The sequence below is a fragment of the Thioclava sp. DLFJ5-1 genome (assembly GCF_002020115.1).
Classification (GTDB): Bacteria; Pseudomonadota; Alphaproteobacteria; order Rhodobacterales; family Rhodobacteraceae; genus Thioclava; species Thioclava sediminum.
In genome coordinates, this window is record NZ_MPZU01000002.1 from 619,210 (window position 1) to 676,880 (window position 57,671).

The following is a 57,671-nucleotide window of genomic DNA, read 5'->3' on the forward strand; positions in this document are numbered from 1 at the left end:
TGCCTGCCGCCTATGGCTATATCAAAGGCTCCGAAGGGGCCGATGGCGATCACGTCGATTTCTACATGGGCGATGCACCCGCGAGCGATTACGTCATGATCGTGGATCAGGCCGACCCCAAAACCGGCAAGTTCGATGAGCACAAGTTGGTGCTGGGCACCACGGCGCGCGGCGCAGCTCTCGATATCTATCGCGGCGGCTTTTCCGATGGATCGGGTGACAGCCGGATCGGTGGCTTCACGGAAACCACTGTCAACGGGCTAAAAAGCTGGATCGACAGCGGAAAGACCAAGGGACCAGTAAAGGCGATGGATTTCCCTTTCAAAGCCCCCGCCAAGCCCGAAACCAACTATGAGCCCGGTGCCGAGGGCAAGCCCCAGGCTATCATGCCGGGGATGGAGGGCTCCAAGGCACAGGCCGAGACGAGCGCTCAGCAGCGCGCGCGCATGGAAATGGAAGCGCGCCAGCAGCAAAGCAAGATGCGCAAGGTGGGCGGCAATACCGGCTCAGCTGGCCCGCTCTTCGATGATCAGGGCGACATGTTCGCGCAGCCCGCACCGCAGGCAGAGGCCAAGCCGCAGGCCGAGGCGAGCGCGCCCGCGCAGCTCGAGACGCACCAGACCGGGCCCGAGACTGGGCAAATGACGCCCGAGCGCGCCCGCGAGGAGGCGATCAAGTGGTCGCAGCGCGAGGGCGCTAACGCTGGTGGCTTCTACCGCGCCCCGGATGGAATGGTGGTCCATACGTCCAACGGCCAATGGTGGGGCCGGAACCGGGTGAAGAAGGCAGACGACAAGTTTTTCGTTTGGGACGATCACTCGCTCGACGCCTACTATTTCAAGACCAAAGACCTCGAGGCGGCAGCCAAGGATCAGGCCGAGAACCCGCAAGCGGACACCGCGACCGGGGCCAGCGATGCCGAGCTGACCAAGATCGTCAGCGAGTTCGCGGATGCGCAGCGCCAGACCGATCAGGCCGATGCCGATGGCTGGCAGATCAGCCACCTGTTCGATGAGCCCAAGAAGAGCGAAATCGTGCGCCTCAACCAGAAATCGCGCGTCTATCACGACAAGCATGGATGGATGAGCCCCGAGGAAGCCAAGGCCAAGATCGCCGAGTGGCGCAAGCACGCCGAGGCGCAAGGCGGGCCCGGCAGCAAGAACGCCGACAAGGTGGTGCTCTCGCTCTTCGATCTGTCTGGCAAATGGTCGGAGCCGTGGGAGAAGGCCGGGTATCAGGTCTATCGCTTCGATATCCAAGCCGATCCCGAAATGGGCGACGTGAACAATTTCAGCACGGAGTTTTTCAACGACTGGTTCGGCAGCTTCGATGGGCAGGATATCTATGCCGTGCTCGCCGCCTGCCCCTGCACGGACTTCGCCAGCTCCGGGGCGCGGCACTTCGCGGCCAAGGATGCCGATGGCCGCACGGTCGATAGCGTCAAGCTGGTGCATCAGACCCTCAACACGATCGAGTATTTCAAGCCGCAGGTCTGGGCTGTCGAAAACCCGGTTGGCCGGATCGAAAAGCTGGGCGGGCTGCCGCCGTGGCGGCTGTCCTTCGATCCCAACGACACCGGCGAGCCCTACACCAAGAAGACGCTCCTTTGGGGCCGCTTCAATGGCGAAATGCCGGTCGCGCCGGTGGAGCCCACCGAGGGCTCTAAGATGTGGGCCAAGTATGGCGGCAAGAGCCAAGCCACCAAGAACGCGCGCAGCGTGACGCCCGAGGGCTTCGCCTACAGCTTCTTCATGGCCAACAACGCGATCGACAATCCCAAGATGGCGCTGGCCAACAAGTATGACCGGCTCCCCGACGATCTGATCGGCAAGGCCGTGGATGCGGGCCTGAGCGCTCAGGACGTGTCGAACGCAGTCGACGATCCCTATTACATCGAGCTGAACGACGACATGGCCAAGAGCGCGCTCGAGGACGCGATCAAGGCGCGCGCGAGCGGGCAATCGGGCGCACCCTCCAAGGGCATGAACACTTCGCACGGCCAATGGGCCGCTGGCGTCATGGATGCCGCCGAGGCGCGACTGAATGAAGGCCGCGACGTGACTTTCCAGATCGGCCAGGGCCGAGCCTTGAAGCTGCGTCACGCGATGGAGCTGAAAGACAACATGCGCGCCACCGAGCACGGCCTCGAGGTCCGTCAGGGCAAGCGCTGGCTGGGCCTTGGCGTGGCCGAGAGCGATGCGCTCGCACAGCAGCTGGGCCGCAAGGGCTGGGTCGATCAGCAGGCCGACACGCCAGATCAGCCCGCTCCCCTCGCCCGCAATGAAATGATCAACGATTTCGGCGAGAAGATCGGCGGCGCGCGCAAGGATATGGGGCTTGCCCCCAAGCGCGGCACCGGCGAAGCGCGGGCCAAGAGCGATGAAACGAGCTGGCGCAAGGCCTTCAAGGTGACGAAGACCCGCGAGGGCAAATTCGTGATCACCACGTCGAAGGGCAAGCGCGTGGGCGGTTGGGGCGGTCCCAGCTTCGACACCGAGGCCGAGGCCGAAAAGATGCTGCCCACGATCGCGATCGCGCATAAGCACCGCGTCTACAGCGACGGCAAGGGCTTTGCGATCTACCGCACCTTCGCGTCGGGCAAGCGCACGCGCATCAAGACGGGCTTCGACACCCGCGATCAGGCCATGCGCTATATGGTGGCCCACCCCGACGAAATCGCCGGGATTGATCCCCGCCTCGATGATCGCATTCACCCGCAGCTCAAAGAGGCGATCCGCAAGGGGGCCGAGCGGCGCAAGGGCGATGCCAATGTCGGTGCCAAGGACTTCGCCGACACCTTCGGGTTCCGGGGCGTGGAGTTCGGCAACTGGAACAACTCGGATGAGCGCCAGCATGTGATCAATCAGGCCTATGACGCCTTCCTTGATCTGGCCGAGATTTTGAAGGTGCCGCCCAAGGCGCTCTCGCTCAATGGCGATCTGGCGATCGGCTTCGGCTCGCGCGGTTCCGGCCTCACCGGCGCGCGGGCGCATTACGAGCCGCAGCGCGCCGTGATCAACATGACCAAGATCAAGGGGGCCGGTGCGCTCGCCCATGAATGGTGGCACGCCTTCGATCACTATCTTTCGCGCCAAGACGGCAACGCTACGAGCGCGCGCGTCGACTTGGGCGATGGGTCCAAGGGCTTCGAAATCTCCTCGAGCGATCGATCGAAAATCTACGCCAGCCACGGGATGCTCTACCGTTCGGGCCTGCGCGATGCGGTCAAGGAAGCCGTCAAAAAGGTGGTGGGCGCGATAGATCGGCGCGAGGCCGAGTATGTCGATGATGCCAGCCGCGCCGAGAAGGTTGCCCTGCACTCGATCAATACGCTCGATCGAAAGCTCGAGAGCTTCCGCAACGGGCTGGCGATCGAGCAGCGATATGGGGCCAAGAAGGCAGCCGCCAGCCCCGAGCAGCTGGCACAGATCGACAAGGCGATCGCCGATATCAAGGCGCGCAAGCTGGGCGACAAAACCACGCTCACGACGAAGAGCCGCCTGCCCTATGAGTTCAATTTCGATGCGCCAGTGGTGGAGCTGCAAAAGCTCTATAAGGAGCTGCGCGGGCGGCAGGGCTACGGCACCAACCAGAACCGCAAGACCGGCGAAATCCACGAGATTCAGACCGCGATCGACAATGCGGTGCGCGGCGAGAAGCTCATCGAGGACGCCAAGCAGGAGCGGGTGAAGACCAAGCGCGTGCTCACCGAGTTCCGTTCGCGGGCGCGCGAGCTGGATGAAGGCCGGGCCAGCCCGTATTGGGACACCGCCCACGAGCTGACGGCGCGGGCTTTCGAGTCCTGGGTTTACGACCATCTGGGCCGGGCCAAGGGGCGCAACGACTATCTGGCTTTCGAGAAGCACAACGACCTGCCCGAATACAAGCTCCTGAACGTCAAGCCTTACCCCGAGGGGGCCGAGCGCGAGACGATCAACAAGGCCTTCGATGATCTGTTCCAGACGCTCGAGACGCGCACGACTGAGGTTGAGCGCGCAGACGGCACCAAGACCGAGGGCGCGCAGCTCTATCAGCGTGACGGCATGGATCGCGCGCCGGTGGCCGAGCTGAAAGGCAACGAGCTGGGCGCGTGGGCCGATATCCGGCAGCTGGGCCGCAAGGCTTTCGCTTGGTATCGCAAGAACCTGATCGGCAAGAGCGTCACCAACGGCGAAACCGGCTGGCAGATCGAGTTCAACAACACCGGCGCGAAGAAGATCGCGGGCCGCAAGGGCCAAGACATTCTCAAGGCGATCCCTGCCCTCGAGAGCATCTTGCGCGATGGCCATGTGGTCGACAGCCAGCCCGACCGCAAGGGCCGCAGCGATATCGTGGCGATCCACAAGATCGCCGCGCCGGTCACGATCGACGGGCAGACGCAGAACTTCATCGCCACCGTGCGCGAAACCTCGCGCGGCACGTTCCACTATGATCTTTCGGCGGATAATCGCGGGGGCCAGACCGAAGGGTCTGCGGCGCATCATCCCGCAGGAAGACAGGACAGGAAACCGGCATTGGAAGGCTCCCCCGCTGGGCTCAATCTAAGCGTGTCCAGCGAGAATATCAATCCGGGCAGCAAGGACATGGCCGGGCTCACGGCGGATTTGAACGCGATGAACGCGGCAGCCGGCACGAGCAAGAAGGTCAATGTTCGGGTGGTGCGATCGCTCCTCGATGGCGCAGGCATCCCGGTGCGCGGGCGCTATCAGGGCGGCACAATCGAAGTGTCAGCCAGCTCGCCAGACGCGGCGCACACCATGCGTCACGAGCTGATCCACGCGCTGCGCGACGAGACGCTTTGGGGCGAGCCCTATGGCATGTTCTCGCGCGATGAATGGCGCGCGCTTGTCGACTACACGCGCAAGGACAAGGAGCTGAGCGCGCGCGTGGCTGACGTCTATTCCGATCTGAGCGCCGCGGCGCGCACTGAGGAAATGGTGGCCGAGCACTATGCCAACTGGGCGAGCGATCGCGCAGCCAACCCGCCCGGCGCGGTGCGGCAGGCTTTCGAGCGGGTGCGCTCCTTCCTGCGCTCTCTGGCATCGGCACTTGGCGGAAAGGGCTTTGTCGACGCCGAGGCAATCATGCGCCGGATCGCAGATGGTCAGCCTGACGGTTCGGGCCCGAGCGGGCCGGGCCGTGGCCCCTCCTCCTACCAGCGCCAGCGCGTTGATCTGGGCGATGCGGTGATCGGCGGCGACCTGTCAACGCTGAGCACGATGGCAAGCCACGATCAGGCCAAGGCGGGCGATCGGATTGCGGCGATGATGGCCGCAAAAACGGTGGTCACGCCCGAGCTGGTGGCCAAGGTCAAAGCCATGATCGGCGATCGCAAACCCACGATCGTGCCCGTGGCCTCGATCGAGCAGAGCGGGCGCAACAAAATCCCGCTCGCAGGGGCTGAGCGCTTGGGCTCCGAGCTGGGCCTTGGGGTGGATCATGGGATCGTGCAGACCAACCGCCCGCAACGCACCGAAAAGAGCGGTCTCGATCGCATTTTCGCCAGCCCCGAATTTGACGGGCCGGTAGAGCCAGGGCGGGAGTATCTCTTGCTCGATGATACGATCACCCAAGGGGCGACGTTCGCCGCGCTGGCCAGCCATATCGAGGCGCAGGGCGGTAAGGTTGTCGGTTCGGTTGCCTTGACTGGCAAGGAATACAGCGCCACATTGACGCCTGATCAATCCGCTATCGATCGGCTTCGTGAGAAATATGGCGACCTCGAGCAAGATTTCCGAGCAGCAACCGGCCACGGCTTCGATGCACTCACCGCATCAGAAGTCCGATACCTCACGAAATTCAAACCGGCTGAGCGCGTCCGAAATCGAATCCTTGCGGAACGAGACGCGGCGCGACGGGCTCTGGATGCGCGAGCAGCTGGCCCGCGAGAAGATGGCGGAAAATACCAGCGACCGCTCGACCAAGTAAGCCAAGCGTTCCTGCGCAATTCCAGCGCGCTCAAGAACGGGATGCTGGGCCGTGGCAACTGGCAAAAGCCCGGTGAGTTCATGTCGCATATGCTCACCGACGCGATGGGCCGCAATTCCAAGATCAACATTCTCGGTCTGGTGCCCGGCGAGCCGCTATTCCGCGAGCTGGGCAAGCACCTGCCTTCGGCGCAGAAGTATGCGCAGCTCAAGCAGCAGATGGATTCCGATCGCAACAACTGGCAGGCCAAGACCTCCGAAACCGTGGATGCTTGGGTTTCGCTGGCGCGCAAGGACGCCAACGCCAATCAAGACCTCATGCAGCTGATGCACGAGACGACGATCGCAGGCGTCGACCCCTCGACCCCCGACAGCTGGCGACGCGCCGTCGATGATGAGGCGGAATCCGTGCTCGCCAGCACGCGCAGCAAGCCCGAGCGCAAGGAGTGGGCCCGCGAAATCCTCAAGCAGCGCGATCAGCGCGAGGAGCTGTGGAAGGATGCGAAGGCCCGCTATGACAAGCTGCCCGCTGCCTTCCGGCGCATGTATGGGCAGGTCCGCGACACCTATGCGGAGCTGGCCGACAACATCGATGAGGCGGTGATCAACAACGTCAAGATCGCCGCTCAGGTGGCCTATGACCGCGCCAAGCGCGAGCACGCCAAGGAGCTTGAGCGCATCCGCGACGAGGGCATGACGGGCACCGAGCGCGCCACCGCTCGATCGATGGCCGATATCGCGCTCGACAAGGCGCGCAAGCGCTTTGAAATGGGCACCCGCGAGCACACCACTTCGCTGCGCGAGAAGTTCGAAATGAACCGGCTGGCGGGGCCGTATTTCCCCCTCGCCCGCTTCGGCAATTACTTCGTCACCGTGCGCGACGACAAGGGCAAGGTGATTTCCTTCTCCCGGTTCGAGACGCAGGCCAAGCAGGAAGCCTATGTGGCGCAAGCCGAGAAGGAACACCCTGGCCGGGTGCAGCGCGGTGTTCTCAGCGACACGGCAGAGCTGCAAGCGCAGATCGATCCGGCCTTTGTCTCCGATATCATCGAAATGCTGGGCGACAACGATGTGAACCGTGAGCTGCTGGATTCGATCTGGCAAAGCTACCTCGAGACGATGCCCGATTTCTCGATCCGCAATGCCAAGATTCACCGCAAGAACCGCATGGGCTACAACAGCGATGCGGTGCGGGCTTTCTCGTCGGCCATGTTCCACGGGGCCCACCAGCTCGCCCGGCTGAAATACGGGCTGGAAATGGGCAACGAGCTGGACAAGGCGCAGCTCGAGGCCAGTGAAGGGTTCAAGCCCGAGCGCGCGGGCTTCGTGGTCAACGAAATGCGCAAGCGCCATGACTTCACCATGCGCCCGACCAACAACCCGCTGATCACCGCCGCAAACTCGGTGGCCTTCTTCTGGTATCTGGGCATGTCGCCAGCCGCGGCGCTGGTGAACCTCTCGCAGACAACCATTCTGGGCCTGCCGATCCTTGGCTCGCACTATTCCAAGCTGGGCGTGAGCGGCGCGGCGAAGGAGCTGACGCGGGCAACCAAGGACTTCGCCAACGGCAAGGGCAAGGTCACGAAGCGCGTGGCAGGCGTCCCGGTGAAGATGGAAATGTGGGGCACCGAGAACAGCCTCACCGGCGACGATCTGCGCGCGATGGAAGAGGGCTATCGGCGCGGCACGATCGACCGCACGCAGGCGCATGACTTGGCGTCCGTGGCCGAGAGCGGGGTGCAATACAACCCGACGCGCGAGAAGGTCATGCGCGTGATCGGCTTCATGTTCCACCATACCGAGCGGATGAACCGCGAAGTGACCTATCTCGCGGCCTACCGCATGGCACGCAAGACCGGCATGGGCCATGACGCGGCGATGAACGACGCCGACGCGATCGTGAAGCGGGTTCACTTCGACTACCAGAACAACGCCCGCCCGCGCGTGATGCAGTCTGATCTGGGCAAGATCATGACCGTGTTCCGCAACTACACGGTGAATATGCTCTATCGCATGTTCCGCGATGCGCATCAGACCTTCGCGGGCGATACCCCCGAGGCACGGCGCGAGGCGCGATCGCAGCTCATCGGCATTACGCTCTCGCTCATGGGCCATGCCGGTATTCGTGGCGTGTGGGGTTACAGCCTCCTGATGGGCCTTCTGGGCATGTTCTTCCCCGGTGGCGGCGACGACATGGATGCGTGGCTGCAAGACGCGCTGCTGATGCACGGCGACGATCCGGGCACGGCAGCTTGGAACTGGACGATGGGCATGGTGCTCAACGGCGTTCCCGGCCAGATCACGGGCACCAACCTGACCAACCGTATCGGGATGCCTGACCTGTGGTTCCGCTCCCCCTATGCGGGGCTCGAGGGCAAGGACGTTTGGCTGAACTATCTCGAGCAGATCGCGGGCCCGGTGGTCGGTGCCCTGCCCGGCAGCTTCATGCGCGCCGCGCAGCTCGCCCAAGAGGGCAAGATCGAGCGCGGGGCCGAAACCGCATCGCCGGTCTGGGCCAAGAACATCATGAAAGGAGTGCGCTACAGCACCGAAGGGGTGACAACGCTCAATGGCGATCCTCTCATCGAGGACGTGTCGGCCTATCAGGCGATCGTGCAGGCGCTTGGCTTCACGCCCGCGCAGGTATCCGAGCGCTATGACATCAACAGCCGCCTCAAGAACCAAGAGCGCGAGATTACCTCGATGCGCTCGGATGCGATGAAGGCAGCCGCCGAAGAGCTGCGCGCCGGCCAGCCGATCAGCGAGAAGACGATCGAACGGATCAAGGACTTCAACCGTCAGTATCCGTTCTATCCGATCAGCGCCGATAATATCCGGCAGTCTGCGCGGGCGCGCAATCGCGCCCACCAGCGCAATGAGTTCGGCGTGGGTCTGAACCCCAAGCTGAACGATTATCTGCGCTCCAACCAGCCGCCCTCGGTCTGGAATTGATAGGTGGCGGGGCCTCGCGCCCCGCCTCCCCTCTATCTGGTAGATTTACGCGGGATCATCTGCTAAATCTGGAACCATCGCATAGGAAGTGCGGCCACCAACTTCAAAGGGCCGATTTCCATGCAGCACTTTCCCCACCTTCAACTGCCTTTCGCCGTCGCAGGTCATACCCCATGACCCCTGACGAAGCCGATATGATCGCGGACATGTCTCGCGAGCTGACCGCGCTGCGCCAGCAGGTCACTGATCAGCGCAAAGACTTGCTCGAGCAGAGCAAGATCATTGCGAAGATCGACAACGCCTTTTTCCAGCCCCCCTTGGGCCGGGACAAGTCGCCGACGCTGTATCAGCGGCTCAATCGAATGCTCTGGATCGCAGAAAATGGCGGTTTCTCGATCAAGTGGGGCATTCGCATCATTTCCGGGCTGGCTCTGGTGGTGGGGTCCATCGCGACCATCAAATCGGGGATTTTCAAATGAGTCGGGACGCTCCTTGGACACGCTTTGACAAGCTCTTGGGGGCAGTCTTCCTCGCCCTCTTCTTCGTCGGGATCACAATCTCTTCGCTCTATGGCTGGCGCGAGCTATGGCCAGCCTCGCACTGGTATGAGCTGCGCGCGGTCCATGTCGATGATGGCCGCGTGGGCGGGCCGGTGCGCGTGGTGCCAGATCGATCGATCCTGCGCGCCTTCAACGGCTCCTACACGACCACCGTGCGCAACCTGCCCGACCTGAATGTGATGTGCTCAGGCGGCGAAACGGTTCGCTACCGCGAGGGCGTGAAGCTGCGCGCCAGCGTCGATCTGGATTGGTGGACTGCCGGGGCCCTGCCGCCCTGCACTCAGGAGCTGGTGGAAGGTTCCTATGTGCTCACAACCTGCATTCATGTGAAGACCGGCATTCCCCTCGTCGGAGAGCGCACCGCTTGCGTGGATAGCAATATTTTCAACGTCTTCGAGGCCAAAGCTAAACCAAATCCTGCCGAGCTGATCAGCCCGAGACGCTCGCCGCGACCGAAGCCCAAGCCTCGCTGGCTCACTCCAACGATGAAGGGATAGAGACGATGGCGATCAAGCCGAAACTTGTAGACGACTGGAAGCGCGTTCTGGCGGTATCGGGGAGCTTCTGGCTGACCTTGGCCGGGGTGGCGCTCTTCGTGGGGGCAGAGCTGCGTTTCGCACTCACCGGGCAAGATTACGATCCGATCCTTATCGGATATCTGAGCATCGGCCTGCCGCTCGCCGGGCAAGCCCTGCGCGTGATCCGGCAAGGCCTGCCGATCTGGCTCGAGTGGCTGCGCATCATCGCCATAGCGTTGCTGGTGGTGGCCTTCTCGATCGCATTGGCGCGCACGGCCAGCGCCTCGAGCTTCGATGCGCAGGTTATCGAGCAATCCACGCCGGTGATCGCGCAAAACGAGGGGGAGCGGCTCGTGGCCTATCTCCCGACGCCGATCGATCGGCCCACGATCTGCTTTGGCAGCACCAAGGGCGTGCGGCTGGGTGATACCGCAACTCATGAGGAGTGCATCGCCCTGCTGGCCGAGGAGGTGCGCACCTACTGGTTCGGCCTCAAACCCTACTTCTCTAGCGACACGCTGCTGTATCGGCTCACGCTTCTGCGCGCGGTGGCCTATCTCGACACCGCCTATAACTGCGGGGTGAGCGCGATCGGCCATTCCACCGCCATGCGCCGGTTGAACGCGGGCAACGTGCGCGGCGGCTGCACCGCGCTTGGCTGGTGGAACAAGCAAGGGGGCCGCGTCGTGCGCGGTCTGGTGATCCGGCGCAAGAAGGCGGTTCGCAGCTGCATGGTGGGCGTGGAATGATAGCGCCCTGGCTCTGGCTTCGCGCCAACTGGCGTCTGATCGTGCTGTGTCTGGCTGCACTGGCGCTTGTCGCCTTCGGCTACGGCATCCGCGATCTGGCCTGCAAGGCAGAGCTGTCCACGATCCGCGCCAACGACCTCGAGGCCAAGAGGGTTGCGCTCGAGGGCCAGCTCGAGGCCACCCAGCGCGCGCAGGCGCGCGTGATCGCCCTGCAATCCGCTCTCGATAAGGCAAAGGAGGCCGAGCGTGACCTACCGAACGGCACTGATTGCGGCCTGTCTGCTGGCCGTGTGCGCTTGCTCCCGCAGCGATAGCATCGCCTGCGCGCCACCGACCGAGCCGCCCGATCGGGCGCTTACCCAGCATGAGGCTTGGAGCTTCTGGGCCGAAGATCGCGCCCGGCTGATTTCATGCGGCGATGCGAATGGATGGGTCGATCGCGCCGGCCCCTTATCTGGTGGATTGTGAGCCGCGATCCTGCTAGATTTGGCTCAAAGCCCATAGGACGTGTGGCCCCAATTGCGCGCTCGTAGCGCGCCCAACACACGAATTATGGGCCGGTCATGGTTGCCTGCCCCTCCATACTGGACACGAGGCGCTCATGACCCAAGTAACCCTCCTCAAGCCGTCCGCGCTCAACGCGATCTATGAGGCGATCACCGCGGAGAAAACGCGCGCCGAAGATGCGGAGCAGGCTCTTTCCGATCTGGTGGCGTCTGCGGTTTCGGAAGAGGCCGACCGAGCCCAACAGGCCGAGCAGGCTCTCAATGACCTCTTTGCGACCGGGCGCACGGTGACGTTGCAGCTGTCCGACCTTTCGGGGGCTGAGGTGCCGCAAGGCGCGATCGGCGTCTGGACCACCGACCCGGCGAGCTTCTGGATCAAAGCCCCCGCCTCTCCCGCGCCGGTAGCTGGCCCGGATACGGTGAAAGATGCCAGCAATGTCTGGTGGGTGCGCCTGCTGAACGCCGACAAGGTGCCCGACGGTAGCGGCGGTGGCGGCGAATCCGGCATCATTTCCTCGGACAAGCTGAGCGAGCTGATCACCACGGAAGGCTCGCGCAACTGGAAGGGCAGCGAGACGCCGGGCCTGATCGCTGACGCCAAATATGGCGTGTCCGATTTGATCCCCGTGAAGAAGGGCGACTGTTACCGCCTGTGGATCACCCCCGACATGCTTACGTCGATGGAAAACATGGTGGCGTTCTACACGGACGAAAATACGCCTCGCGGCGCGCTGGTGTTCGCGGGGCGCGTCATGCCCTACTCCTCGGAAACGAAAGCGATCCTGAACCTCCACGCCCGCCCGGAGCGCCCGGAGAAGAAGTATTTCCGCGTGCCTGAAGACGGCTTTATCCGCGTGCATGGCCTTCTTGAAACCACGTCGACCGACAGCCTCGATCGCGTCACCCTCAAGCACTACTGGAAGCAGAATTGGGCCGACGAATACCTGCCTTTCATGCACCAGATGGAAGACGACATTCCGGTTTGCTCGCCGATCATCAGCACGATGAACGCCGGGTATGCAGCGCAGAGCGCGACCGCGATCACCAGCGACACGGGCCAAGGCTTGAGCGAGTATATCCCGGTCAAGGCCGGTCAATATCTTCACGCAATGCTGCCGCTCAATATCATCCAGGCCAGCATCGCGTTCTACGACACGAGCAAGACCCTCCTGAAAATCGGCGGCGTGAGCGACCAGCCCGACCCGTCAGGCATGTGTGTGAACCCGTCCAAAGGCAACACGAGCTTTGGGGCGATCGAGAACTATAAGATCGAGCAGGACGGCTTTGTGCGCGCGCAGATCGCGTGCAATACCCCCTTCCCGACCGATAACTGCTGGGCCTTCGTCACCGATGAGCGGCACAAATACGATCGCAACTGGTTCAAGAAGGAATCGGTTCTCAAGCGCCAAACCGGCTATTACGCCAACCAGTCTTCCAAGACCGTGATGGCGACCCCCGAACCCCAGCAAGACTTCCTTGGGCCAGTCCACATCAAGGAGGGCGAAATCCTCGAGCTGGAAATCGATGAGATTTCCGGCCTTTGGAGCCGCGCCTATGTGACGGTCTACGATGAGGAAGATATCGACGCGGACTATGGGGTTTCGCCTGTTCCCTACTTCGGCACCTTGTTCAGCACGACCAACAAGCCCAATGCCGACATGCCCGGCTGCAAGCGCTATGTCGTGGCTGATCGGGACATGACGGTGATGTTCACCAGCGCCACGGGCACCGGCTCGTGCCGCAAGATCAAGAACCATGAGTTTGAGGATGCGCGCGCGGCGATTCTCGAAACGATCAAGCCCGCCTATAAAGTCTTGCCGGAAGAGGGGAATTTCTACGGGAACACGCGCAACTCGTATTCTCTCGTCGCAGGCGTCGGCTATATCCCAGTTCGCAAAGACGATGTGATCGTTTTCAAATCGAACCATAAGCTGAACCATTCGAGCGTGATCGGGCTGCCCGACGACGCTCTGAACAAAATCGGCGATGAATGGGTCATGTTCCTGACGCGCGAAATGGGCGGCTCGCCCCACCCGCTCGCAGAGCGCCAGATCGTTGCATCGCGGTCTGGCTGGGTCGGGATCGCGGTTGAGGCAGCTGATCAGGCTTCGGTCGATGATTTCTATCTCGATGCGCCAATCAAGGTCTATGACGAGAAGGCTTATACCGATGCCGTTGAGGACGGCATTGTGACGATCCAGCCTGTCGACGGCTTCGGCTGGTATTCTTCTTGGCTGGAAGATGGCGTGCAGTCGACCGTCAACCCGCCCTCGCTCGATACCGGGGAGGATGGGATGCACGGATCGATGCCGTTCTTCATCCCCGAAAAGCAGGAAATCGAGTTCTTGGGCAACATGGCGGGGAGCCAGGGGTTCTATGGGATGCCGATGATACTGCGCCCTTCCGAGACGAGCACTGGCGCGGAGTTCAAGGCGATCTACAAAGGGCCCTCGAGCAACTCCGATTTCGTGCCGCAGCCGCTCCACGGTTACTACCGTTCCAAGCACAAGGGCTTCTTGGTCTTGAACAGCCGCGAGCCGCTCGCGATCGACAAAGACGAGGTTGACGGCATGATCAATCTCATGATCACGAAGCAATACCAGCTGTCCTGCAAGTTCATCCGCCGCAAAGAATACGATGCGAACACGACGCTGACGAAGGGCAAGCGGCGCTATATCGCAAACCCCGAGGGCCTCGAGTTTCACCTGATCCAAGGCTTCCTGCCGAATGTGGCCGCTGAGAGCCTGGGCGGCTTTGAAGGGATCATGCAAATCCGTCAGAGCGGTGCGACGATCGGCACCTATCGCTGCAAGCTCGAAATGCAGGGGCAGGCAGCGGTGGACAAGGCGACGATCAAGCGCAATATCGATCTGAAACTCTATGACCGCGGCGGCGATCGCGTGCATTTCAAGATCGGCGACTGGAAGATCACCAAGAAGCTCGTGCTCAAGGGCTACGATCGAGACATGACGAAGGTGCGCGACACAGTGTCCAACGAGCTTTGGCGCATGATCCGCCGCAGCTACGACTATCCCAACAACCTGATTTGGCCGGCGAGCCTGCTTGATCAGTATCCGACTTGGCCCGCCGTTCAGAGCCAAACGGACGCGGTGATGGGCACTCAGGGCGTGCCCGCGTTGCTCGACGTGGGCGGTTTCAGCATGGGCACGTATATTCTGCGCACCAAGAAAGACCCGCCCAACTACGCGATGCAGGAAGGCAATACGAACCACATTCTGATCGAAAACGATTGGAAGCTCGGAAACGGCTTCATTTCGTGGGACTCGTTCAACTGGGGCCAGTGGGAGGTGCGCGCGCCGGATATCGATGGCTACGAGCCGGGTATGACTGTCACCGATGGCGACGTGAGCGTGAAGGTGGAACGGTTCTTTAACTGGATCGCCGACTGCATCAATGGCGTGCAGGATTTCGCGACCACCTACCAAGACTATCTCCACGTCGACAGCTTCATCGATACCGTGCTGTTCATGGAGTTTGTTGGCGACCTCGATGGGCGGCACAACAACCGGCTGTTCGCCACCCATGACGGCACACATTGGACGGCGACGGTCTACGATCTGGATCGGACATTCCAGACCGGCATCAGCGGCAGCGCAACGTCTGGCTTCGGCATCTGGGGGCTCGTGCTTGCGAACCTGCGCGACGAGTGCAATGCGCGCTATGCGGAGCTGCGCAATAACGGCATCTTTTCCCTCAAGACGATCTTCGATCTGGCCACCGCCCTCGATCGGAAGATCGTGGATGACTGGCGCGAAAAAGACCGTGAGATTTTCCCTGCGACCTACGCTGACAGCCCTTGGTTCTATCCCGGCGTGGGCGGGATCGCGCTTGTCGACTGGACCAAGGATCGCATGGCATATTGCGATACCCTTTTCAGCTACACTGTGCCATAAAGGAGCCCTGACTAAGCCATTTTTCAGGTTCACACTGAGGTTCACAATCTGGTTCACACGATCAAGCTAAACGCTTGAAAAATATAGGTTCGGCTTGTCCAGTGGCGCACTGTCTCTCCGCCACTTTCCTTTGTTGATCGACACATCAACACTCTGAAAGTGCGCAATCCCTGAAAATGCGACTGCAATCGGACCCTCGGGGCCGCCCCTGCGCGGCTCACGCTCCTGCGTCCTTCGCCGTGCACCCTTTTGCACCGCGCGCGTCTCTGCGCCATCCTGCGACTGTCAGACCTGCGCGGGAAACTCGATGCACACGCGCAGCCCATCGGTGCCGTCCACGGTCAGGGTCGCGTCGTGCTGGAAGGTCAGCGTTCGGATCAATCGCCAACCCAGAGAATTCGACCGCTCCGGCCGCTCCGCATCCGAGGGCAAGCCGATGCCGTTGTCGGACACCACCAAGGCGATACCGCTTTGCACGTCGCCGGAGACATCGACGCGGATGGTCCCGCTATCCCTGCCGACGAAGGCATATTTGAACGCATTGGTGATGAGTTCGCCGATGATGAGCCCGATGTCGATGGCAAGCTTGCTGTCGAGTTGCAGCTCCGCGCAGGTCACCTCGATATTGGCGTCGAGGCTTCCCCCGCTGAAGGCACGCTCCGACGTCCTTGCGACTTCCGCCGCCATCTCCGCCAGATCGACCTTGCCGGTGTCCGTTCCGCGTTGCATCAACTCGTGGGCCTTGGAGAGCGCCCCCACGCGGACTTCGAGCTCGGTCAGAACCTGATGGGTTTCATCCTGTTTGGCCCGCGACTTGCTCATGCGAATGAGCGCGGCGATGAGGGCCAGATTGTTGCCGGTCCGGTGATGGAGCTCCTGCATCAGCAGGTCGCGTTCCGTGATTTCCTCGCTCAGCTCGCGGTTCTGTTCGTTGAGGGCCGCCGTCGGATCCTTGGCGCTGAGGGCATCGAGCGCCTCGGTCGCCTGATCGACGAGCTTGGTCCCCGCCGGCAATACGGCAGAAGACACGAAAGCGGCATCGATGCGCGTGCCCTCATCGCCGGTCTGCACATCGAAACGCGTGGCGATCCGCTGCACGCCGCGAAGGCCGAGGCCCATCCCCGTCGCGGAGGACGGTGCGCCATCGGGCTGAAGGTGCTCCTTCGGGATGCCCCGCCCCTGATCGGTCACGAGAAGACCGAGCGCCGGTTTGCCGCCCGCCTCGGTGAGCGAGAAGGTCGCGCGGCCCTTTTGGCCATGCTCGATCGCGTTGCGCCCAAGCTCGACGACGGCGGTAACGGTCCTCGTGCGCTCGAAGGAGCTGAACTGCAGCACGCTGGTCAAAGTCATAGCGACATCGCGCAACCGGGCGACGTCGTTGCTTTTCTCGAGGGTCACGGTGGTGAGCTTTGTCGTCTTCACTGCGCGCGCTCCCGGTTGATGCGCAAGACGACGATGCTGGCGTCGTCTCGTCCGCGGAAGGCCCGATCCAGCAGAAATCCGGCAATCAAGAGCGGGCTTTTCTTCAGCAGTCCGGGCGGGAAATGCGCCTCGCGCAGAGTTTTCAAGCCGTCGCTATGCAGGATCACCATGTCGTCCGCTTCCAGTTGCACGACTTCCTCGTAGCCATGGGTCGCCGCGCCACCGATGCGGCCGTCGCGCACCGCCATTCGGCGAATGCCATCCGCGCCGACCAGCAAGGACGAGATATTGCCGAGGGCCGCGTAGCGCAGCTCCATCTGCGGCTGGGCGATATGCATCAGCGCAGCCACCGCGCCCCGCCGACCGACCAGCCGCTCGGTGATCTGGCGCATCAGCTTGCCCGGCTCGGACGACAGACCGCCGGCCGCGCCCGCGGCCTCGATGACCTCGCTGGAGGCTTCGGCGGCGGCAGGGCCATGCCCGAGCCCGTCGCAGAGCAACACATCGGTCGCGCGCGGGGTCTGCCGGATCTGAAAATCGTCGCCGCAGGTGACTTCGTTCGGGTGACAGACGCGCAGCCCCACCGCGTCGACGCCGCAATCAGCCCCGTCGCGTTTTCCGCCGAAAGTGCACACGATCGTTGTTCCGGTATCGGGCGAGCTGAAGATATCGAACGTATCCGACAGGCGCACGATCGCCCCGAGCCCAAGCCCTGCGGAATCGGTGGAGCTTTCGCCGTCCTGAAACATCCGGTCGATATCCGAAATGCCCGGCCCACGATCGGTGAAGATCATGTTGATGACATCGGCGCCGGGCTGGCGCAGGAGTTCGATCAGGGCTCGGCCGCGCTCTGCATAGCGCAGTATGTTAGTCGCGGCCTCCGTGGCCACGATCGCGAGTTCTCCGACGCGGGTCTCGGGCAGACCGATCTCGACGCCATGGCGCCGCGCGAGCCGCCGCACCACGGCCACGGCGCTGCGATCATCAATTTCGACCCACTGGTTCATAGCTTCACGCTCATGGAAACGGTTGTTCCTTTTCCGGGGGCAGAGTGAACCTCGAACCCATGTGAGAGGCGTTTGGCACCGCCAAGCCCTTTGCCGAGCCCGCCCGCGGTCGTATAGCCCTCGGACATGGCCAGCGTCACATTTTCGATCCCCGGTCCCTCGTCCCGGCATTCGACGCGCAGATACTCGTCCCGACCGTCGAGATAAATTGAAATCTTGCCGCCGCCACCGTGGACGATGGCGTTGCGGGTGATTTCGCTCACAGCCGTCGCGAACCGGGTGATCCGCACCGCCGACAGCCCGCGCTCCTTGAGAATGCGCGCAACCGCCTGGCGCGCAGCGACGACATCGCGACTTGTCGCGAGCGTTATCTCCGCAACGGCGGGTCTGCTGGATGTTTCCTTGGGATCAGGCACGCCGCAACTGAGTGAGTGCATGGGTCAGGCTGAGCGCCGTACGGGTCTCGGGCAGATACATGCCCAGCTCCACCAAGGTCACCGCAACCGCGGGCCGCATCCCCACAACGTAGGTTTCCGCGGCCAGCAGCTTGGAAATGCCAGCGAGCTGGGCAATGACGCGGCCGACGAAGGTATCGACGATCTCCAGCGAACTGATATCGAGGATCACGCCTTTGACGTTTTCCTTGGCGATCCGGTTCGACAACGTGTCCTGCAGCTCCACGATTTCCGTATCGGTGACGTCGTCCTGAATGGAGACGAGAAGCGCGTTCTCGACCAGGTTTATGGACGTCACACCCGACACTTCAGGAGACCTCGCTGGTTTTTATGACGTAGCCGACCTTCTGCAATGCATCGGCCAGAGCCGTGCGGATGCTGGACCGGGTGGAGACCGTGCCCACGTCGATGCCGAGCTGCACCATGGTCTGCGCGATCATCGGGCTGATGCCGCTGATGATGCATTCCGCACCCATCAGGCGCACGGCGGCCGCAGCCCGCAAAAGGTGCTGCGCCACCTGCGTGTCGACCGTGCCGACACCGGTGATGTCCATGATCACCACCTCGGCTTGCCGCTCGAGGATGGTCTCCAGCAGGTTCTCCATGACCTCCTGCGCGCGGGCGGAATCCAGCGTGCCGATCAGCGGCAGCGTGAGAACGCGGTCCCAGAGCTCGACCACCGGGGTCGAGAGTTCGAGCATTTCCTGACGCTGGCGTTCTATGATCTGGTCGCGCTCGCCGATGAAGATCTCGTTGGTGTAGATCGCGAAAGCATCGACGAGACGGGTCACCATCAGCACGTCACTGATGAGCTTGCCGCTTTCGATATCCGTCATCGCCTCGAGCCGTGTGAACAGCGGGGCTTTGAGGGCCAGAACGAAAGTCGCCATTTCGGTCGGCGTCACACCACGCCCGACGCGTTCCTTGCTCACATCTGCAAGGACGGCGCGCAGGTCTTCCCATTCGTCGTCGTCCAGGCTGAACTCTTCATTCACGACGCCCGCGCGGACACCCTTGGTGAAGGCTTTCAGAAGTTCCTGGTTCTGCGCACGGCTCTCGGAGTCGGAGAACAGGTCAGAGCGTTTCACGCCCTCTTTCACCTGAGTGCCAAGCCACTCCTCCACGACGCCGGAGAAATCGGATTCGAGGATGTTCAGGATATTTGCCGTCGCTGTTTGCGGCATGTGCAGGCACTCCAGTTCTTTTCAATACAGCAGGTAAGCCAATTAGCCGCGGTAAAGTCAACGGCTTGGACGGGTCGGTTGCCGCAACGGAGATTGATCCGGAGAAGTGTCGCTCAAAGTCAGAAAGTTGCCGGCAGACTTTCGCAGACGGCGATTTTCTGCGTGAGGATACCCCGGGGCACCCTGCCGAGGCTGACAGCAGGAACCTGAACCGACAGACAAAAAAGCCCCGCGCACTGCGCGGGGCTTGTCATTTCTTTCGGTCCGGGTGCGAGCGATCAACCGTAGACCAGCTTCGGCAGCCAGATGATGATCTCCGGGAAGAACATGCACAGCAGCAAGCCCACCACCTGAAGCGCCAGGAACGGCAGCGCCGAGCGGAAGATATCGCCCATCGGGATTTCCGGCGGCGCCACCCCGCGCAGATAGAACAGCGCATAGCCGAAGGGCGGCGACAGGAAGCTCATCTGCATGTTCACGAGGTAGAGCACCCCGAACCACAGCACGAGATCGTCAGGATCGCTCAGCCCGAAGGCCTCGGCCCCGAGCGCCTTCACGATCGGCACGAAGATCGGCACGCAGAGCAGCAGAATGCCGACCCAGTCGAGGAACATGCCGAGTATGATCAGCACGAGCTGCATGATGATCAGGATGCCCCACGGCCCGAGCCCGGTCGCCTGCAGCGCGTTCTGCACGAATTGCTGACCGCCTTCGAGCACGTAGAGCCCGACGAAGATCGTCGCCCCGAACATGATCCAGATGACCATCGCCGAGGCCTTGAGCGTGGTGACCGCAGCCTCGCGGATCGTCTGCCAGTCGAGCTTGCGGTGAATCGCCGCCACGATGATCGCGCCAAAGGTGCCGATGCCAGCCGCTTCCACCGGGGTCGCGACACCGGTGAAAATCACGCCCAGCACGATCACGATCAGCGAGATCGGCGCCGACATGTTGCTCATCAGACGGATCTTCTCGCGTCCCGAGATGCGCTCTTCCGGCGGGATCGGCGGCCCCATCTCCGGGTTGATCGCGCAGCGGATCAGCACATAGGCCACATACATGCCCGACAGAAGAAGGCCGGGAATGACCGCGCCGATGAACAGCTCGCCCACCGATTGCTCGGCCACGACCGCGTAGATGATCGCAAGGATCGACGGCGGGATCAGGATGCCGAGCGTGCCGCCCGCCATGATCGAGCCCATCGCGATCTTCGCGTTATATCCGCGATCGAGCATCGCCGGCAGCGCGATGATCCCCATCGTCACCACGGCCGCCCCGATCACGCCCACCATCGCGGCGAGCACGGTCGAGGCGATGATCGTGGCCGCAGCCAGACCGCCGCGCACCCCGCCCAGCACCTTGTAGATGACGTCGAACATCTCGTTGATGATCCCCGCCCTCTCGAGCATTGACGCCATGAAGATGAACAAGGGGATCGCCGAGAGCTGATAGTTCGTCATCAGCGGGAAGATGCGGCTCGGCACGATGTTGAGCGCGCGTTCGTCGCCCAGCACGAACAGGAAGACACAGGCCAGACCGCCCGTGACGAAGGCCAGTGGAAGCCCTGCCATCAGCAGGACGACCAGCGAGCCGAACATGATGAGTGTCAGCCACTCAATTCCAATTTCAAGTCCCATGTATCAGCCCCTGCCCATTACGATCCGCAGATCTTGTGCGAATTTCGAAATGCCCTGCAGAACAAGCAGCAGAGCGCCGATCACCATGACCCATTTCATCGGCCACAGAGGCACCTCCCATTCATTGAAGCTGATCTCGCCCCAGCGGACATTCGCATCGGTCCATTGTCCGAGATTCCAGTTCGCCAGCATCTCGCCGGTCGGGATTTCGCCGCGCGCCCATTGCGAGATGAGCCCGTTGCCCGTGGGCACGGCAATCGCGTCCATCGCGAAGATCCACGACGTCACCAGCAATGTGCCCGCGAAGATGAAGAAGAAGACCGAGGTCAGCAGATCGACCCACGCTTTGCGCGGTTTCGACAGCGGCGCGTAGAAGATGTCGACGCGCACATGGCTCTCGGTCAGCATCGCATAGGCACCCGAGATCAGGTATTGCATCCCGAACATCAGATACATCGCCTCATGCGCCCAGTTGGTGGGGCTATTGAAGACGTAGCGGCTGATCACTTCGAAGTAATAGACGAAGACCGCGATGATCGCCCAATAGCTGACGAATTCGCCCGCCTTGAGCGACAGCCGGTCGATCCAGCCCGTCCAGCCTTGCGAGATGTGACGGGAGTCGTCTTTCATCTCCTCGTCTTCGAGCGCTTCAAGACGCCGTTCGACCTCGCTTTCCTCCTCATGCTCGGGCAGCGCGGCATTCGCCCGCCGCACCAGCATCGGAAGCAGGAGCGCGTCGATGACGATCCCTGCGAGCAGCACCCAGAAGGCATATTTCGAGATGCTGCGCCATTTCGCGAGGACGGCTGCGGCCGCCTCCCGCTTCGGGCGCGCCTCGACGAGATCGGCCTGCGCCTGTTCGATCACCGCCTCGCCATCCGTGACCCGCTTCTCGGCGCGATCGACATTTCGTTGCGCGCGCTTCTGCGCGAAGCTGCCTTCCTCGGCGGCGGCGAGTTCCTCGCGCAGCTTGGGCAGATCGGCCTTCGCCGTGTCGACGCGTTCCTGTTCGCGCTCCAGCGAGCGCTCGGCCATGCGCACCACGTTCGACATGTCCGAGACCGTGCCGCGCGCGTCGTGACCTTGCGCATTCGCATAGAGAATGGCGATGAAGACCGGGATGAAGAGAAAGCCCAGCAGGCTTTTCACGTAGAAGCGATGCAGTCCCAGCATCCCCCCGGTCACGAGAATGAAATAGCCCAAGGAGAGCGAATAACGCCGCTCCGTCTTGCGTGGCCGGTTGGCCAGCGTTGCCGCAATGATCGGGAAGAGGATCAGCCCCGCCCAATAGGCCCAATGCGGTAGAGTAAAGTCGATACTGGGCATTGCCCACCCCCTGTTGCCGGGTCATGCCCAGCCATCAGTTGAACCGGGCCCGCGCCAAAGGGCGGGCCCGTCACACTGTCTGTCGGATCAAATCAGAGCTTCAGTTCCAGACCGTCGACCAGATCGGGCGTCACATAGCCCAGCGAGCCGGACATCATGTAATCGAGCTGCGTCTTGAAGATCCGCGCGCTGTCCTTGTCGCGATTGGCGTATTTGAACCAGATCGGAACGGCGACTTCGGTCATCAGCTCCACATCGTCCTGGCTGAGGCGCGTGACCTCGGTGCCGTCGGCCTCGAACTTGGCCCAGGCCTCCTGGTCGGCCTTCTGGATCGCCGCGTGATGCATGTCCGAATAGACGTGGGTCTCCATTTCGACGAACTGCTTCATCTCGGGGCTGAGCTTGTTCCAGGCATCCATGCCGACGGTGATGTCCATGATGTCCACCGGCTGGTAGAGCGACATCATGCCGGGCGGACCCATCGAGATGTAGCTGGTCACCTGGCTGAAGCCTAGCGCGTAGTTCACCGCCGGGCCCACATAGTCGGCCACGTCGATCGTGCCCTTCTCCAGCGCCGGGAAGATCTCCGAGCCCGGAAGCACGGTGGTCTCCGCGCCGATCTCGCCGAAGACATCGGCGACCATGCCGCCCGGAAGGCGCATCTTGCGGCCGCGGAAGTCGTCGATCGAGCGGATCGGCACTTTCGAGTGGATGATGTTCGGGCCGTGATGGACGGGGCCCACGAAATACATGCCCTGCGCGGCATAAAGCTCGCGCGCCATCTCCAGCCCGCCGAGGCCGTAATAGAACACGTCAAATTCATGCGGGTTGCGCAGACCGAGCGGATAGGACGTCAGGAACACACCCGCCGGAATGATGCCCTGCACGTAGATGGTGAACGGGTTGACCGCGTCGAGCACGCCGTTCTTCACCGCGTCGTAAAGCTGGAAATCCCCCACGACGTCATTCGCGCCGAACGGCTGGAAGGCCAATTCGCCGCCGGTCTTTTCCTGAATCGTGGCGCACCAGTCCTTGAAGGTCTGGAGACCGACGCCGCCCGGCCACGAGGTCTGGATCTTCCAGGTCGTGCCATTGGCTTGGGCCGAGGCGATATGCGGCGCAGCAAGGCTGGCAGCCCCCGCCGCGGCAAGAGTGCGTAACGCATGTCTGCGAGTGGTCAGATTTTTCATGGTTCCTCCCCGTTTGGTTGCGACCCCGACAGATGCGGGACCGAAGTGAGAGAGAGGTCGAAAACACGCGACGGCACTCCTCCAAGCGAATCGCGGCTTCGTGAGTCGGCTGAACGCCAAGCTTCCGACTTCTCCTCAAAAGCGGAAACTCTCTTTCCTCCCCCTGTGTGGGCGAGGTTTGCACGGGTTATGTCATTTCGCAAGTATTCACGAATTTGCGTGCGTCCGTGATCTCTGGAAAGGCGAACGTCCTGTTTTGGTCCGCAACTTGTGCGACGGTGAGGATCGAATTCTGGAACTTCGATCTCGATCAGGACCCGGGCGCCCTTCGATCTGGACGGCCATTGCAGACGACTTATGAGCGATCGCCACGCACGATTCTCACTGCGGCGTGAGACTAATCCGCGCTCACATGACGCTTTTGTGCACAATTTTTATGCAACTCACCCCGAAAATCCCGCTCTACCTCCCGATCCCGGCGCGGTTTCGCAATTTGCGCTTGTCCGCTGACGGGCGCGCTGCAAACCTTAACGCACATCGGAATAACCCGAACGGCATTCGCGCCTCGCTTTGACACCGCACGTTAGCGGTCAGTCAGCGGGGCGTTTTGCGTTTTGGCTCAGAGGGTCTGCAAGAGTGGAAATGAAGAAACGGATTGAACTTGGCCTGCTGTATTCCCGCTCGGGAAGCTACTCGCTGATCTCCGAGGCTTGCCGGACCGGGGCGCTCAGCGCGATTGCCGAGATCAATTCGATGCCCGACCTCCCGATCACCTTCGCCCCGATCGAGCGCGACCCGCAGGGCAATATCGACGCCTACGGACCGCTCTGCGAGGAGATCCTGCGCGACAGCGACGCCCGCCATGTCGTCGGCTGCGTCACCTCGTGGAGCCGCAAGGAGGTGATCCCGACGCTGGAGAAGGCGGGCGGGACGCTTTGGTATGCGGTGCCCTATGAAGGGTTCGAGGCCTCCGATCATGTCGTCTACACCCATGCCTGCCCGAACCAGCATCTGCTGCCGCTGCTTGGCTGGGCCTTTGCGCGGCTCGGGCGGCGGGGTTTCCTGACCGGCTCGAATTACATCTGGGGCTGGGAGATGAACCGGCTTGCGCGGGACGTGATCCTCAGCGCCAGCGGCGAGGTTCTGGGCGAGCGTTACCTGCCGCTCGGCTCGCTGGATGTCGAGCGGATGATCAATGAGATCCGCGCGACCCGGCCCGACTTCATCCTCAACAACCTGATCGGCCCGTCGCAATACGCCTTCCTCGAGGCCTATCACAAGCTCGGACAGGAAGACGCGCATTTCCGCCCCGAGACCTGCCCGATCCTGTCGTGCAATCTGACCGAATGCGAGTTGCCCGCCATTCACCCGGACGCGGTCGAGGGTCTGGTCGCCGCCGGGCCCTATTTCCGGGGCGCGACCGGCTGGCCGCAGGCGCAGCGCAATTTCGGATCGTCGCATGAAGCCGCCGCATGGTCGTCGGTCTATCGCCTCGCAATTTTGCTGGCGGGGCATGAAGACGCCGCAGAACAGAGCCTCGCGCAGCTGTTGCACGATGCGCCGCAGGGCTCGGAAGGGATCGACCTGTCGACCCATCACACCGCCCTGCCCGTCCTGATCGCGCAGGTCGAGAACGGCGCCTTCGCGGTCCGCGAGCGGTTCGAGGCCGTCGCGGGCGATCCCTATCTCGCACGCGGTCGCAATCCGATCGCGCCCGGAGCGCCCCGGCTGAAGGTGGTCTCATGAAGCGCAAGATCCGCATCCCCGATCTCGGCGGCGCGCGCGCCTACATCCTGCATCGCCCCCACGCGACCGTGCAGGCGCTCGAGCGGCAATTGCGCGCGATCGGCCTGACGGTCGTGCATTGCTGGCCCGAACTGCCCGCGGAGGCTCTGTCGGGGGATTTCGTTTTCTTTGACGCCGATCAGGGCTATGACGAGCAATTTCCGTGGAAACCGGGCGAAAGCCCGATGCCGATGATCGCCTTGATCGGCACCGAAGCGCCCGGCCGGATCGAATGGTCGCTGGAGGCTGGCGCGCATGCGCAGATCCTGAAACCCGTGGGCGATGGCGGGGTCTATTCGGCGCTGCTGATCGCGCAGCTCGCCTTTGAAGCGCGGGCGCAGCTCTCGGGCGAAATCGCGGATCTGCGTCGTAGGCTCGATGAGCGCCAGACGGTGGTGCGGGCGGTCACGCTGCTCGCCGCGCGCGGCAAGAGCGAGGCCGAGGCCTATGATCAGCTGCGCCAGATGGCGATGGCCTGGCGCGTGACGTTCGAAGACGCCGCGCGCCGCATCGTCGCCAACCATGACGAACAAAGGAAGAGTGATGACCGACGCGACCTTGGCTGAGGGACCGGCCCGACCGCAAAGCGCCTTGCGCCGCCTGATGCGCCGCAAGCTCGCGCTGCTGGGCTTTGCGATCATCGCGATCGTGACGCTCGGGGCGATCTTCGCGCCGTGGATCGCCCCTTTCGAGCCGCAGGAGCAGATGTTCGACGGGCTGACGCTGGAAGGCTCGCCCATGCCGCCGGGCGAGAAGTTCTGGCTCGGCACCGACCTGCTGGGCCGCGACCTGTTCTCGCGCATCCTGTACGGTGCGCGGACCTCGCTGATCATCGGCGTGGTCGCCAACGGCCTCGCGCTGATCATCGGAACGCTGATCGGCGTCACCGCGGGCTATTTCCGCGGCTGGATCGGCGCGGTGCTGATGCGCTTCACCGATCTGATGATGGCATTTCCGGCGCTGCTGCTGGCGATCTGTCTTGCCGCGATCTTCACGCCGTCGCTGTGGATCGTCGCGATGGTGATCGCGCTGGTGAACTGGGTGCAGACGGCCCGCGTGGTCTTCACCGAGACCTCGGCGCTGGCCGAGCGCGAATTCGTCGCCGCCGAACGCACGCTGGGCGCAGGCACGCTGCGCATCCTGTTCCGCCATATCCTGCCGCATCTGGTGCCGATGATCATCGTCTGGGGCACGCTGGGGATTTCGACCACAGTGCTGCTGGAGGCGACGCTGTCCTATCTCGGCGTGGGTGTTCAGCCGCCGACGCCAAGCTGGGGCAACATCATCTTCGAGAACCAGACCTATTTCCAGGCGGCCCCGTGGCTCGTCTTCATCCCGGGCGCTGCGATCTTGCTGCTGGCGCTGTCCTTCAACCTCGTGGGCGACGCGCTGCGCGACGTGCTCGACCCGACGCAGAGAGGGCGTGAGTGATGCTGGCCTATCTGATCCGCCGCCTGATCCAGGCCGCCCTGATCCTGCTGGGCGTGTCCTTCATCACCTTCTTCCTGCTTTTCGTGCTGCCCGCCGACCCGGTGCGCCAGATCGCGGGCCGCTCGGCCACGCCCGAGACGGTGGCCAATATCCGCCACCAGCTTGGCCTCGATCAGCCCTTCATCGTGCAATACTGGCACTATCTGACCGGGCTGGCCCAAGGCGATATGGGGCGCAGCTACCTGCAGAAAACCGAAGTCGCGACCCTGATTGCCGCGCGTCTGCCTGCGACGCTTCTTCTGATGCTGGGCGCGATCGTGGCCGAGCTGATCATGGGACTTACGCTTGGCATCGTGGCCGCGATCCGGCGCGGCGGCGCGCTCGACCAGTCGCTGATGATCACCTCTTTCGTCGCGGTCTCGGCGCCGCAATTCGTGGTCGGCCTGCTCCTGCTCTATGTCTTCGCGGTCAAGCTGAGCTGGTTCCCGATCGGCGGCTACGGCAGCTTCTCGAACCTCGTGCTGCCTGCGCTGACGCTCGGGATCATGGGATCGGGCTGGTACAGCCGGATGATGCGCTCGAGCATGATCGACGTGCTGCGCTCGGATTATATCCGCACCGCGCGCGCCAAAGGTCTGCGGCGCTTCCGGGTGCTGGCACTGCACGCGATGCCCAACGCCATTCTGCCGATCATCGCGATGATCGGGATCGATATCGGTATCTTCATGTCCGGCATCGTCGTCGTGGAAAGCGTCTTCGGCTGGCCCGGTATCGGGCAGCTCGCCTGGCAGGCGATCCAGCGCGTCGACATTCCGATCATCATGGGCGTCACGCTCGTGTCCGCCTGCGCCATCGTGCTGGGCAACCTGCTGGCCGACCTGATCACACCTTTCATCGATCCGCGCATCAAGCTGCGCTGATCGCAATCAGATACCCCGGGCCAACCGGGGAGCGAACCAAAAGAAAAGTCCAACTGACGGAGAACACCTCAAATGAGCCTGATGAAAAACATCCTTGCCACAAGCGCGCTGTCGCTCTCGCTGGGTCTTGCCAGCTTCGCCTCGGCGCAGGACTACCAGCCCGATCCGAACGCCAAGCCCGGCGGCAATATCATCGTGACCTACAAGGACGATGTGGCCACGCTCGACCCGGCGATCGGCTATGACTGGCAGAACTGGTCGATGATCAAATCCGTCTTCGACGGTCTGATGGATTACGTCCCCGGCACCACTGAACTGCGCCCGGGTCTTGCCGAGAGCTACGAGATTTCCGACGACGGCACGACCTTCACCTTCAAGCTGCGCAAGGGCGTGAAATTCCACAACGGTCGCGAGATGACGGCCGAGGACGTGAAATACTCGCTCGACCGCGTCACCACCCCCGCGACCCAGTCGCCGGGTGCTGGCTTCTTCGGCTCGATCAAGGGCTATGACGCGATGGCGGATGGTTCGGCCACCAGCCTCGAAGGCGTGACCGTCGTCGATCCCAACACCGTCAAGATCGAGCTTTCGCGCCCCGACGCGACCTTCCTGCACGTGATGGCGCTGAACTTCGCCTCGGTCGTGCCGAAGGAAGCGGTCGACGAATACGGCACCGATTTCGGCAAGCATCCCGTGGGCACCGGCGCGTTCAAGCTGTCTGACTGGACCATCGGTCAGCAGCTCGTGTTCGAGAAGAACGCCGACTACTGGCGGTCGGGCGTGCCCTATCTCGATAGCATCACTTTTGAGGTCGGTCAGGAGCCGATCGTGGCGCTGCTGCGGCTGCAGCAGGGTGAGGTGGACGTTCCCGGCGACGGCATCCCCCCGGCGAAGTTCAACGAGGTGATGGACAATCCGGACGAGGCCAAGCGGGTCGTCGTGGGTGGCCAGCTGCATACCGGCTACATCACGCTCAACGTCCAGATGGAGCCCTTCGACAAGGTCGAGGTGCGTCAGGCGATGAACATGGCGATCAACAAGGACCGCATCGTTCAGATGATCAATGGCCGCGCCACGCCCGCGAACCAGCCGCTGCCGCCGTCGATGCCGGGCTATACCAAGGATTACGAGGGCTATCCCTTCGATCAGGAAAAGGCCAAGCAGATGCTCGCGGACGCGGGCTATCCCGACGGGTTCGAGACCGAGCTTTACGTGATGAACACCGACCCGAACCCGCGTATCGCGCAGGCGATCCAGCAGGACCTGTCGCAGATCGGCGTGAAGGTCGACATCAAGGCGCTGGCGCAGGCCAACGTGATCGAAGCAGGCGGCACGCCGAAGACCGCGCCGATGATCTGGTCGGGCGGCATGGCGTGGATCGCCGACTTCCCCGATCCGTCCAACTTCTACGGGCCCATCCTGGGCTGCGCGGGCGCGGTCGAGGGCGGCTGGAACTGGTCGTGGTATTGCAACGAGGAACTCGACGCGATGGCCACCGAGGCGGACTCGATCACCGATCCGGCCAAGCAGGACGAGCGCCTGCAGAAATGGTCCGACGTCTACATGAAGGTCATGGAAGATGCGCCGTGGGTCCCGGTCTTCAACGAGAACCGCTACACCATGAAGTCGGGCCGTATGGGGGGCGCGGATGCGCTCTATGTCGACCCGGTCTCGATCCCCGTGAACTACGACTACGTGTACGTGACGGAGTAAGCGCGCATGTGCAAAGCCTGTGACTATACGATCCATGGCGCACAGCACCATTTCGGCTGGGACAACTCGTTTGTCCCGGCCGAGACGGTGGCCCCGGGATCGACCATCGAATTCCACTGCCACGACAGCTCGGCCGGACAGCTCGGGCCGTCCTCGACGGTGGAAGACGTCAAGACGCTCGATTTCGGCAAGATCAACCCGGTCTCCGGCCCGGTCTATGTCGAAGGGGCGAAGCCCGGTGACGTGCTAAAGGTCACCATCGACAGCTTCACCCCGCGCGAGCAGGAAGGCTCCGCATGGGGCTGGACCGCGAACATCCCGGGCTTCGGCCTGCTGGCGGATCAGTTCGAAGATCCGGCGCTGACGATCTGGAAATACGACGCGGCCTCGCCCGACAAGGCGCTTTGGGGTAGCGAGGGCAAGGTGGGTCTCAAGCCGTTCTGCGGCACCATCGGCGTCGCCCCGGCCGAAAAAGGCCTGCATTCCATCGTGCCCCCGCGCCGCGTGGGCGGCAATCTCGACATTCGCGATCTGGCGGCGGGCACCACGCTCTATCTGCCGGTCGAGGTCGACGGCGCGCTGTTCTCGGTGGGCGACACCCACGCCGCCCAGGGCGATGGCGAGGTCTGCGGCACCGCGATCGAGAGCCCGATGAACTGCGTGCTCAGCTTCGATCTGATCAAGAACGAGACGCTGAAATTCCCGCGCTTCACCACGCCGGGGCCGGTCACGCGCCACCTCGACACGGCGGGCTACGAGGTCACGACGGGCATCGGCCCCGACCTGATGTCGGGCGCACGCGATGCGGTCTCGGGCATGATCGACCTTCTGTGCGCACAGCGCGGCATGTCGGCGGTCGATGCCTATATGCTGGTCTCGACCTGTGGCGATCTGCGCATTTCCGAGATCGTCGATATGCCCAACTGGGTCGTCAGCTTCTATTTCCCGAGAAACGTGTTCGAATGATCGAAATGAAACAAACGCAAGCCGGGGCTGTCACGGCCCCGGAGCCCGCCCAGCCGGTGCTCTCCGTCGAAGGTCTCACGATCTCCGTGCGCTCGGAGGGGCACGAGCGGGCGCTGGTGAGCGATCTGAGATTCACGCTGGCGCGCGGCGAGACCATCGCCATCGCGGGCGAGAGCGGCTCGGGCAAATCGCTCACCTCTCTGGCGATCATGGGGCTGTTGCCGCCCCCTGCCCTGCGGGTCAGCTCCGGCGCGATCCGCTTCCAGGGAGAAGACCTCACCCGCCTGCCCGAAAGCCGGATGCGCGCGATGCGCGGCAACCGCATCGCGATGATCTTTCAGGAGCCGATGACGTCGCTCAACCCGGTGCTGAGCATCGGCCTGCAACTTTCCGAGGCGATCCGCGCGCATGAGCCGGTCTCGAAACGCGAGGCCCGCGCCCGCGCACTCGAGGCGTTGCGCCGCGTGCGTATCTCCGAACCCGAACGCCGGATGACCCAATATCCGCATGAGCTGTCCGGCGGCATGCGGCAGCGCGTGATGATCGCGATGGCGCTGGCGCTGCGCCCCGACGTGCTGATCGCCGACGAGCCGACCACCGCGCTTGATGTGACGGTGCAACGCGAGGTGCTCGACCTGCTGCGCGATCTGCAAAGCGAGATGGGCACCGCAATCATCCTGATCACACATGACATGGGCGTGGTCGCCGAGATGGCCGAGCGCGTCATCGTCATGAAACAGGGTCAGGCGGTCGAGACGGGCGCTGTCTCTCAGATTTTCACCGCCCCGCGCGAGGCCTATACGCAAGACCTTCTGGCCGCGGTGCCGCGCATGGGCGATGGCAGCGGTGCTGCGGGCGCGTCCCCGGATGCGAAACCCGTGGCCCGGCTGCGCGACGTGAAAGTGCATTTCGACATTCGCGGCGGGATCCTGTCGCAGGTCACGCATCGCGTCCACGCGGTCGAGGGTGTCAGCTTCGACATCATGGAGGGCGAGACGTTTTCGCTTGTGGGTGAAAGCGGCTGCGGCAAATCCACTATCGCGAAGGCGCTGACCGGTCTCGTGCCGCATCAGGGCCGGATCGAGGTCGCGGGCCACACGATGGGCGGCCTGAGCAGCGCGAAGATGAAAGAGATGCGCCGCGACGTGCAGATCGTGTTTCAGGACCCGATGGCTGCGCTCGATCCGCGGATGCGCGTGGGCGATCTGGTGGCCGAGCCGCTGGTCATTCACGGCATCGGCACGCCAGAGGAACAGCGCGAGAAAGTCGCGGGCCTCTTCGAGCGCGTTGGCCTCACCCGCGATCAGCTCGACCGTTATCCCCACGAGTTCTCGGGCGGTCAGCGGCAGCGGATTTGCATCGCCCGCGCGCTGGCGCTGCAACCCAAGCTGATCATCGCGGATGAGAGCGTCTCGGCGCTGGATGTGTCGGTGCAGGCGCGGGTGCTGGACCTCCTGGAGGCGCTGAAACGCGAATTCGGCATCGCCTATCTGTTCATCAGCCATGACATGGCGGTGGTCGAGAATATCTCGGACCGGATCGCGGTGATGTATATGGGCCAGATCGTGGAGATGGGCACGCGCGCGCAGATTTTCGGCGCGCCGCAACATCCCTACACCAAGCGCCTGATGGCCGCCGTGCCGATCCCCGATCCCGACAAGGTGCGCGAGCCCACGCCGCGCCTGTCCGGCGAGGTCCCGAGCCCGGTCTACAAGCTGGGCACCGGACCGCAGCGCCTGATGCTGCGCAATCTCGGAGACGGGCATCTCGTGGCGGATAGCGACCGTCCCGCGATGCCAACCGGAACGGCGGCTGAATAACCCGAAATCGCGCACAGGGCGGGCGGCAAATCTCCGCGCCGCCCTGTGCTTTCAAGGCCGTTTTCGGGCTGCAAACCGCAGCCCCTTCTCAAGGCCATTCATAGTCGGCAAAGCAAAAGCGACATCCACCCCGTCTCTTTTCCGCAACACCCCGAACACCCCACCAAATCATTGATGCAAATCAAAGAAAGCTTCCGGGCCGAAGCTTAGCGCGGTGAGTGAAGTCCGTGCGAGGGAACTTCTGAAACGCGCCGAGGCAAACGCACGGACAGGTTGTCAGTTGGATCACGTAAAGAGTGGCTTGATTGACGTGCGATTTCTATCGTCGCGTTTGCCTTTGGGAATGGGGACAAAGAATGTCGAATACACTACTCACCAATTTGAAACGCACCGTAGCGCCGGCGGCTTTGCTGCTGTGCCTCGGGACTCCGGCCTGGTCGGGCACCTTTGATGACGCGCCCGTCATCAGCGTGACCGGCGACGGTCTTATCTTCTCCGATCCGGCGGAAGGTGTCCTGCCTCCCGGGCTCAAGGCCGTCACGGGCGAGGTCAACGCCAACTTTGACAACACGGACAATCCGAAAGGTATCACCAACTGCCTGATGGCGAATACGCCGGACTTTACCTGCACGGCCCCTCCCGGTTCGGGCAAGCGCGTGAAGACGCAACTGACCGGCCCGACGCCGATGGATATCATGCTCTCGACGCAATCGAGCGGCGGCACCACGGAATACTACACCTACGGCAAGACCTCGAACCTCACCGGCGCCCGTATTCTGGCCTTCAAGGTTCAGCTCGGCACCGGCTCGGGTGACAGCTTCACCCCTTTCGATACGGCCGATCCCCAGTACGCGGCACTCTTCGATCCCGATTACAACTCGAAGTTCAACCTGCCCGACGGGCTCTTCGGGGATGGCGGTCAGGAAGAGGCAGGCATCGGCTTCTTCGACAGCACCTCCGCCGAGATGACCATTGCGAACCACGCCAACACGCTCGACGCGACGAACCTGTCGAACAGCGTTCTGGCCACCTATTTCGGCAACTCGCTGATCGACAACAGCATGCTGCCGAAAGCGATCTTCTGGGACGCGACCGGCACGGCCGTCGCCTCGGACGAGGCCCAGCTCATCGCGTGGTACAACCTGAGCGCCGGCCAGTGGCAATACGGCAATCTGGGCGTCGACAGCTCGACCTATCTGGATGACAAGCTGCAGGCGATGGCCGACTCGCTGGGCGTGACGGTCGCGGATCTCGGCTATACCGGCGGCGGCGCGGTGCCCGCCGATATCGTCGCGGCGATGCAGGCCAATGGCCTCTACACGCAGGACGTGGTCGAGGATCTTCGCAACCTGAACCTGAACTACATCATCGATCTCGGCGATGTCGCAGGCAACAACGTCACGATGCGCATCGCGCCGATCTTCGCGCCGATCGTCGAGCAGACCGCGACCCGCTACCAGTTCGCAACCGCCGGGCGCCTCGATGCGGCCGCCAACATCCCCTATCTCGATATCGGGAATGCGGCGACCTATCAGAGCGCGATCAGCGACATCATGGCGATCACGGATCCGGTCGCGCGCAACGACATGCTCGAGACGACGGGCTACAGCTTCCTGCCCGCCTTCGGCGCTGTCGGCTTCGAGTTCGGGCAAAACATCACGAAAGGGATCGGTCGTCCGGTTGCGCAGACGCAGAACGGATCGGTCACGCTTTCGACGATGGGCGGGCCGACCTCGTGGAAGATCGGGGACGGCACTTATGCCTTCGTCTCGGCGGGCGCGCAGAAAGCCAATTACGACCGCACCACCAATGCGATCGGCTACGACGTCAAATCGCATTACATGATGCTGGGCGGCGAGAAATTCATCGGCAATCAAGTCTCGGTCGGCCTCTTCGGCGGCTACTCGGACGGCACCTCCGATGCCGATCAGAGCCGTGGCAGCATCGATGGCTCCGGCGGCTTCGTCGGTGGCTTCGTGCGGACGGCCTTCGGCAATGGCGGCGCGGCGCAGTTCGTGATCGGCTATCAGGATCTTTCCTACGACATGAGCCGCAATGTCATGGGATCGACCGCACGGGCGAGCACGGATGGCCATCAGGTCTTCGGCGCGATCGATGCCGAGTACATGTTCGGCCAAGATCGTCTTCGCTTCGGCCCGACGGGTTCGCTCGAAATGTATCACCTCTCGGTGGACGGCTTCGACGAAACCGGCGCGGGCGCGTGGAACCTGTCCGTCGGGGATCAATCCGGCACCGTGACCGTCGCCTCCGCCGGGATGCGTGGCCAATATGCGCTGTCTTCGAGCGCACAGGCCCCGACCCTGTCCGGTGCGATCAAGTACAACAAGGTCAGCGGCGACGATCAGCTCGTTCAGACCGCCTTCGTCGGGCTGCCCTCCAGCGCAACCCCGGTCGACGGCTTCGACATGAACTGGGTGACTGCGGATGTCGGGATCGACGTGCCGCTCGGCCAGACCGGGAAGTTCTCCTCCAGCCTGCATGCCGGGATCTCGGGGACCTTCTCAAGCGACTATGAGAGCCACGCGCTGCAGCTTTCCTTCAACGCGAAGTTCTGAGCGCTCACAGGCCTAAACGAAGACACCGCGGCGCTTTTCGGCGCCGCGGTGCATTTCTTTTAGCAGGTTAGTCGCTTTCGCAGAGGGCGTCACCCCTCCATCCCGATCCGTTCCCGGCGCAGCGTCGACGCCCCGGATTTCGCATGGCTGGCGATCTCTTCCATCGGGGCGAACCAGACGTCGCCTGCCTCCACCGCGCGCTCCAGCAGACGCTCCATCTCGCGCCAGCGCGCCAGACGGCCCGTCAGGAACGGGTGCAGAACCGGCATCCAGAACCCGCCGGCCTCGTGCATCGCGTCGAATTCCTCGGCGAAGGCGCGGATGCCGTCGGAAGGCGCGCGGATCGGCATCAGGTAGTCGATCTCGCCGAAATGCGCGAAGGGCGGCCAGTCATCGGTGCCCCAATGCGGCGGCACCTCGATCAGGCTGCCTTTCGGCGTCTCGACCAGATAGGGCAACTCATCGGCCATCATCGAGCTGTCATAGAGAAACTCGTGCTCGATCAATCGGTTGAGCATCGCGGGCGTGAAGGAATAGACTGGGGCGCGATAGCCGCGCGGCTTGCGGCCCGTCATCGTGACATGGACCTCGAGCGCGCGTTCGAAAAGCTCCGCCTCGCGTTCGTCAGAATGCTCCATCGGGTCTTCGTGCATCCACGAATGATGCCCGATCTCGTGCCCCGCCTTCAGGATCGTCTCGACGGTCTCGGGGTAGTTCTGCATCACCCAGGCGGGCATGAAGAAGGTCTGGGTCAGCCCCAGACGGCGATAGGTCTCGAGGATGCGCGGCACGGCGACCGTCGGCCCGTAACGGCCCATCGAGATCGGCTGCAGGCGCAGTTCGGCGTCCTCGGGCCGCGCGGTGCGGATCAGCGAATCCGCGTCGATATCGAAGGTCACGCAGGCGGCGCTGCGCTTGCCCTCGGGCCAGGTGATCGGGTTGAGAAACATGTCACTCTCCGCTCAGGAAGGATCGGCAGGCACCGGGAGCGTCACCGAGAACAGCGCCACGAGATCGTTGCGCAGCCAGGTCTCGATCTCGTCCCGGCGCGCGGCGTCGGTGGAAATGAACTGGATGAAACGGGCGTTTTGCAGCTGGAACAGCGCCCGGCCCAGATGGAGCGGGTTCAGATCGGCGCTGAGCCGCCCGTCCCGCTGCATCGCCTCGATCCGGCGCACCAGCACCGAGGCAAGCTGTTCGTCGAGCTTGAAATAGGCCTTGGAAAGCTGCGTCCCCGCCTCGATCGTCACCGCCGCGATGACCTGACGCCAGATGTCTTTCTCCAGCGTCTGCATCGCGTGAACCATGATCTCGTGCGCGAACGCCACCGTCAGCTCGACGAGATCTGCCTCCGGTCCGGGCAGCGTCGTATCGAGCCGTTCCAGCAGTTGTTTGTCGCTTTCGATCACCAGAGCGAGCAGCACCCCGGCCTTGGTTCCGTAGTAGTTATGGACCGTCACGCCCGAGACGCCGGCAGCCACCGCGATCGCCTCGATCGTCGTCTTGTCATAGCCCTTCTCGCGAAAAAGCTCTTTGGCCGATGTGACGATGCGGTTGCGACGGTCTTGTTTTTGTTGGGCGCGCAGGTTGCTCACTAAGTCCTCCTAGGGTTGCGAACAGTTTTCGGCAATTGGCCATCTTTGGTCAAGACAAATTTTTTATTGCATAAAAGTTTTTATCGAATAAAGTTTTTGTACAAGATCAAGAATCCATACCGACAGCGAGGTCCGCTTATGCGCTCCGTACTCAAACTCGCCGCCGCCTCCGCGGTCGCCCTCTCCGCGGGCAGCCTCTCCGCTGCCGCCGCTGAAACCGTCAATGTCGGGGTCTGCGTCTCCTGGCCGGGCTATGCCATGCTCGAAGTCGCCAAGGAAAAGAACCTGATCCCCGATTACGACCTGAACATCACGATCTTCGAAGATCCGCTGGGCGGTCATGCCGCCCTCGCCGCGGGTCAGCTCGACGTCTATGGCTGCACCGCCGATTACACGCCGCTGGTCGTGGATCGCGGCACCGATGTGGTGAACGTGGCCCAGCTCAACCCCTCCTACGGGGTCGATCACGTCATCCTCGCGCCCGACACCGAGCCCGCCGACCTGCCCGGCAAGAAGGTCTCGGCCCCGCAGGCCTATATCGGTCAGCTGCTGATGGGGATCTGGCTCGATTCCGAGGGCATCACCCCCGATCAGGTCGAGTGGGTGAACCTCAATGCCGATGAAGCCGTCGGTCCGATGATGTCGGGCGATCTGTCGGCTGCCTACATGTACGAGCCGTGGATCTCCAAGGTCTTGGAGGCCAAGCCCGGCGCGCGATCCATCGTGAACACCGCCGATCCGGAGATGCTGAAGACCGGGATCTTCATGGATGCTCTGTATATGAACAAGAACTTCATCGCCAATGACCGCGAGGCGGCTCTGGCCGTGCTGAAAGCGCGTTGGGAAGGGCTGGCCTACTGGAACCAGCACACCGAAGAGACCAACAAGATGCTCGCCTCGTTCCTGCAATGGCCCGAGGAAGATATCGGCTACGTCATCGGGACCAACGGCAAGTCCTTCGAGGGCGGCATCTACATGATGGACTTCGACGAATCCGCCCGCCTGTGCGGCGTGCTCGACGGCGAAGGCCCGCTTGGCATGGCCAACGGTTCGATGGTCGACTCGATCGCGATGACCAATGACTGGTGGATCAAGCTCGGTCTGATGGAAAACAAGATCGACGCGTCGAAAGGCATCGACTGCTCGCTGATGGGCGATCTGGTCGAAGCCGGTTACCGCCAGAGCCTGAGCGCACACTAAACCCCTCGGGAAGCGCCGATCCCCGGCGCTTCCCTTCCCCCAAGCCGGAGCATCTACCTTGAGCGCCCGACCCACTCCCTTTCTCCAGCTGCGCAAGCCCGTGAGCCGCCGTCAGAAGCTGCTTTCCGCGCTCGCCATCTGGGTGCTGTTCTTCGGTATCTGGATCGTCGCCTCGGCCAGCGGTCTGGTGAACCCGCTTCTCGTCCCCGCCCCGCAGCAGGTCTTCGCGACCACCTTCGATCTGTTCTTCAGCCGCGCCTTCGGCAGCGACGTCCTGATCTCCATCAGCCGCGTGCTGATCGCCTTCGCGCTGGCAAGTGCCGTGGCGGTGCCGCTGGGCGTGATGATGGGCTCCTTCCCCGCGATCGAGGCCTTCTTCGCCCCCTTCGTCTCGGCTTGGCGCTACCTCCCCGCGCCGTCCTTCATCCCGATCCTGCTGATGTGGTTCGGGACCGGCGAGGCGCCGAAACTGGCGCTGCTGTTCCTCGGCGTGATCTTCTTCCTGATCACCCTGATCATGGATCACACCAAGAATGTGCGCGAGGAGCTGGTCGAGACCGCCCTGACGCTGGGCGCACCGCGCCACAAGGTCGTGGCCCGGGTGATCTTCCCCGCCGTGCTGCCCGATATCGTGACCGCGATGCGCCAGATGCTGGCGATGACCTGGACCTATCTGGTGATCGCCGAGATCGTCGCCTCCACCACCGGTATCGGCGCGATGATGATGCGCGCGCGGCGCTTCCTGAACACCGATGAGATCCTGTCGGGGATCGTCGTGATCGGGGTGCTGGGGCTGCTCTTCGACCTCACTTTCTCCGCCCTGCACCGCTGGGCCTTCCCCTATCTGAGAAAGGCGTGACCATGAGTGCCGAAACCGCATTGGAAATCCGCGAGATCTCGAAGGAATTCGAGCTCTCGGGCGGGCGTAAGCTGGTCGCCGTCGAGGGCGCGGGCTTCACAGTCGAACGCAACTCGATCTGTGTCCTGCTCGGCCCGTCGGGCTGTGGGAAATCGACGATCCTGCGCATGATCGCAGGGCTCGAGACCCCGAGCGGCGGCGAGATCGTCATCGGCGGCCGCCGCGTCGAGGGGCCGGGCCGCGACCGGGGCATGGTCTTTCAGGCCTATACCTCCTTCGACTGGCTGACGGTGCGCAAGAATGTCGAGTTCGGGATGCAGATCAACGGTGTCCCGGCCGCCGAGCGTCGCGAACGCGCGGAACGTTTCATCAATCTCGTAGGGCTCGGGAAATTCGCCGAGGCCTACCCGTCGCAGCTCTCGGGCGGGATGCGTCAGCGCGTGGCGATCGCCCGCACGCTGGCCAACGACCCGGAAGTGCTGCTGATGGACGAGCCCTTCGGTGCGCTCGATGCCGAGACCCGCTGGCTCATGCAGGAGCTGATGATCGACGTCGCCGAGAAGACCAACACGACGATGGTGATCGTCACCCACGATCTGGAGGAGGCGATCTTCCTCGCCGACAAGATCGTCTTTCTCTCGAGCCATCCGGGCCGCGTGAAAGAGGTGATCGTGCCCGAGTTCAAGCAAGGCACCCGCATCGCCGACAAGGAAAGGGCCGTGAAACTCGACGGCTACTCCGATCTGGAGGCCCATCTGATGCGGCTGATGCGAGAGGAAGGACGCGGCAAGGAATGAGCGTGACATTCGACTTCACCGGCAAGACCGTTCTGGTCACCGGCGCTTCGAGCGGGATCGGCTATGGCATTGCCGAAGGCTTCGCGCGCGCGGGCGCCGATCTGATCATCCTGTCCGAGACCGAGACTATCTATGACGCCGCCGAAAGCCTGCCCGGCGAGGTCCGCGCGATCCGCTGCGATATCGCAGACGCCGCGATGGTGACCGAAGCGCTGGCCGATATCGAACGCGTCGATGTGCTGGTGAACAATGCAGGCCTCGAACGCCCCACCCCGCTCAACGGTGCGAACCCGTTGGGCAACGCCACCTTCGAGCGGATCGTAGCGATCAACATCACCGGCACGCAGAACGTGACCGACGCGCTGATCTCGCGCATCCCCGAAGGCGGGCGCATCGTGAACACCGCCTCGATCTGGGCGCGCACCGCCGTGCCGGGCTTTTCGGCCTATGTCGCGAGCAAACACGCGCTTCTGGGCCTGACCCGGACATGGGCGCAGGAACTGGGGCCCCGCGGCATCCGCGTCAACGCGATCTGCCCGGGCTGGGTGAAAACCGGACCGGCGGCCAATTCGCTGCGGGAACTGGCGCAATCCAGCGGGCGCAGCGAGGCCGAGGTCGAAGCCGAGATCATGGCCGCACAGGCGATCGATGGGCTGATGGTGCCCGCCGATATGGCCGATCCCTACATGTTCCTCGCGTCCGAGGCAGGCGCGAATATCACCGGTCAGGCGCTCAACGTCGACCGCGGCGAGGTAATGTCATGAGCCTTCAGGGAAAAGTCGCGCTGGTCACCGGCGGCTCGCGGGGGATCGGACGCGCCATCGCACTGGCGCTGGCCGAACAGGGCGCGAAAGTCGCCTTCTGCCATCCCGACGATGCGCAGGCGCATGACACGCTGGCCGAGCTTCAAAAGCTGACCGAGGCGGAATCTCTGCCCGCCGATGTCTCCGACGAGGCACAGGTCGAGGGGATGTTCGACGCGGTGATGGCGCGCTTCGGGCGGATCGACATCCTCGTGAACAACGCGGGCATCCTGCGCGAAAGCCCGATTGCCGAGACGAAGATCGACGAATTCGACCGGGTGATCGCGGTGAACCTGCGCGGCACTTTTCTCGCGTCGCGCGCCTTCGTGCGCCGGGCCGAGGAAGGTCGGATCATCAATATCGCGAGCGATCTGGGCTTTCTGGGTCGCGAGGAAATGTCCGCCTATACCGCCTCGAAAGGTGCGATCATCGCGCTGACCCGGACGCTGGCGCGCGAGCTGGCGCCAAAGATCCTCGTCAACGCCATCGCGCCGGGCTCGATCGAGACCGATATGACGAGCCCCGCCTCGATGAGCCCCGAACAGCTGGCAATCGACATGGCGACGCCGCTCGCCCGGTTCGGCCAGCCTGAGGATATCGCCGCGATGGCCTGCTATCTCGCAGGCCCGCAGAGCAATTTCATCACCGGTCAATGCTTCGGCGTGAACGGTGGCAGTGTCATGACCTGACAGGAGCGACCCCATGTCCAGCGATTCCTATTTCCACCCGGTTTCCGGCTTCGATCTGCCGCGCTTTGCGGGCGTGCCGACCTTCATGCGCCTGCCGCATGTCGAACTCGACAATCCGCGCCTGAAGGATGTGCAGGTCGGGTTCATCGGCAGCCCCTGGGATTCCGGCACCACCAACCGTCCCGGCCCGCGCCACGGGCCGCGCCAGCTGCGCGATCTCTCGACGATGATCCGGGCGCAGAACGGCGCGACCGGCGTGCGCCCCTTCGAGATGGTCAACTGCGCCGACCTCGGCGACGTGGCCCCGAACCCCGCCGACATTCAGGATGCGATGGACCGGATCACCCGGTTCTTCGAGACCGTCCGCGCCCATGGCATCCGCCCGATCACGGCGGGTGGCGATCACCTCAACTCGCTGCCGATCCTGCGCGCGCTGGGCACGCCCGAGCCGCTCGGCATGGTGCATTTCGACAGCCATACCGACCTGTTCCACAGCTATTTCGGCGGCAACATGTACACCCACGGCACGCCGTTCCGCCGCGCCATCGAAGAAGGTCTCCTAGACCCGAAACGCGTGGTGCAGATCGGCATTCGCGGCTCGACCTATGACAGCGAGGATCGTGATTTCGCCGATAGCGTCGGCGTGCGCGTGATCCCGATCGAGGAATTCCACGCTCGCGGCGTCGAGGATGTGATGGCCGAGGCGCGCGAGATCGTCGGCTCCAAGCCCACCTATCTCTCCTACGATATCGACTTCATCGACCCGGCCTTCGCCCCCGGCACCGGCACGCCCGAGGTTGGCGGCCCCAATTCCTATCAGGCGCTGCAGGTGATCCGCCTGCTCGACGGGGTCAACATCGTCGGCGCCGATCTGGTCGAGGTCTCCCCGCCCTTCGACGCCTCCGGCGCGACCGCTTTCCTTGGCGTCTCGGTGATGTTCGAGATCCTGTGCCAGATGGCGGTGCGCATAACCCGCGGGTGATCGCCGCGCCGCCGCTCAGCCCACGCGGCGCATACCCTTCGCGTGGGTGCGATAGACCGGGGTCATGTTGTTGTCGAGGCTTGCGCCAAGGTCGAGATCCGCCTCTTGCAGCCGGACGACCTCTTGCAGGGCGAGGCCGAGATAGCGCGCGATTTCCTGCGTCGAGAGCCCGAGGTCGCTCAGCGCAGAGACTTCCAGCGCGCGATCCGGCCCCGTTTCCTCTGCGCGCGCGCCCGACAAAGGCCAGGGAATGGTCTTCGTCGCGCGGCTGTCCTGCCGTGGCTTACGCGGCAGCGGGAGAAGGTCAGGGCTGTTTTCTGGGGTGATCCAACGAAACATCCGCACACTCCTTCGAGCTTGGCTATGAGGCCCGTTCAGCTAAACCGCATCCGGCCCGCCGCGCCATTGACCGCCGTCAATGCGAACCGCGCAGACCCGGTTCGGTGCGCTCTCTGGGCAGGGTTTTGCCAATCCACGCAGGGCGCCCGGAGGGGCAACACGTCTTTTCACACTTCAGGCACTGAACTGGGTCGGAGCGCGGACCGAAACCCGAGCGCTGATGCGCAACCTGCGACAAGGGTGGCAGCCTGCGCGGTCATGGCTGCGATTGACGCCCAATAATGCCGCGCGCGCCGCGCGGGTGTATACTTAGATATTCGCGGAGGGTTGGGGCTACCTCACCCGTTCGAGTCTGCTCGAAGAGCCTTTCGCGAAACCCGCCGGCCACCGCGCGTCTGTCCCCAAGGCTCGGCCGGCGGGGCCGTTTTCATGCGCGTTTCAAAACTCCGCCGATGGCGCACTGCAGGTCAGTCAGCGCGCCACGATACGCAATATTATTGCGCGAAATGCCTCTCATATTTCGGAAATCTACATTTCTCTACAATTTCTCGCCTGACAGATGGCCCCTGAGGCGGCAAGATTCCTGCAGTCACAAAAGACGCGTGTTGCCCGACCACTGCCATCGATCGGGGGGCATAAAGGGGGGGAATATGTTCAATACTCAGGCCATACGGCCGCAAGTCGACGCGAAATGCGAGGACTGCATCGCGCGCCAGACAGGACTTTGTAGCGCCTTCGAGAGCGAAGCGCTCCTCGATTTTGCGCATCGCAGCTACCGTGAAACCTATCACCAGGGGGCCGAGATCGCGGCTCAGGGCGAAGTGGCGGAACGGGTCGGCATCGTCGCCTCCGGGCTGGTGAAGGTCGTCGTTCTGACCGAAGGCGGGGACGAATACGTTCTGCAAATCCTGCGCGCGGGGCACCTGATCGGGGATCCGGACCGCGAGGTGAACGGGTTTTCCAGCGAGGCCGCCACCGACACCGCGATCTGCTGGATGGCGCGCCAGACATGGCACAATTTCCTGCAAACGCATCCGCAGATTTTCCGGGGCTGCCTGTCGGCGCTGAACCGTCAGTTCGAGGAGCTGCAGTTGAGCGTCGTCAAAATGCGCGGGCGCAGCACCGTGCAGCGGCTCGCGCTTTGGCTGATCGAACAGCTCCCCGGAGCGCCCGACGGCAGCACACCGCAAATTCGCATCGTGCTGACCCGGCGCGATCTGGCTTCGCTGTTGGACATGACGGTGGAGACCCTGTGCCGCGCACTGCACCAGATCGAAGAGCGCGGCGCGATCCGCCTGCTTGCGCCCGACCATCTCGAGGTCAGGGATCTCGGACGACTGCGTCGGCTTGCCAAATACCAGAATGAGCGGATCGGCGCGGCCCTTGCCGAGCCCGATCCCGCACCGCGCCTGTCTCAACGCGAGACATGGTCCCGGGGCGGAAAAGCCCCCGTCTCAAAGCTCAGGTCCGAGGGACATGCACCCGGGCGCACACCGGACTTTGCCACACGCGGAGGGCAGCGATAGAACGAGGAAGCGCCGGCTCGGAATGTCTCGGTGGATCACACATCGCGCAACCTGCATTGATCGTGGTCAATGCGCGCGGCCTCACGCGCGGCAAAGCTCGCGATGTGTCAGATCACATCCCGGGAGGCCCCTATGCCACGCAAATCCGACGCGACCGCCCGCACCAGCGCGGGCTATGCTGACCTCGTGAAACGCCTGCTACCGCCAGACGGGCCGGACCCGGCACTGCTTGGCCCGATCGTCGCGATGCAAACTCAGGCGGCCGATCGCATGTTGCAACTCAATCAGGAATGGCTGCGCTTCACGACCGATCGGATTACCTGCGACCGCGCCCTGCTCGCCAGTCTTTCCAATCCCGGCGATCCCGCTGCAATCGCCTCCGCCTGGTCGGAGTTCTACTCCGGCGCGCTCGACGATTACTCCGCGCTCTATCGCCGCCTCTGGGGGCAATATGCCGAGGAGATGACGGAGGCGGTGTTCGACAGCCAGAAACAGGCGCAGGACTTTTTCATGACCGCGATGCAAGGCGGGGGGATCGGCGAGAAACGCCACGCGACGCCGGTCTGAGCAACCGCAATTGGAGGGTCGGATCTGCCTCTCAGCGGCGGCCCCGGCATGTATCGTTTTTTTTGCGATTTTTCGTTTTTCCTCCACGTCGGGACACGAGACCGAGTATGATTTCATGAGTAATGGGGGCGTGGTGCCAAACGCGAAATGAGGTGGCGCCAGTGGTAAATTCCAAACGCGAAGAGACCGGATCGAAGACGCATGCCTCGCGCGCGGCGCTCGCCGAAGGTCTGGGAGACATGATCTCGTTGATGCCGATCCCGGTCGCGGTGTTCGACACCGCGACGCGTCTGGTTGCGACCTCGGCAGCGTTTCAGAAGAGCTACAGCACCGATCTCTCCGATGTGAGCGAACCGGGTGACGGCGACCTGCTGCCCTGGCTACCAGAGGGCTACCCCGCCGCACGCGACAAGGCGCTCGCCGGAGAGGTCGTGCAATGCGACGAGAGCCGATCCACACTCCCCGATGGGCGTGTGATCCGGAACCGCTGGATCACCGCCCCGATCCGTCGCGACGGCGGCATCGCCGGGATCATTCTCATCATCGAGGATATCAACGCCGGGAAGGACTCGCAGCGGCCGACCGCCCTGCGCCTGGAACGGATCGCCGACGCGATGGATGCCGCCGGGATCGCCCTGTTCGAGGTGGATTTCGACCGTGACGCGTTCCTCGCAACCGAGTCCGCCCGGCAGCTTCTGGAGACGCCGCAGGTACCCGACAGCTACGAGAAATGGCTCGCCCTCGCCGCGCCGGAGGATCGTGCGCAGTTCGACGCGGTCTATCGCGCGGCGCTGGACCCCACCGGCAGCCGAAAATTCTCGATCGAGTTCAAGCTCGCCAATAGCGCCGAGCCCAAAGTGATCGAGTTGCGCGGCAATATCCGGTTCGACGAAACCTGCGATCCGCCCCGCCCGCTAGGCGCCGTCGGCGCGATCCTCGATCGCACGGAGCGCGCGCGGATATCGGAGGCGCTGGTGCAGGCGCAGCGGCTGGAAACCGTGGGCCGAATGGCGGGCCTGATTGCGCATGATTTCAACAACTTGCTGACCGTCATCCTGTCCAATTTGGAGCTCGCATCGCGCGCGGAGATGGCCGAGATCGCGCGCGACCACCTGGAACGCGCGATCGACGCGACGCAGATCGGTGCGGGGTTCAATCAGCGGCTTCTGGCCCTTGCCGGGGCGCGGACGCCCAAACCGGTGCGCTTCGGGCTCGATGCGCAGCTCGCCGAGACTTGGACGTTGCTCGAGCGTGTGCTGGGCGAACAGGTGCATCTGCGTCTCTTGCCCGGCGCCGATCATGGCCAGATCTACATGGATCGCGGAGAGTTGGACGGCGCGCTGCTCAATCTCGTCATCAATGCGCGCGACGCGATGACGGCCACCGGTACGATCACCATTCAGACCGGCTGCGCGCGGTTTGACGCGCATCAGGCCGCCGAGATCGACGGCGCGCGGCCGGGCTGTTTCCTCACGGTGAGCGTGACCGATACCGGACAGGGCATGACGCCGGACGTGCGCAGACAGGCTCTCGATCCGTTTTTCACCACCAAACATGCGCAGGTCGGCAACGGTCTCGGCCTGACCAGCGTGGCGAGTTCGGTCGCGCGGGCGGGCGGGTTCCTGCATATCGACACGGCACCCGACAAAGGCACCACGATCACGCTGTATCTGCCCGAGACCGAGGGGGAGCCCACGCCCGCGCCTGCCGACCATCGCGACGCGCTGCGAATGGGAGATGGTCAGCTGGTGCTGGTGGTCGAGGACGATCCGCTTGTGCGCGAGGCGGTTCTCGACCGGCTGGAGGCTCTGGGCTACGCGGTGATCGAGGCCGCGAACGCGTCCGAGGCGCTGGAGCAGATCGAGGCGGGCGAGCCGGTCGAACTGCTGTTTTCCGACGTCGTGCTGCCCGGCACCTTTTCCGGCTTCGACCTTGTCGATCGCGCCCGCGCCCGCGATCCCGCATTGCCCGTGCTTCTGACCTCTGGCCACACGTCCGAGCATTTCTCCGGGCGCCCCGAAGCCGAACGCGAGGTGGAATTGCTCACGAAGCCCTATTCTCTCTCGACGTTGAGTGCGGCGGTCGCGCGTGCGCTCAAGCCGGAGGGACCTCCCCCGTGATCTGGCCGGTGAAGACATAGCCCACGCCGCGCACGGATCGGATCATCCGATTGGCATCATCCGCCGGTTCGATCTTGCGCCGAAGCCGGGCAATATGGGTATCGATGGTCCGGTCATAGGGCGACCAGTCGCGCCCGTGGAGCACCCGGTTGATGTCGTCGCGCGAGAGGACCTGCTCCGGGCGGCTGAGGAACAACTCAAGCAGTTTCGCCTCCGTTCCGGTCAGATCCTCACGGCGACCGTCATTATGCTCGATCACGCCGTGACGCAGGTCGATACTGCTGTGATCGATGCGCAGCCGCTCGCGCGGCACGTTGCGGGTCCGATAGCCATCGAGCACCCTGCGGATGCGGATCGCGACCTCGCGCGCGGCGAAGGGTTTGACGATGTAGTCATCCGCCCCCGCCTCCAGACCGCGTACCCGGTCGAGCGGTTGCCCTTGCCCGGTGATGAAGATGACGGGAATATTGCTGCGCCCGCGCAGGACACGCGCGAGTGCGAGCCCGTCATCCGCGCCCAGCCCCAGATCGAGTGTCACGAGATCGACGTCGCCCGCTTCGATCTCCTGCATCATACCAGTGGCGTCCGATGCCTCGCGTACCGCCCAGCCTTCCGCCTCAAGGCAGTCCCGCAGCGCTCCGCGTACGCAAGGATCATCTTCGACGACGAGAATCGTCTGCTGTTCCACAGGCGCGACCTCCTATCCCCTCCGCACCTATCGGGAGCGTCCCGGCGCTTTTCTTGGCACCGCAAACCCCTGTCCCGAATTATGTCATGATCGGCGCCCCCTGTCCGCCCTGTCTTTGATGGTGATCAAGCTTCAGAAACGGTACAGGAAATTAAACGTTATCGTTCCCTCAAACCCGTGCCGCCACCGAATTTCGTCGTGCCGGATTGTCTCGCCCGCAGTCGAGAGCGCCGCCGCCGAGGCCGACCCGGAGCCCACCGTCGTCGTCCCGGAAGAGCGCGAAATGAGCGACGCCTGCCCCGTCTCCTGCACCCCCAGAGAGACGGCGAAGGCACTGTTCCGGCCGATTTGCTGCTCGAAGACCATGCCCGCCCGCAGGACCGGTTCCACATGGGAATATCGCGACCGCTCGGGCGCGTTGCTGGCCGAGGCGAGCCCCGGGATCGAAAGCGTTTCTTCACTGCGCCCGCTTGCCGACACCGCCTTCGCGCCGAGGTCGAGATAGAGGCCGAAGGACAGGTCGCTGGTCACGAGGCGGCGCCCGCCCAGCCCCAAGGTGAGGCTCTGGCTGCGCTCGTGCAGGCGCGTGCGGCGCGCGCTCTTGATGGCCGGGATAGCCCGGCTCGCCGTGAGAGAGGCCGTCGTCGTGTAGGTCTCGCCCGTGTGGCGCGACAGATCCCCGAAGCCGAGACGCGGGCCCCAGCTCCAGTCGCGGCTGTGACCCAGCGGGCTCGCGATCACGCCGCCCAGCTCGCGCACCCGGCTATGCGCGCTGACCCGTTGCGCGACCTTCACGCTGTCCGGTTCTCCAAGCCCGATGACGGAGAACCCGCCCGGATCGAACACCGCCGCCAGAGCTGTGGCCTCTCCGGTAGCGCCATCGAGACTGAGCGCCGCGAAGCCGCCCCCGCCTGCGCCGGGCGAAAACGCGTAGGTCTCGATACGATTGCCAGTGACTGCGGGCGAGAAGGACTGTTGCTCGATATGAACGGTGCCGCCATGCCCGTCGGGAAGGGACAGCGAGGCTGTCGCATTCGCCCCCGACAGCGTGCCCCCCGCGCCAAGCATCGGGTTCAGATCGATCGCGATATTGCCCTGCCCCGTGCGCGGCCCCGTCAGGAGGAGCGTACCGGAACTCGGCAGCCCCGAGACAGCTTGCGCCTGCGCGAAACCGGAGCCGCGCCCGAAGCTCAGACCGAGCTGAGGCCGGGTCGAGAAATCCAGGGTCCAGCCCGTCTGCGGAAAGATTTGCAAAGGGCGCACGGGGCCCAGCAGCCCGAACTCCACGCCGCGCCCGTCCTCTCCGGTGATCTGGGTGCCCAGCCCCGGCACGAACGGTCCGCGTTGGGGCGGCGCGAGCGACCAGCCCTGCCACATCGAGGGCGGCTGCGCCTGAACCGGAGGCGTCAGAGCGGCCAGCGCGACCAGCCCGCCAAGGGCGAACCCGAGGGGGTGGAATATGCGCTCACGCCGTCGCATTGATCGTAGCAAGGCGGCTCAGAAGGGCCACCAGCTCCTGTTGGCGCGACGTTTCGGTCTTGCGCATCACCGCCGCGAGCTGATTGCGCAAGGTTTCCTTCGACATCCGCCGGCGCGAGGCCAGCTCGCCGATCGACTCCCCCGCCAGCAGCGCCAAGGCGAGATCGGCCTCCTTCGCGTTCATGCCAAAGAGCCGCCAGAGAAAATCCTGATCCAGTTCGAGCGGCATATCGAGGTCTTCGTAGATCACCGCGAAATTCGGCCCGGCGCCTGGCAGGCCAACCGCCTCGCCCGCGGCCAGCCGGATGATTGTGAGGATCTCGCGCGGCTCACCGCGATTTCGCGGCACGGACATGATCGCGACGCGCTGACGCAGGCTGCCTTGCAGCGATTGGATCTGCGTCGCGAATTCGTCATCCACGATGGGATCGGACAGCCGCAATGTTCCATCTGGCGAAACCTGCAGCGCGCGGCCATTGCGCAGGATCGCCCGCGCCCGCCCGTTCATCCGCGAAACATTGCGCCGCTCGTTGCACAGCACCACCGAGAAGGGCAGAATTTCCAGAAGATTACCGCTCAGACGCTCGGCCGCGTCGAGCCGTTGGCGCACCTCCATGATCCGCGTCGCCACATCGAGCTGCCGGGCGAGCCGGGTCAGAAAGTCCTTCAAAGGCCGCCGCAGCTCCGCCTCCAGATGGCGCGGGTAGCGCAGTTCGATCCCCAACAGATGGCGCTCGCCACGCTCGAACACGACCCCGGCGAGACAGGTCTTGGGCGGGCTCGTCCGGCGCAGTACCTGGCCCATCGGCCCGCCATTCACCGTCTCCGCACCGAGATCACCGTCGTCATAGACCCGGCCGATCTCCTGCCCGTGCAGACTGTGCGCCCAGCCATCGGGGGCGCGCATCTCCTCGGCAAAGGCCCGGCGCAATTCCGGGTTCGGCGTATCGAGAAGCAGGAAGTTCCCTGCGCCCTGCATCCGTTCCAGCCCGACGATCATCGGCGTCGCTTCGGGAAAATTCATCCCGACAACCGCGAGCACGGACCGAAATAGATCCCCTTCGATGGCAGATGTGAAAATTTGATCGACCGCTGCGCCGTTCTCAGCGTGCATGCTCAAAGACATGGCGAAACCCCCTTAACCCTCTGATTAAGGAAATCCTCCGCCACGGAGAAATTTCGACAATGACAGTCATCAAGCCTGCCTATGCGCGCCGACAATGTGCGGCGCGGACAGAGGCGGAATCAGCGGGTCCCGACGATCACTTTTTTGCACTGCAGGTCACGCCACCCTCGCCTTCGACGTCCAGTCGCGCCGAGACGACGGCATGTGGACCGGCGGAGACATAGACCTTGGACAGCGTCTGCGCCTCGTCCGCGCGGGTGGCGAAAGCGCCGCCCTGCGTGGTGCTGGAGGTGCCGCCCGCACCGCTCGAGATCACGGTGAAGGAGTAGCGCCCGCGCATTGCGCGCGCCGATTGCACCCGCGCGGTCAGCTCGAGATGCGGAGCTGCGGGGCGCTCTGCGATCTCGCAGCTGAGAGGGGCTGCGCCTTGTGAGCTTTGCGCGCTCATCGCGAGCGCCATTCCGAATGGCATCCCTCCGATGAGGACAAGCAGCCCTCCGCGACGCAGGTAGTCGAGCATTTGCAGGTTCCGAGGCATGGTGTGCCTCCTTTCTTGTCCCCCTGCCCCGCACGCGTTGCGACGGGCGGGGCTGAACGGACGGCTATCGGTTTCATTTCAGCTCGAACTGAATGCCGATCGAGCCGTTTCCGCCAACGCTGCTCCCGCTGCGAGTCACACCCAGCCGGGTCTCACCCTGGAAATGGGTCTCCGTCTGGTAGTCGCCAAGCTGAGAGATCGAGCTGCCGAAACCAGAGCCCGATTGGACGGTCCCTGCGACATTGTTGTGGCCGCTCTGCGTGGTTGAGGCGTCATTATAACTGCCCTGCTGCTGCGTGACGGCCACATTGCCGCGTGATGGCTGCGGGGCGATGGATGCGATGGGGGCGCTGCTCGGATCATAGAAAGGCCGGCTCTGCGCCGCAGCTTCCTTCGCGAAAACGCCCAATGCCAGAGCGGCCAAAAGCCCGGTCGCGAGGATCGCGGGGGGCGCCGTGGGGGCTCTCATCTGTGTTGCGAAACTCATAACCTTTCTCCTTGTTGCTGTCGCGACGGCACAGCAGCCGCCTTCAAGACGTTGATCGGGCGGATCGCAGCCCGCCCGATCAACCATGGGACGTCAGTTCTGAACGGTGCTCGACACGTTGCCGACACCGGTTTGGACCGTGGCCGACGAGTTGCCGACATTGCCCTGGATGGTGGACGAGTAGTTCCCGAGGCCCAGCTGATCGGTGATCGAGTTGTTGAACGCGCCGGTCTGACCGGTGCCCGAGAAGTTGGCGATCCCACGTTGCACCGTGGTGCTGGTGTTGCCGTAGTCGCGCTGCACGGTGATGGCCGAGTTGTTCATGCCAAGCTGCGTCGTGCTCGACCCGTTGAACCAGCCCATCTGGTCGGTGAGCGACACGTTACCGCCTGCGAGGGCGGCTCCGGCGCCGGAGAGAACGACAGCGGTGGCGAGAAGCAGATGTTTCATGGTGATGGTCTCCAGACTAAAGAATGTTGATCGATCCGGATCCGCGTCCCGATCGTTCCTCCACGCTACGCCGGAGCTGCGCCGGGATCGGGGACGCAAACATCATCGAAGACGCCCCGATCGCCATGCGCTTCGGCCTGAACGCTGCGCCTTCGGCACCGCCCGACCGCGGACCGCCCGCGATAGTTCACCCACCGGCGCAAGTGGTGCGCCAGACGCGATATCCTTGCCCACTGCGCGCATATGGCCGCGCAGTTGCCCCGAACGGGTCAGCGCGTGACGCGGGCGCGGGACGGGCTGCGGCGGATGGGGCGCGAGCCATGGCGGTCTCGCTTGCGCCCGCGCAATGACGGAAGGCCATCTGCGTGAGACGCAGGCCGCCAAGCGGAGGCAGATCGGCGGCGACGATGGCTCCGCATGTCAACGCATTGACGCGCGACAAGACACGGTTGGAAAAGCCCACCGCTTGAATCTACGAGAAGCCGGAAATTGCGAATGTCCCGGAGCTGTTCGGTTGATACCGGCGGGTCTTGGCCGTGCTTAAGGAGAGAGCCGCGCGACTCGGGCCGGAGGGAACTGGGGAAGACCGACACGGACCACGCGGCGACGCGCCCCCGAAATGCGCAGCGCGCGCTCCCGATACGGAAACGCGCGCCACTCCCCCCTGACAGACACTGCGAGCGGTGTCTCTTTATCGACCCCTACCCGCCCACGCGGCCTGCCCCCACACACATGCCAGTTCTTTTCAATTGCGACGCTCCATCAGCAGCGCGACCAGCAAGCCGGTTCCGACCATACCCAGAAGCACTCCGGCCCAGGGCACGGGATGGCTGCGAACGCTTCGACGCAAGTCATGCTGCGCCTCTGCCAGCGAGTGGCGCATTTCGAGAACCGCGTCGCGGGTATCCTCCACGAGATCGTGGCCCCGCCGCGTCGCCTCCGCACCAAAGTCGCTGGCCCGCAGCCGACCATGACGTCGCAACGCCTGCGCCAACTCCGTCACATCGTCGCGCAGCTCTTCGAGATCGGAGCGGATCGCCTCGACGGCGTGGCGCTCGCGATCCTCGATATCGGCGCGTTCGTGTGCAGCGTCGCTGGATGTCTTGGCCATGGCGTTTCTCCTCTGATCCGATTTTGAACCGTGCGACAGATTGGCAGGATGCAAAGCCGCAAGACGTCGCGCATTGATCGCCGTCACTGCAAAATGCAAACGCGCGGCTCACGTGACCTTCAGCGCCTCTTGCAGCTTTTCGCGGAAATGGCGCGGCGAGAGGCTCGCGAGGTTGGAGTGGATCTCCCGGCTCACCCGCGCGGCCAGAGCCGCGGGCATCGCCTCCCGCATCGCGCCCAGCATCCGCGGCGGCGCGACGAGGACGAGCGTGTCGAATTGCTCTCGCCCGAGGCTCTCTTCGAGACGTTCACACAGCTGATGCGCGAAAGCGATCTCCGGCTCGTGGTCCGGATCGCCATGCGGCGCCATCGTGGCCCGCCGCCCGGGCGACCCGCTCGAGAAGCTGCGACCCGCCTTATCGCGCGGGCTCTCATGCGGCGCTTCCAGCTCGAAGACCGCCTTGCTTCCCTCGGCATCGGCCAGCACATGCGCGCTGGCGGCGTTCATCACCACGATCCATTCGGTTTTCTTCGGCTGTCGCATCGGCTCACCTATTTTGAGAACAGCACCGGCAGGTGGGATTTTTCCAACAGGCGCGTGGTCACCGCGCCGATCACGAAGTCATAGAGCCGCGAATGACCGTAAGCGCCGACGGCGATCATCTCGGCCCCGCGTTCGCGCGCTGTGTGAAGCAACGCATCGCCCGCTTCCGAGGTCGTCTTCATCCGATCCAGAAGGGTTACATCGAAGCCGCGCCGGTCCAGCGCCGCCGCGAGGTCGTCGCGCAGATCGTCCACGGCCTCCCGCTCGCCTTCCGACGGCGACACGGAAAGCAGATCGATCCGCGCACCATGCGCCGCAAGATAGAGCATGTCATGCACCGCCCGCATCGCCTCGCGGCTGCACGAAACCCCGACGAGGATATGCTGCGCGGGGTTGTTCAGTTGCGCAGCCTCGCTCACCACCAGCACCGGACGCCCGGCCTGGCGGATCAGCTGCTCTTGCATACGCACATCGCCCGCGCGCCCGGAATGGGCCGGCACCCGGGCAGAGATGACGAGGTCGGCGGCGCGGCAGCTATCGACGAGAAAATCGATCAGCGCGTCACGCACACCACTGGGGGTTCGAAATTCGCCCTGCACATCTTCGGCCTTGAGCGCATGTTCAAACGTCTCGCGGATCTCAGCCGCCTCCTTGCGCTGCCAGTCGACGAATTCTGGATAGACGATCGGATCGCTCGCCAGATCGCCGCCCAACAGCGGCAACGGCTCGACGCCATGCGCTCCGATCAGATGCGCCTCGAAGCGGCGACACAGCGCGGCCGCCATCGGGGCGAGCCAGCGGGCTTCGTCTGTGTCGAGAAAGGCTGCGGCGAGGGTTCGCGGAATCATCTTGGGGCTCCTGAGTGGTCACAACGGCCCGAACCTACGGCGCTGAGCGCAAAACGGCATTGATCGTGCGCAACGTCCAATGCTTTCGCGAGGCCGCGCGCCGCTATGCGCGCCGTCAATGCGGGTGCCGCGCCGGACGTGAGAGGCTTGAACTCGTTCCACCGAGACATTTCTCACGGGAGTTTCTGCATGTCTGAGCGACGGGGTCCTGACCGTGGCCCTGCCGAAAACCGCCGAAGCGCGCGAGAAAGATCGCCGCATCGACGTCAAGGCGCGATGAGCGCGCATCACCCGGGCGGCCCTTCGCGCCCCGAACTGTCAGCGCGACGGGCCGCCCCTTGAACCGGAAGGACAGTCCGATGACCAGAGCCATTCTTGCAACCCTCGCAGCCCTCGCATGGGCCCTGCCCGCCAGCGCGGAAGAGGACTCCAGCAGCCCGATGACAGCGGCGCAGATGGGGGCCGATCTTTACCAGAATTACTGCGCCACCTGCCACGGAAAGAGCGCTGCGGGCGACGGGCCGCTCAGCGAGTATTTCACCACGCAGGTGCCGGCGCTGACCCAGCTTTCGGCGAAGAACGGTGGGGAATTTCCGCTCGCGCGGGTCGTGCATCTGATCGACGGGGGCCAACAGATGCCCTTCCACCGGGGCGCGATGCCCAGCTTCGGCCCGACGATGATGGAGGAGACCACAGGGACGGTCGGTGCGCTCAACGCGGAGGTCTACACCCGCGGGCAAATCCTGCTGATCGCGGAATATCTCGCAAGCATTCAAAGCTGAGGCAGCGTCCTCAGCGCTCCAACCGGGAGGTTTGACCGATGAAAGTGACCGGCCTGAGTGCCATCGACCACGCCCCGCAGATCGTGGCGGAATGGCTCAACGATCTCGAATATCGCTTGGACAACAAGGATCGCAGCCACGCCTATCTGCTGCTGCGCACGACCTTGCATGCGATCAGCGATTTCCTGACCACCGCGGAAGCTGCCGATCTCGGGGCGCAGCTTCCGGTGCTGCTGCGCGGGATTTACTACGACGGGTTCGTGCCCTCGCGCCAGCCCGCCCATCCGCGCAATCGCGACGCCTTTGTCGGCCGGGTCGCGGAGGCGTTTGCCGACCGACCGCTCGACGATCCCGAAGCGGAAGTGGCGGCGGTGTTCGATCTGCTGCATGAACGGATTTCCGAGGGCGAATACCGGCAGGTAACGCAGGCGATGCGCCACTCGCTGCGCAGCCTGCTGGCCTGACCGGGAGGGAATACTAGGCCCGATCCTTGCGCGACGGTCGCGCCTGCGCCGTGGCGAGGATTTGCGCGACCTCCGCATCGGGAACCTGCCCGAAATAGGTGTAATAGGCCCCGACCGCCCCAAAATACGACGGTACCAGCGGGCAGATCACGCGGTCGGCCTCGGTGCGGATTGCCTCCAGAGCGTCCTCAGAGGCAACCGGGATCGCGCAGACCAGCTCTTCGGGACCGGCGGCGCGCACCGCCCGCAGCGCCGCGCGCATCGTGGCCCCCGTCGCCACCCCGTCATCCACGAGGATCGCGACCCGCCCGGCCAGCGGCAGCCCCGGTGCGCCGTAGCGCTTGATCCGGTCGGCGATCACCTCGCGCTCGCGGGCGGCGAGGCCCTCCAAAGTCGCCTCATCGCAGCCGCTCGCGCGGATCACATCGGCGTTGCGCACCAGCACCTCTCCACGCAGCCCCGCGATCGCCGCAAGCGCCACTTCGGGATTGCTGGGCGCGCCGAGCTTGCGCACGAAGACAAGATCCAGCGGCAGATCGAGGCGTTCGGCCACCTCCCACGCGACCGGCACTCCGCCACGCGGCAGCGCAAGAACCACGGCGTCGCGCCCGCGATAGGCGTCAAGCTGACGCGCGAGGACGATCCCCGCTTCGGTCCGGTCGGTATAGCCTTCAAGATTGCTCATGCGGGCCTCCCCTGCCCATGGGTGCAGTCGGAAGCCAGCGTGCCGTGCCATCGAGGGTGCGGCATTGATCTTCAACAACGGGACATCGACGCAATCGCCGTGTAACAGCGCCGTGCTCCGCACAAAGTGAAAAGAAATTCGGGACCGCCACACCCGCGGCCCTATGTCGATTTGGAGCGGTCGCCGCATGGCAGAGCGCGACGGCCCGAGAGCAGGAGATCAGCGCCATGAGTTTGAAAGATAACCGCATTCTCGTCGTGGGCGGCTCTTCGGGGATCGGCTTCGGCGTGGCGCAGGCGGCGCTCGCGCGCGGCGCACGGGTCACAATCGCCTCACGCTCGGCGCAGAGGGTCGACGAGGCCTGCGAACGGCTGGGCGGTTCCGTCGAGGGCGTGACGCTCGACACCGGCGATGCCGCCGCACTGGGGGCATTCTTCGACAAGCGTCCCGAGTGGCACCATGTCTATTGCTCGGCGGCCAGCACCAAGGTCGCCGCCGTGAAGGATTTGCCGCTGGAAGACGCCCAAGCCTCCTTCGAGTCGAAATTCTGGGGCGCCTATCGCCTCGCCCGCGCGGCCAAGGTCGCAGATGGCGGATCGCTCACCTTCACCTCGGGTTTCCTGTCGCAACGGCCCAAATCCGGCGCGGCGATCCAGGGCGCGATCAATGCAGGGCTCGAGGGGCTGACCCGTGGCCTCGCGCTGGAATTCGCGCCGGTGCGGGTTAACTGCATCTCCCCCGGGCTGGTGAAAACCGAGATGTACGAGAGCCTTCAGGGCGATGGACGCCGCGCGATGTTCGACGATGCGGCCGAGCGTCTGCCCGTGGGCCAGGTCGGCCTGCCCGAACATATCGCCATTCAGGCGCTCGCCCTGATGGACAACCCTTATATGACCGGCTCCACCGTCTTTGTCGAAGGCGGCGGGCTGCTGATCTGAGCAAGCGAAAGGACCTCCCATGAAACGCACCCCCCTCGGCACGACCGGCTTTGAGATCGCCCCCATCGTCTTCGGCGGCAACGTCTTCGGCTGGACGCTGGACGAGGCCGAGAGCTTCCGCATCCTCGACGCCTTCATCGACCACGGCTTCGATGCGATCGACACCGCCGACGTCTATTCGAAATGGGCCGAGGGCAATTCGGGCGGCGAGTCCGAGACCGTTCTGGGCCGCTGGTTCGAGGCGCGTCCCGGCATGCGCGAGAAGGTGAAGCTGTTCACCAAGGTCGGCTCCGATATGGGCGGACCGGGCGAAAAGGGCCTCGGCGCGGAGTGGATTTCCAAAGCCATCGACCGTTCGCTGGAGCGGCTCAAGACCGATCACGTCGATCTCTATTTCTCGCATTGGCCCGATGACAGCGTCAGCCATGCCGAGACGCTGGCCGCCTATGACAAGCTGCTGAAGGCAGGCAAGATCCGCGCGATCGGGGCCTCGAATTACGATGCCGATCTGCTGACGGCGGCACTGGAGACCGCGGATAAAGAGGGGCTGCCGCGCTACCAGGTGATCCAGCCGGAATATAACCTTTATGACCGTGACGGCTTCGACGGGCCGCTGCGCGACCTCTGCCTGCGCGAGAATATCGGCGTGGTCACCTATTTCTCGCTCGCCGCCGGGTTCCTGTCGGGGAAATACCGCTCGAAAGCCGATCTTGAGGGCCGCAAGCGCGGCGGGATGGTCGAGAAATACCTGACCGATCGTGGCATGGCGATCCTCGACGTGCTCGAAGATGTCGCCAGCCAGAAAGGCGCGAAACCGGCCGAGGTCGCGACGGCATGGTTGATCAACCGCGAGGGCGTCAGCGCCCCGATCGCGAGCGCCACAAGCCTCTCGCAGGTGGAAAGCTTCGCGAAGGCTGTCGAGATGACCCTGACTGACGAAGAGATGCGCCGCTTGACCGACGCGGGCGCTTAATCTTTCCTAACACTCGGATGGCCCGCCGGGCCACCCGATCCTCCCCTCCCGACCGGACCCCATTTACATGTATGAAACCGTTTTGCTGATCGTGGCGGCCTTGATCGTCGGGATGTCGAAGGGTGGGCTGTCGACAGCCGCGGCCATCGCAGTGCCGATGCTGGCGCTGTTCATGAACCCGGTGAAGGCGGCGGCCACGCTGCTGCCGGTCTATATCGTGACCGATTGGGTGGGCGTCTGGCTCTACCGCCACCATTTCTCGAAGCGGAACCTCTATATCCTCGTGCCTGCGATCCTCGCGGGCGTCGCCATCGCGACCCTCATCACGCCCTACACGCCCGAATGGGCGCTTCTGGTTTTCACCGGGTTAATCGGGATCTGGCATGTCGCGCGGGCCTGGCTGAAACGGCATGACGACAGCCAAGCCGAGGCGAAGGTTGTCCCGGGGCTGTTCTGGGGCACGCTGACCGGAATCGCGAGCTTCATCACCCATTCCGGCGCGCCGCCCGTGCAGGCTTATCTGCTGC

At 63.7% G+C, this 57,671-nt stretch carries 49 protein-coding genes and 1 pseudogene (2 of these 50 only partly in view); 29 read left to right on the top strand and 21 right to left on the bottom strand.

What is annotated here, in order from left to right; all coding sequences use genetic code 11:
* The 6 genes from BMI86_RS10265 to BMI86_RS10290 all read left to right on the top strand — a co-directional run.
* Window positions 1-8,879, top strand: partial view of a PLxRFG domain-containing protein gene (locus BMI86_RS10265; RefSeq protein WP_078541243.1) — the 3' portion only. It extends 4,909 nt beyond the left edge of the window; 8,879 of the gene's 13,788 nt are visible here — the last part of the coding sequence; the start codon falls outside the window, past its left edge; the stop codon is at window positions 8,877-8,879.
* A gap of 194 nt (window positions 8,880-9,073) precedes the next feature.
* Window positions 9,074-9,358, top strand: coding sequence for a hypothetical protein (locus tag BMI86_RS10270; RefSeq protein ID WP_143594754.1), 285 nt, complete (start codon window positions 9,074-9,076; stop codon window positions 9,356-9,358).
* Window positions 9,355-9,936 (top strand): hypothetical protein, encoded by a 582-nt coding sequence (locus BMI86_RS10275; protein ID WP_143594755.1) that lies wholly within the window; start codon window positions 9,355-9,357, stop codon window positions 9,934-9,936. Before BMI86_RS10270 ends, BMI86_RS10275 begins: the two co-directional genes overlap by 4 nt.
* Window positions 9,937-9,941: 5 nt before the next feature.
* Entirely contained in the window at window positions 9,942-10,706 is a 765-nt protein-coding gene (locus tag BMI86_RS10280) for a glycoside hydrolase family protein (protein WP_078541249.1), read from the top strand.
* Window positions 10,703-11,020, top strand: coding sequence for a hypothetical protein (locus BMI86_RS10285; RefSeq protein ID WP_078541251.1), 318 nt, complete (start codon window positions 10,703-10,705; stop codon window positions 11,018-11,020). The genes BMI86_RS10280 and BMI86_RS10285 overlap by 4 nt, the downstream gene beginning before the upstream one ends.
* A gap of 287 nt (window positions 11,021-11,307) precedes the next feature.
* Complete coding sequence (locus tag BMI86_RS10290) at window positions 11,308-15,126, top strand: CotH kinase family protein (RefSeq protein ID WP_078541253.1); 3,819 nt, start codon at window positions 11,308-11,310, stop codon at window positions 15,124-15,126.
* A gap of 285 nt (window positions 15,127-15,411) precedes the next feature.
* On the opposite strand, the gene BMI86_RS10295 is transcribed toward BMI86_RS10290, so the two are convergent.
* From BMI86_RS10295 to dctP, 8 genes are all read right to left on the bottom strand, one after another.
* A complete protein-coding gene (locus BMI86_RS10295) occupies window positions 15,412-16,548 on the bottom strand; it encodes an ATP-binding protein (protein ID WP_078541255.1) in 1,137 nt (378 codons plus the stop codon).
* A complete protein-coding gene (locus BMI86_RS10300) occupies window positions 16,545-17,555 on the bottom strand; it encodes an ATP-binding SpoIIE family protein phosphatase (RefSeq protein WP_078541257.1) in 1,011 nt (336 codons plus the stop codon). Before BMI86_RS10300 ends, BMI86_RS10295 begins: the two co-directional genes overlap by 4 nt.
* Entirely contained in the window at window positions 17,552-17,971 is a 420-nt protein-coding gene (locus tag BMI86_RS10305; protein WP_246831686.1) for an ATP-binding protein, read from the bottom strand. Before BMI86_RS10305 ends, BMI86_RS10300 begins: the two co-directional genes overlap by 4 nt.
* Window positions 17,964-18,308 carry an STAS domain-containing protein gene (locus tag BMI86_RS10310; RefSeq protein ID WP_232621759.1) on the bottom strand — a complete coding sequence of 115 codons (345 nt, stop codon included), beginning with the start codon at window positions 18,306-18,308 and terminating at the stop codon, window positions 17,964-17,966. Before BMI86_RS10310 ends, BMI86_RS10305 begins: the two co-directional genes overlap by 8 nt.
* Before the next feature lie 10 nt (window positions 18,309-18,318).
* Entirely contained in the window at window positions 18,319-19,194 is an 876-nt protein-coding gene (locus BMI86_RS10315) for an STAS domain-containing protein (RefSeq protein WP_078523189.1), read from the bottom strand.
* Window positions 19,195-19,472: 278 nt separating this feature from the next.
* Window positions 19,473-20,828, bottom strand: coding sequence for a TRAP transporter large permease subunit (locus tag BMI86_RS10320; protein WP_078523188.1), 1,356 nt, complete (start codon window positions 20,826-20,828; stop codon window positions 19,473-19,475).
* A gap of 3 nt (window positions 20,829-20,831) precedes the next feature.
* The gene (locus BMI86_RS20975; protein ID WP_143594756.1) at window positions 20,832-22,154 is read right to left on the bottom strand and encodes a TRAP transporter small permease subunit; all 1,323 of its coding nucleotides are present in this window, start codon (window positions 22,152-22,154) and stop codon (window positions 20,832-20,834) included.
* Window positions 22,155-22,246: 92 nt separating this feature from the next.
* Window positions 22,247-23,344 (bottom strand): TRAP transporter substrate-binding protein DctP, encoded by a 1,098-nt coding sequence (gene dctP, locus BMI86_RS10325; protein WP_078541260.1) that lies wholly within the window; start codon window positions 23,342-23,344, stop codon window positions 22,247-22,249.
* A 642-nt stretch (window positions 23,345-23,986) separates the two neighbouring features.
* On the opposite strand from dctP, the gene BMI86_RS10330 reads away from it, so the two are divergent.
* The 8 genes from BMI86_RS10330 (at window position 23,987) to BMI86_RS10365 (ending at window position 34,555) form a co-directional block, all read left to right on the top strand.
* On the top strand, window positions 23,987-25,090 hold the full coding sequence (locus BMI86_RS10330; RefSeq protein WP_078541262.1) for a transporter substrate-binding protein: 1,104 nt from the start codon (window positions 23,987-23,989) through the stop codon (window positions 25,088-25,090).
* Window positions 25,087-25,695 carry an ANTAR domain-containing protein gene (locus BMI86_RS10335; protein WP_078541264.1) on the top strand — a complete coding sequence of 203 codons (609 nt, stop codon included), beginning with the start codon at window positions 25,087-25,089 and terminating at the stop codon, window positions 25,693-25,695. Before BMI86_RS10330 ends, BMI86_RS10335 begins: the two co-directional genes overlap by 4 nt.
* Window positions 25,673-26,560, top strand: a complete 888-nt coding sequence (locus BMI86_RS10340; RefSeq protein WP_078523183.1) for an ABC transporter permease — start codon at window positions 25,673-25,675, stop codon at window positions 26,558-26,560. The genes BMI86_RS10335 and BMI86_RS10340 overlap by 23 nt, the downstream gene beginning before the upstream one ends.
* Window positions 26,560-27,480, top strand: coding sequence for an ABC transporter permease (locus tag BMI86_RS10345; protein ID WP_078541265.1), 921 nt, complete (start codon window positions 26,560-26,562; stop codon window positions 27,478-27,480). Before BMI86_RS10340 ends, BMI86_RS10345 begins: the two co-directional genes overlap by 1 nt.
* Window positions 27,481-27,561: 81 nt before the next feature.
* Window positions 27,562-29,193 carry an ABC transporter substrate-binding protein gene (locus tag BMI86_RS10350; protein ID WP_078541390.1) on the top strand — a complete coding sequence of 544 codons (1,632 nt, stop codon included), beginning with the start codon at window positions 27,562-27,564 and terminating at the stop codon, window positions 29,191-29,193.
* Window positions 29,194-29,199: 6 nt separating this feature from the next.
* Entirely contained in the window at window positions 29,200-30,159 is a 960-nt protein-coding gene (locus tag BMI86_RS10355; protein ID WP_078541267.1) for an acetamidase/formamidase family protein, read from the top strand.
* A 5-nt stretch (window positions 30,160-30,164) separates the two neighbouring features.
* A complete protein-coding gene (locus BMI86_RS10360) occupies window positions 30,165-31,979 on the top strand; it encodes an ABC transporter ATP-binding protein (RefSeq protein ID WP_078541391.1) in 1,815 nt (604 codons plus the stop codon).
* 356 nt (window positions 31,980-32,335) lie between these two features.
* Complete coding sequence (locus BMI86_RS10365; protein WP_078541269.1) at window positions 32,336-34,555, top strand: choice-of-anchor F family protein; 2,220 nt, start codon at window positions 32,336-32,338, stop codon at window positions 34,553-34,555.
* An 89-nt stretch (window positions 34,556-34,644) separates the two neighbouring features.
* Here BMI86_RS10365 and BMI86_RS10370 read toward each other — a convergent pair whose 3' ends face one another.
* On the bottom strand, window positions 34,645-35,505 hold the full coding sequence (locus tag BMI86_RS10370) for a polysaccharide deacetylase (RefSeq protein WP_078541271.1): 861 nt from the start codon (window positions 35,503-35,505) through the stop codon (window positions 34,645-34,647).
* Between the two features lie 12 nt (window positions 35,506-35,517).
* On the bottom strand, window positions 35,518-36,150 hold the full coding sequence (locus BMI86_RS10375) for a TetR/AcrR family transcriptional regulator (RefSeq protein WP_078541273.1): 633 nt from the start codon (window positions 36,148-36,150) through the stop codon (window positions 35,518-35,520).
* Between the two features lie 138 nt (window positions 36,151-36,288).
* Here BMI86_RS10375 and BMI86_RS10380 point away from each other — a divergent pair, with 138 nt between their 5' ends.
* From BMI86_RS10380 to speB, 6 genes are all read left to right on the top strand, one after another.
* Window positions 36,289-37,350, top strand: a complete 1,062-nt coding sequence (locus tag BMI86_RS10380; protein WP_078541274.1) for an ABC transporter substrate-binding protein — start codon at window positions 36,289-36,291, stop codon at window positions 37,348-37,350.
* A 100-nt stretch (window positions 37,351-37,450) separates the two neighbouring features.
* Window positions 37,451-38,209: an ABC transporter permease gene (locus BMI86_RS10385; RefSeq protein ID WP_246831687.1), complete on the top strand. Its 759-nt coding sequence runs from the start codon at window positions 37,451-37,453 to the stop codon at window positions 38,207-38,209.
* A gap of 2 nt (window positions 38,210-38,211) precedes the next feature.
* On the top strand, window positions 38,212-39,006 hold the full coding sequence (locus BMI86_RS10390; RefSeq protein WP_078541278.1) for an ABC transporter ATP-binding protein: 795 nt from the start codon (window positions 38,212-38,214) through the stop codon (window positions 39,004-39,006).
* On the top strand, window positions 39,003-39,770 hold the full coding sequence (locus BMI86_RS10395; RefSeq protein WP_210402716.1) for an SDR family oxidoreductase: 768 nt from the start codon (window positions 39,003-39,005) through the stop codon (window positions 39,768-39,770). The genes BMI86_RS10390 and BMI86_RS10395 overlap by 4 nt, the downstream gene beginning before the upstream one ends.
* Window positions 39,767-40,498, top strand: a complete 732-nt coding sequence (locus tag BMI86_RS10400; RefSeq protein ID WP_078541280.1) for a 3-oxoacyl-ACP reductase family protein — start codon at window positions 39,767-39,769, stop codon at window positions 40,496-40,498. The genes BMI86_RS10395 and BMI86_RS10400 overlap by 4 nt, the downstream gene beginning before the upstream one ends.
* Window positions 40,499-40,511: 13 nt before the next feature.
* Window positions 40,512-41,480: an agmatinase gene (speB, locus tag BMI86_RS10405; protein WP_078541282.1), complete on the top strand. Its 969-nt coding sequence runs from the start codon at window positions 40,512-40,514 to the stop codon at window positions 41,478-41,480.
* Between the two features lie 15 nt (window positions 41,481-41,495).
* Here speB and BMI86_RS10410 read toward each other — a convergent pair whose 3' ends face one another.
* Complete coding sequence (locus tag BMI86_RS10410; protein WP_078541283.1) at window positions 41,496-41,819, bottom strand: hypothetical protein; 324 nt, start codon at window positions 41,817-41,819, stop codon at window positions 41,496-41,498.
* 650 nt (window positions 41,820-42,469) lie between these two features.
* Here BMI86_RS10410 and BMI86_RS10415 point away from each other — a divergent pair.
* From BMI86_RS10415 to BMI86_RS10425, 3 genes are all read left to right on the top strand, one after another.
* Window positions 42,470-43,345 carry a Crp/Fnr family transcriptional regulator gene (locus tag BMI86_RS10415; protein ID WP_168173836.1) on the top strand — a complete coding sequence of 292 codons (876 nt, stop codon included), beginning with the start codon at window positions 42,470-42,472 and terminating at the stop codon, window positions 43,343-43,345.
* A gap of 132 nt (window positions 43,346-43,477) precedes the next feature.
* Entirely contained in the window at window positions 43,478-43,912 is a 435-nt protein-coding gene (locus BMI86_RS10420; RefSeq protein WP_078541287.1) for a hypothetical protein, read from the top strand.
* A 161-nt stretch (window positions 43,913-44,073) separates the two neighbouring features.
* Complete coding sequence (locus tag BMI86_RS10425; RefSeq protein ID WP_168173837.1) at window positions 44,074-46,032, top strand: ATP-binding protein; 1,959 nt, start codon at window positions 44,074-44,076, stop codon at window positions 46,030-46,032.
* Here BMI86_RS10425 and BMI86_RS10430 read toward each other — a convergent pair.
* From BMI86_RS10430 to BMI86_RS10470, 9 genes are all read right to left on the bottom strand, one after another.
* Entirely contained in the window at window positions 46,007-46,720 is a 714-nt protein-coding gene (locus BMI86_RS10430) for a response regulator transcription factor (RefSeq protein ID WP_078541291.1), read from the bottom strand. The genes BMI86_RS10425 and BMI86_RS10430 overlap by 26 nt on opposite strands.
* 132 nt (window positions 46,721-46,852) lie before the next feature.
* Window positions 46,853-48,199 (bottom strand): hypothetical protein, encoded by a 1,347-nt coding sequence (locus BMI86_RS10435; RefSeq protein WP_078541293.1) that lies wholly within the window; start codon window positions 48,197-48,199, stop codon window positions 46,853-46,855.
* Window positions 48,186-49,223, bottom strand: a complete 1,038-nt coding sequence (locus tag BMI86_RS10440) for a helix-turn-helix transcriptional regulator (RefSeq protein ID WP_143594757.1) — start codon at window positions 49,221-49,223, stop codon at window positions 48,186-48,188. Before BMI86_RS10440 ends, BMI86_RS10435 begins: the two co-directional genes overlap by 14 nt.
* A gap of 238 nt (window positions 49,224-49,461) precedes the next feature.
* On the bottom strand, window positions 49,462-49,863 hold the full coding sequence (gene csgH / locus BMI86_RS10445; RefSeq protein ID WP_078541297.1) for a curli-like amyloid fiber formation chaperone CsgH: 402 nt from the start codon (window positions 49,861-49,863) through the stop codon (window positions 49,462-49,464).
* A 73-nt stretch (window positions 49,864-49,936) separates the two neighbouring features.
* Window positions 49,937-50,350 (bottom strand): hypothetical protein, encoded by a 414-nt coding sequence (locus tag BMI86_RS10450; RefSeq protein WP_078541299.1) that lies wholly within the window; start codon window positions 50,348-50,350, stop codon window positions 49,937-49,939.
* A 93-nt stretch (window positions 50,351-50,443) separates the two neighbouring features.
* Window positions 50,444-50,800 (bottom strand): hypothetical protein, encoded by a 357-nt coding sequence (locus tag BMI86_RS10455; protein ID WP_078541300.1) that lies wholly within the window; start codon window positions 50,798-50,800, stop codon window positions 50,444-50,446.
* Between the two features lie 745 nt (window positions 50,801-51,545).
* Window positions 51,546-51,911 (bottom strand): hypothetical protein, encoded by a 366-nt coding sequence (locus tag BMI86_RS10460; protein ID WP_078541302.1) that lies wholly within the window; start codon window positions 51,909-51,911, stop codon window positions 51,546-51,548.
* A gap of 108 nt (window positions 51,912-52,019) precedes the next feature.
* Window positions 52,020-52,454, bottom strand: coding sequence for a host attachment protein (locus tag BMI86_RS10465; RefSeq protein ID WP_078541304.1), 435 nt, complete (start codon window positions 52,452-52,454; stop codon window positions 52,020-52,022).
* 8 nt (window positions 52,455-52,462) lie between these two features.
* Window positions 52,463-53,302, bottom strand: coding sequence for a universal stress protein (locus BMI86_RS10470; protein WP_078541306.1), 840 nt, complete (start codon window positions 53,300-53,302; stop codon window positions 52,463-52,465).
* Between the two features lie 190 nt (window positions 53,303-53,492).
* Between BMI86_RS10470 and BMI86_RS20980 the strand changes: the two are divergent.
* From BMI86_RS20980 to BMI86_RS10480, 3 genes and pseudogenes are all read left to right on the top strand, one after another.
* Window positions 53,493-53,582: pseudogene (locus tag BMI86_RS20980) on the top strand (hypothetical protein); the annotation flags it as partial.
* A 79-nt stretch (window positions 53,583-53,661) separates the two neighbouring features.
* A complete protein-coding gene (locus BMI86_RS10475; protein ID WP_078541308.1) occupies window positions 53,662-54,084 on the top strand; it encodes a cytochrome c in 423 nt (140 codons plus the stop codon).
* 38 nt (window positions 54,085-54,122) lie between these two features.
* The gene (locus tag BMI86_RS10480) at window positions 54,123-54,548 is read left to right on the top strand and encodes a DUF2267 domain-containing protein (protein WP_078541309.1); all 426 of its coding nucleotides are present in this window, start codon (window positions 54,123-54,125) and stop codon (window positions 54,546-54,548) included.
* 13 nt (window positions 54,549-54,561) lie between these two features.
* On the opposite strand, the gene BMI86_RS10485 is transcribed toward BMI86_RS10480, so the two are convergent.
* On the bottom strand, window positions 54,562-55,233 hold the full coding sequence (locus BMI86_RS10485; RefSeq protein ID WP_078541311.1) for a phosphoribosyltransferase family protein: 672 nt from the start codon (window positions 55,231-55,233) through the stop codon (window positions 54,562-54,564).
* A 227-nt stretch (window positions 55,234-55,460) separates the two neighbouring features.
* Between BMI86_RS10485 and BMI86_RS10490 the strand changes: the two genes are divergently transcribed.
* The 3 genes from BMI86_RS10490 to BMI86_RS10500 form a co-directional block, all read left to right on the top strand.
* Entirely contained in the window at window positions 55,461-56,171 is a 711-nt protein-coding gene (locus tag BMI86_RS10490) for an SDR family oxidoreductase (RefSeq protein WP_078541313.1), read from the top strand.
* A 19-nt stretch (window positions 56,172-56,190) separates the two neighbouring features.
* Window positions 56,191-57,144: an aldo/keto reductase gene (locus tag BMI86_RS10495; protein WP_078541314.1), complete on the top strand. Its 954-nt coding sequence runs from the start codon at window positions 56,191-56,193 to the stop codon at window positions 57,142-57,144.
* A gap of 67 nt (window positions 57,145-57,211) precedes the next feature.
* Window positions 57,212-57,671 carry the 5' portion of a sulfite exporter TauE/SafE family protein gene (locus tag BMI86_RS10500; RefSeq protein ID WP_078541317.1) on the top strand. The gene runs 278 nt beyond the window's last position, so the window shows 460 of its 738 coding nt (coding positions 1-460); the start codon lies at window positions 57,212-57,214; its stop codon lies beyond the right edge, outside the window.

What these genes read in the sequence shown, in the direction of transcription:
- BMI86_RS10270 (WP_143594754.1), top strand. Translation starts at nt 9,074, where the DNA reads ATGATCGCGGACATGTCTCGCGAGCTGACCGCGCTGCGCCAGCAGGTC.
- BMI86_RS10275 (WP_143594755.1), top strand. Translation starts at nt 9,355, where the DNA reads ATGAGTCGGGACGCTCCTTGGACACGCTTTGACAAGCTCTTGGGGGCA.
- BMI86_RS10280 (WP_078541249.1), top strand. Translation starts at nt 9,942, where the DNA reads ATGGCGATCAAGCCGAAACTTGTAGACGACTGGAAGCGCGTTCTGGCG.
- BMI86_RS10285 (WP_078541251.1), top strand. Translation starts at nt 10,703, where the DNA reads ATGATAGCGCCCTGGCTCTGGCTTCGCGCCAACTGGCGTCTGATCGTG.
- BMI86_RS10290 (WP_078541253.1), top strand. Translation starts at nt 11,308, where the DNA reads ATGACCCAAGTAACCCTCCTCAAGCCGTCCGCGCTCAACGCGATCTAT.
- BMI86_RS10300 (WP_078541257.1), bottom strand. Translation starts at nt 17,555, where the DNA reads ATGAACCAGTGGGTCGAAATTGATGATCGCAGCGCCGTGGCCGTGGTG.
- BMI86_RS10315 (WP_078523189.1), bottom strand. Translation starts at nt 19,194, where the DNA reads ATGCCGCAAACAGCGACGGCAAATATCCTGAACATCCTCGAATCCGAT.
- BMI86_RS10320 (WP_078523188.1), bottom strand. Translation starts at nt 20,828, where the DNA reads ATGGGACTTGAAATTGGAATTGAGTGGCTGACACTCATCATGTTCGGC.
- BMI86_RS20975 (WP_143594756.1), bottom strand. Translation starts at nt 22,154, where the DNA reads ATGCCCAGTATCGACTTTACTCTACCGCATTGGGCCTATTGGGCGGGG.
- dctP (WP_078541260.1), bottom strand. Translation starts at nt 23,344, where the DNA reads ATGAAAAATCTGACCACTCGCAGACATGCGTTACGCACTCTTGCCGCG.
- BMI86_RS10330 (WP_078541262.1), top strand. Translation starts at nt 23,987, where the DNA reads ATGAAGAAACGGATTGAACTTGGCCTGCTGTATTCCCGCTCGGGAAGC.
- BMI86_RS10335 (WP_078541264.1), top strand. Translation starts at nt 25,087, where the DNA reads ATGAAGCGCAAGATCCGCATCCCCGATCTCGGCGGCGCGCGCGCCTAC.
- BMI86_RS10340 (WP_078523183.1), top strand. Translation starts at nt 25,673, where the DNA reads ATGACCGACGCGACCTTGGCTGAGGGACCGGCCCGACCGCAAAGCGCC.
- BMI86_RS10345 (WP_078541265.1), top strand. Translation starts at nt 26,560, where the DNA reads ATGCTGGCCTATCTGATCCGCCGCCTGATCCAGGCCGCCCTGATCCTG.
- BMI86_RS10350 (WP_078541390.1), top strand. Translation starts at nt 27,562, where the DNA reads ATGAAAAACATCCTTGCCACAAGCGCGCTGTCGCTCTCGCTGGGTCTT.
- BMI86_RS10355 (WP_078541267.1), top strand. Translation starts at nt 29,200, where the DNA reads ATGTGCAAAGCCTGTGACTATACGATCCATGGCGCACAGCACCATTTC.
- BMI86_RS10360 (WP_078541391.1), top strand. Translation starts at nt 30,165, where the DNA reads ATGAAACAAACGCAAGCCGGGGCTGTCACGGCCCCGGAGCCCGCCCAG.
- BMI86_RS10365 (WP_078541269.1), top strand. Translation starts at nt 32,336, where the DNA reads ATGTCGAATACACTACTCACCAATTTGAAACGCACCGTAGCGCCGGCG.
- BMI86_RS10370 (WP_078541271.1), bottom strand. Translation starts at nt 35,505, where the DNA reads ATGTTTCTCAACCCGATCACCTGGCCCGAGGGCAAGCGCAGCGCCGCC.
- BMI86_RS10380 (WP_078541274.1), top strand. Translation starts at nt 36,289, where the DNA reads ATGCGCTCCGTACTCAAACTCGCCGCCGCCTCCGCGGTCGCCCTCTCC.
- BMI86_RS10390 (WP_078541278.1), top strand. Translation starts at nt 38,212, where the DNA reads ATGAGTGCCGAAACCGCATTGGAAATCCGCGAGATCTCGAAGGAATTC.
- BMI86_RS10395 (WP_210402716.1), top strand. Translation starts at nt 39,003, where the DNA reads ATGAGCGTGACATTCGACTTCACCGGCAAGACCGTTCTGGTCACCGGC.
- BMI86_RS10400 (WP_078541280.1), top strand. Translation starts at nt 39,767, where the DNA reads ATGAGCCTTCAGGGAAAAGTCGCGCTGGTCACCGGCGGCTCGCGGGGG.
- speB (WP_078541282.1), top strand. Translation starts at nt 40,512, where the DNA reads ATGTCCAGCGATTCCTATTTCCACCCGGTTTCCGGCTTCGATCTGCCG.
- BMI86_RS10410 (WP_078541283.1), bottom strand. Translation starts at nt 41,819, where the DNA reads ATGTTTCGTTGGATCACCCCAGAAAACAGCCCTGACCTTCTCCCGCTG.
- BMI86_RS10415 (WP_168173836.1), top strand. Translation starts at nt 42,470, where the DNA reads ATGTTCAATACTCAGGCCATACGGCCGCAAGTCGACGCGAAATGCGAG.
- BMI86_RS10420 (WP_078541287.1), top strand. Translation starts at nt 43,478, where the DNA reads ATGCCACGCAAATCCGACGCGACCGCCCGCACCAGCGCGGGCTATGCT.
- BMI86_RS10435 (WP_078541293.1), bottom strand. Translation starts at nt 48,199, where the DNA reads ATGCGACGGCGTGAGCGCATATTCCACCCCCTCGGGTTCGCCCTTGGC.
- BMI86_RS10440 (WP_143594757.1), bottom strand. Translation starts at nt 49,223, where the DNA reads ATGAATTTTCCCGAAGCGACGCCGATGATCGTCGGGCTGGAACGGATG.
- csgH (WP_078541297.1), bottom strand. Translation starts at nt 49,863, where the DNA reads ATGCCTCGGAACCTGCAAATGCTCGACTACCTGCGTCGCGGAGGGCTG.
- BMI86_RS10450 (WP_078541299.1), bottom strand. Translation starts at nt 50,350, where the DNA reads ATGAGTTTCGCAACACAGATGAGAGCCCCCACGGCGCCCCCCGCGATC.
- BMI86_RS10455 (WP_078541300.1), bottom strand. Translation starts at nt 50,800, where the DNA reads ATGAAACATCTGCTTCTCGCCACCGCTGTCGTTCTCTCCGGCGCCGGA.
- BMI86_RS10460 (WP_078541302.1), bottom strand. Translation starts at nt 51,911, where the DNA reads ATGGCCAAGACATCCAGCGACGCTGCACACGAACGCGCCGATATCGAG.
- BMI86_RS10465 (WP_078541304.1), bottom strand. Translation starts at nt 52,454, where the DNA reads ATGCGACAGCCGAAGAAAACCGAATGGATCGTGGTGATGAACGCCGCC.
- BMI86_RS10470 (WP_078541306.1), bottom strand. Translation starts at nt 53,302, where the DNA reads ATGATTCCGCGAACCCTCGCCGCAGCCTTTCTCGACACAGACGAAGCC.
- BMI86_RS10475 (WP_078541308.1), top strand. Translation starts at nt 53,662, where the DNA reads ATGACCAGAGCCATTCTTGCAACCCTCGCAGCCCTCGCATGGGCCCTG.
- BMI86_RS10480 (WP_078541309.1), top strand. Translation starts at nt 54,123, where the DNA reads ATGAAAGTGACCGGCCTGAGTGCCATCGACCACGCCCCGCAGATCGTG.
- BMI86_RS10485 (WP_078541311.1), bottom strand. Translation starts at nt 55,233, where the DNA reads ATGAGCAATCTTGAAGGCTATACCGACCGGACCGAAGCGGGGATCGTC.
- BMI86_RS10490 (WP_078541313.1), top strand. Translation starts at nt 55,461, where the DNA reads ATGAGTTTGAAAGATAACCGCATTCTCGTCGTGGGCGGCTCTTCGGGG.
- BMI86_RS10495 (WP_078541314.1), top strand. Translation starts at nt 56,191, where the DNA reads ATGAAACGCACCCCCCTCGGCACGACCGGCTTTGAGATCGCCCCCATC.